Here is a 51,567-nt window from a genome sequence, read left to right as displayed (position 1 = left end):
ACATCGACAACAGCCAGAACGCCGCCAGCCTCGCCTCGAACAGCGTCGCGTTCGAGCCCGCGTTCTGCCGCCCCGCCAGTCGCCTCGTCTGGTAGGGGGCAAGGCCGCTCCGGCGCCCGTCGCGGCATTCGCCAGTCGGGTTGTGAGTCGTGAAGACCCAACCCAACGAATGGAGTGCCGGGCGCGGCGGAACCGCCGAAAACGGAAAAACACCTAAGCCGTACTAGGCAGAATTGGCTATTGGTGACCCAAGATAAACCTTTGCGGAGGAAACGTTGCATTCAGGACAATGGTGAGTGCGTGCGCGATCACGCCGCACGCGAACAGCGGAGAGGAAACGTCCATGTCCATCATGTGGAAGCGTTTCGAAGGTACCACGCGCACGCCGGGACACCCCCACCCCTGGACTGTGAAGGTGGAATTCGACGATGGAACCTTTTCGGCTACCAACCCGGGGGGCGGGCACGTCACCGGCCAGTGCGAAGCCATCAGCGCCGACGGAAAGCTGGTGGTGCATCTGTTCAACGCCACGGCCGGCGCCTTTCCCTCCGTGTACTGGCTGACGCTCGGGGCGGACAGCCGCGCAACAGGCGACTGCATCGCTGTCAACGCGGCTGTGGTGCAACAGGTCGAGGGCAGCCTGATCGACTGATCGGGCGAGGGCCGAGGTCTCTGGTGCTGAGGCGCATATGCCGGGCGTTCGGGGGGGGCTCGGCGGATGGCCAGACGCCGCCTTGCAACGGCGTCTTTCGGAACGACATCAAGGAACGGGAGCGGTGGGCGAACACCGCTCCCGTTGTCGCTCACCGGCGGCCGAAGCTGACGGTGAGCGTCCAGCGGCGAACGCGCAGGCGGACGCGCAGGCTTACCGCGATGTCGAGCGTCGTGGTCTCCACTTTTGGGGTTGCGGGATCGACCGCCGGACAAAGCACCGTCCGGCGGTACGATTCTGAATCTGGTGTCCAGTCTGAAGCTTTCTAGGCAGTCTGGTTTGATAGCCGGAAAGCCCGTAGGGGGGATGACCTCGGCCGTAGGAACTAGGTCCCACGGAAGTAACGGGGGGCAGTCTGAGAGGCGGCAGCCAGCGATATCGCCGCGGCGCCTCCCGTCCCCTCTGCTTAGAACGGCCACCAGGGCGGCGGCGCTCAGCGGCCGACGTCGCCGCCCAGCTGACGTTCCGCGACCAGCGGACGCCGATGACCAAGGAGCGCGTGGCCGAATTGACCGCGGCGTGGGTGGCGCGCGGGCTGGCGGTGCCGGCGCCGGGGCCGCGCGGTGGCCAGGGCTGGGCGCTGACCGAGGCCGGCGCCGACCTGATCGCCCGGACCTGGGCGTGGAAGTCGCCGGCACAGATCCGGGCCGAGACGGCGGCGGCCGACCGCGAGGCCCACAAAGTGGACTGGCGCGCGGTGATCCTGCGGCGCGATGGCGTCGAGACAGTGACCGTGCGCGCGCTCACCATCGAGGAGGCGGCCGGGCTGGCGCGCCGTCAGCTGTGCTGGACCGGCGAGCGGGTGGTGGCGCTGTGGGAGGCGGCGGCGGGAGCGTTCGCGCTTGCGGCCGGATGTGATAAGGGGAGCGCATGAGCAAGACGATTGAGACGCGGTATGGCCCGGTCGACCAGGAAACCCTGGACCGGCTGCAAGCGCGAACGCTCCCGCCGCCGCCGACCTGCTCCGCGCCGTCGATGCGGTGGACCGCAGCGACGACATTTCGGAAGCGCGCCGGCTGCGGGTGCGGGCGCAGCTGCTCCGGCTGCACGCCATGGCCATGGCCGTGGTCAACGGCTACGGCGCGGGAACCGTCACGCCGCGCGAGCCGATCTGGGAGCTGGCGGAGGAGATCGCCGAGGACCTCGACGGCGGAGCGGCCGATTTCTCGGCCGAGGTGGCGCTGGTCGAGCGGCTGGCGGGGCTGCGCCCGTGGGACAAAGCCCCCATCTGATTTTCCAGAAAATCCGATATGTCCGAACGCCGCTCATGGTCACCGCCGTCAGAGCGCTGCGGCATGAGTGCGCGCAGTTGCCACGCGAGGCGTGCTAGGCTGTGGTTTACGACGGAGTGCCGCAGTGCCGGCAACCCACTTGCTCAAGCGTGAGGCCCTATGTTCCACTCGCCCGTCTACTTCATCGACCACACCTATACCGAAGCCATTCTCTGCTCGCATGTTCGCCATGTATCTGCGGAGACGCTGCCAGATGGGCGCGCAGCGGTAACGCTCCGGTTTGCTGATGACGGGACACGAACTTACAGAATTTCCAATGCCACTATCCGGCGGAAGCTCGTCGCCGCGCTGCAGGCCGCCTTGCCGCTTTGCCTGGACAATACCTCCTCGATCTGGCCCGAAGCGGAGAGCAGCTATAGTGGTGGCGCCCCCTCTGCGGTCCTGGAGGGGAAAGCGGCGTCGGGCCAGCACATCCTTGCCATCCATGCCGTCCTGTACAAAAACGCACTGGTGATGCGCACGTCCATCGGAATCCCGAATGAGGATCTGCCACCAAACAGCGCGACGCGGGTGCTGATGGATTGGTGGGTCTTCGACCGCGACGCCATTCCGGGCGCCGCAGAAGCTCTGCGCTCCGGATTTCCGGAGGACGTGTGGCCGGTTGAGGAGGTCGAGCAGGTGCCCGCGGAGGAAATGCACGGCAGTTGGCTTGCCAGCGTATCCCTTCGCAATCTCGACCGTCCGCTGTTCCTCGAATACGACCTCATGGGAACAGGGGCGCCACCTCATGAATGGGGCGGATCGTGGCGAACCTCCCCTCCGCTCAGCAGGGGGCAGGCCGAGGGTTACCATGGTCGGGTACTCAAGGTCACCGGCGAGAAGCGCGGCGAAACCATCGTGGTGGAGGCAATCGAGGTTCTGCCGGGCAGCCTCTTCTGAAGCTCGCCACTTGATCAGGCACTGACGTAGCGTAATAGACGGAGCCGTCGTATCAACGCGACGGTTTCCCGCCGGCCAATCTCCACCGCGCCATACTGAATTGCGAGTGAACGACGGGTGAGGCACACGTCATAGTGCGGCGTGGAGGCATCACCCTGGAACCACTCCCGCCGCATACCGATTCTGTCGGCCATCGCGTGCAGCTCCTCCAGTGTGTCAGCCAGCATGTGGCACATGACCATCCCCCGGTAGCGGTTGCGCTGCTTGTCGACGTAGACCGCCATGTTGCCTCCTCAGTCCGGTCGCCGCGACGCCAGGAAAGCCCCCAGAGCTTCTACCCCCGCCGCGCTGACAGCGTAGACGGCGCCCTTTGCCCCATTGGGAAAGGTGATCTCCTCCCCCACGGACTCCACCCACCCCTCTCTGACCAGAACGTCATTCGTTGCGTTCAACGTCGCGTAATGTGGAAACGACTTGCCTCCGCCCCACAGATAGGCGATCCGCTTGGCTTGGGCCGCACTGGGAACCTTCGCTCTCCGGCTCATCGCAACGCACGCTCAAGGATCGCCCGCGCCGGGGCATATTTCTCGGCGACCATCCGGGGGCCGGCGGGGAGGGCAGCAACCCGGGCGGGATCACTGTTGTCCAGGTTGTCGGCCAGCTTGACCCGGATCGCCGTGACATTCCCGCTGGCGGCGATCCGGCCGATCCATTCCAGATAGCTGCCCGCCGGGCCCAGGTTCCGGCTGACCAGTTGGATCGCGACGATGGCCTCCTCCTCGATCCCCGCGGCGCGGAGGTCTTCGGCGGACACCCCGGCGTCCTCGATCGCGTCGTGCAGTAAGGCGGCCTGGACCTGGGCCTTCGTCGCGTCGGGGAACCGCTCCACCAGCCGCTGCGCGACCCGCTCCAGATGCCGCCAATAGGGCTCACCCGCCTTATCGGTCTGGCCGTCGTGCAGCCGTTGGGCCAGGGCGAGCGTTTCCCGATACCAGAACGTGCCCAACATGAATTTCGCCACTCACATTCCCCTTCGACATTCCAGTTACTACCGCACCCGGCTTGGCGCGGGGATGTTTCCCCGCCGCCCGGCCCCGTTCCGTTCAGTCTTCTGTCTCGATCCGCCAGTAGTCCGCCAAAGCGCTGAGCCCAGCGCGGAGATCCTGAAGCCGATACCTATCCCCGTCCAGCCCGGCCGCTTCCATCACCGCGGCGCCGGCCGGCGTGACGCACACGCCCCCACCGACAGGCTGCAGCGTCTCCCCTGTGGTGGTGAGGCGCAGCGGCTGGCCGTCCTTCCGCTCGACGGCGAGCTTCGCCCCCACCATCGCCTTGCGCATCGTGTTCCGCGCGTCAGCCTCCTCCTCCCGTCCGCCGCCGCCCCCGCGGCGCTGACCGTAGCTGCTCGTCATCTGCGCCGGCATGGCAGCCTGGGCGAACAGGGCACGAAACCGCATCCCCGCCTGGAACTGACGGTCGACGATCTGGCAGCGGAGGAACAGCCGTTCCAGCCCGTTCTCCGCCTTCACCCGAGCGCCCTCGGCGAGGATCATCCCGCCGGAAGAGATCGACCGCGCCTCGACGACAATCCCCTCCGACCGAAGCGCCCGCTCCGGCGTTCCCATGTCGGTGGAGATCGGCATCATCGCGCGACGGCTTGCGCGTTCGGACCGAGGCTTGCTCGCAGGAACCGCACTCATGGATTACCCCCACGTTGACTTAGGTTGTGCTTTTGGATAATTTCCAACGTGGATGTTGTTTACGAATTCACCGCCGCTCCGGGGACCAGCCGGGCGGCGGTTTTCGTTTACGCTCAGGCCGCCGCCGACATCACCCGGAGCTTTTCCTTCACCTCCAGGACCATCTCTTCGAGCTGCTCGACCTCACTGCGCAAAGCGGTGATTGCCGGGTCCTCCTTGAGCGGGCCCAGCAGCTGCTCGCGCACCTTGGCGACCAATGCCCAGGGGAGATTCAGCGCTTCCCCGACCTTGCGATCCGACCACCGGTCGAGATAGCGACCGCGCTCAAAGACCTCGTCCAGCTTCTTAAAGATCGTCGCCGTCTCGGCCAGCGACGGCTCCCGGACCTGCGCAGTCTCCGCCTTGCTGCCGGCGGGATTCGTGCCCATCGTGTTCTCCTGCGTCATCGCCGGCCGCGCAGCGCATGCCGGGGGTTTCGTGGTGGGGGAGGTTGCCGAACGGTTGGCCGAGGCGGTGCACAACGGGCAGAGAGGACGGGCGCGCAGCCCTGACCAGCCCTTCGCCTCCGCCTGGGCGTGGACCGGCGTCCATCCCGCTGTCAGGGACCCCGGCATGAACAGATCGGTCGCGCCGCACTGGGCGCACTCGACACGGAAGGGAGATTGCCGCTTGGCCATCAGAGCGCGACTTCCTGGCGCAGGTCGCCGAGGATCTCGGCAACGAGATCCGCCGGCGCATCGCAGCCGCGCTCTCCCGGCTTCGGCCCCCACCCGGTCACCCAGGGGCTGCCGGCGGCATAGCCCGTCAGCCGAGAGCGCCACCGAGCACGGTCATCGCTCTCGCGCCGCTCACCCGATGCAGCGGCGACCGGGCGCGCAGCGGCGGCGGCCAAGGCCCCGCGCACATCGTCCTCGAAGACTTTGAGGCTCCAGGGCAAACGCGCGGTGCCCCGTTCCTGCATCTTCCCGCAGTGGATCCGGAACACCTCGGCCGCCATGCTCGTGGTCAGGCCGTCTGCTGCCCACTGGCGCGCAGTCTTGGCGTCGGTGGCGTGCGGCTTCCTCCGACGCGCTCTCTCGCCCCACGTGGCGATAAGCGCAGCATCGAATGCCTCGATCAAATCCGATCCGTTGTTGTTGGTTTCGGCATCCGCCGGAACAACAACATTCTGGATTCTGGCCTCTGGCATATGGGCTTTATCCTGGGGGTTAACCCCCTCCTTATCCCCCTTCGGCCCCTCGGGGTTATCGGAAGCCTTAAGCTTGGGGTTGCCGCCGGTCTTGCCGTTCGCCTTGTCGCGCGCCGCCTTCGCGGTGTCGCGGACCATGCGCCGGGAGATGATGGTCCCATCTTCAAGGCGGCTGAAAACCCCTTTCAACTCCAGTTCATCCAGCCAGCGGCGAATGTCCCGCGGCGAATCCCCCAGAGCATCGGCCAGAGTCATGACGTCCGGCGCCACACCGTTGATGAGAAGGTGACCACGCACGGCCGACTCATGCATCAGGCCGAGCATGTCGAGCCACAGAGACCGCGCCGCCCGGCTGCATGTGCGGAGCGTGATCTCCTGGCGCCAATCGGCCGGATACCACTTCAACCACGGATGCCGCTTCTTCTCCTGCTGCTGCTCGGCCGTCATGATGCAGACCTCTTGGTGTCGAGTTTCGACCAGGCGCGGGCCACCAGCCGGACGGCCGCATCCCAACTGGTCTGGGGGTTGTGGGGGAAGCCGATCGGCGCGAGGACGTCGCACGGCTTCAGGCCGGCAAGCTTCATGGTGAGGCAGTGCTCTACGGCGATGTCGTGGGCTCTGGTCATGCGGGCTCTCCTCAGACCAGCAGCTTCTGGATCAGGCCGTCGGCGTAGACCGTGTCCAGCGGCACGTCACCGGTCGGCTCGTCGCCATCCCAGCCTTGCGGCCACGTCTCCGCGGCGATCAGCTCGCGGATCCGGCTCTCCTCTTCCGGGTTGATCAGGTCGACCAGTGGGCGGCCGAGCCGGGTTGCCGCCTCGTTGCATTCGTTCTGGATGCCCAGCACTCGCTCCAGACCCATCCGCCGTGCGTCCAGCGTGAGGGGGCCCATGCGCTGCTTGTTCTTGCCGGTGGCGACCGCTCCGTCCGCGTCCAGCCCCGTCTTGCGCAGCCGCCACTTCGGGAGGCGCAGTTCACGGTACAGCGGCTTCAGGCCCATCAACGGCGTGAGGTAAGCCCAGAGCAGAGACCGAATTACCGTCTCAAGCGCGACGTCCCGGCTGGCCAGGGCGCAGCCGGTGCAGCCGGTGCGGGCGTTGATCTCCGCCGCCTCATCTCCGCCGTAGGCCACGGCGATGTCGGTGGTCGGCCAGCCCAGCGCCGGGGCCTCGAACATCAGCCAGTCCCAGACTTGGCACACCCGCCAGTGCAGGATCGGCGCGAGCGTCGCGATCCGCCCCCGGATGCCGGGCGCTTCGGGCAGCACTTCCTGGTACCAGCCCTGACCGCATTCGGCGCCGTCCTTGCCGCAGGAGAGCGCGATCCGGGCGTCACGCTGGGCGCTCTCGCCGACACGGACTCCGGTTAGCATCAGGATTGTGCCGGGCGTGCTGAACAGCATGTTCGCCAACACCTCCTGCATCGGCTCCACCTTGATCTGGCGGGTGCACCAACGGAACGAGTTCGAGGGCGGCGGCACGCCCCTCCCGAGCATGTAAACCAGCAGGCGCAGGTCCATGGGCGCTACGGCGATCCGGACATCGATGCCGCGGGCGCGGAGATGCGCCATGATCTGCTGCGCGGCGTGAGCCAGCGGGATCAGTTCCATCCGCGTGTCGGCGTAGACGACCGTCAGCGACTTCGGGGCCGGCACACGCCCGGTCTCGATCAGGTGCATGATAACAGTCAGCGTCGCCGAGCTGTCCTTGCCCCCGCTGTAGGCGATCGCCCAATGCTCGTGCTGGGGGCCGTAGGCGCACAGGCTCTGCGCCGTGAGGTCGATGGCATCGGACAGCGTGGTCCGCATGTCGTCCCAGAGGGTGGATTGTGCGCGGTTCATGCCGCCTCCTTCGCGCTGCTGCGCTTCTTGTCGAGATACCGTTCCACCAGCTTCCGGACGTTCGACATGTCCGTGTCGACCTGCTGCACCCCCAGGTGCGGGTCAACGACGCCCTGCGCCTCGCTGGCCTTGATTCCGAGCACTTCCATGATGGGCGGGTCGCTCCCGTCGTCGGTCACCAGGAAGAAGGCGGTGACGGGATTCTTCTGGCCGTCGCGGTCCAGGCGCCAAACACACTGCTGGTGAATGCCGGGGGACCAGTCGAGCTCACCGAAGACGCCGGTGGAGCAGCGATGCTGGAGCCCATCGACACCGGCGCCGGAGCGCAACGACATGATGAGGAGATCCGTCTCGCCCGCCAGGAAGGCGTCCAGGCTCTTGCACTTGGCCGATGCGGTTTCCGATCCCGTGTACATGGCCGGATGGAACTCGGCGAGCTCCCGGAGCCAGATCTCGTAGACCTGCCGGTGCCAGCCCCAGAGCACCACCGGCTCGTCGGCTTCCAACAGCATGCGCACGAACTGCGCCACCGCCTTGGCCTTCGCAATGCCCGTCTGCTGCCTGACCATCATGTCGAGGTCACGGGCGGCTTGGCCGCGCTCGGTGAACGCGCCCGTTGTCGCGCGGATCGCCAGCTTGTGCGCCAACTCCTCGATGCTGCGCAGCTCCCCGGCGTCGTTCTCCACGTGCTCGACGATGCGCGACACCTTCGGCAGTTCCAGCCCGACGTCGGCCTTCAGCCGGCGGAGCATGGCGTGCTGTTCCCGTAGGTAAGTTCCAAGCGCCTTGGGATCCCGGATCTTGCCCAGATCGTTGCACCACTCGCGGCGGAAATCGTCCCAGTCACCGAGGACCGTGTCGTCGATGAACTGCATCACGTTCCACATCTCGGTGCCGTAATTGTAGATCGGCGTCGCGGTGAGGCCGCATCGGTAGATCACGTTTGCCGACAGCACCTTCGCCGCTTGGCCCTTGGCCGTGCCGGCGCCCGTGCGCAACGACTGTGGCTCGTCGTAGATGGCCGAGCGGAACAGGCCGGTGGCGAAGATCTCCGCCCATCCCGCGATCTGGGAGATCCGGAACACGTAGACATCGGCCGGCGGCAGCTCGTAGGGCACCGACACCCGCTCACCCTTCACCACCTTGGTGATGAACGGCGTCCCGACCTTGATCACGCACACCCGGAGATTCGTGTGCGTCTCCAGCTTCTCCTTCCACTGCTTCTGCATGTGCGGGTCGCACACCACCGCGGCCGGGAGCGCATCGGGCGTTGCGCACAGGAACTGGCCCGCCGAGTACGTTTTTCCCAAGCCCCCCTCGTCACCCAGTAGCAGCTTGCCGCGCCGCTGGAGGAGCGCCACCGCCTGCGCCTGATACAGACGCTGGATCTCCCCCTCCCGGAGCCCGAGCACGGCTGGCGGCTGATAGGTGGGGAGGAGGATCCGCTCCATCTCCGCCTGCTTCCGCTCGAACTCCGTCCGGCCGCCGGTGAGCGCGGCATAATCCTCATCCGTGATGGCCAGCGGATAGCGGGTCGTGAACCAGTCCAGATCCGCGTCGAGAATGTCGGTGTGCGGCAGACGGTAGGGCGGAATCTCCCCCTTGGGGATCCGGGGGAAAAGCTGCTTCAGCCGGATCGAGACGTGCGGCTCGATCTTGTCGAGTTCCCAGGTTCGGCCGTTCTCGACCAGACGCAGGCCCCCATAAGTGCGAGCGCCGGCCATCACAGCCACCCCCGCCCGAGGGACGCATACCACGCAGGCTTGCCTTCGATCTCCTCCGGCAGGCCCATCGCCATATTGGTGATCAGCACCACCTCCCTCACTGTCTCATGACGGGCGTACCGGGCGAGCTGCTGGTACACGGCCATCTTCTGATGACCGCGAATCTTCATCTCCACGGCGACCCCACCGTCGACAAGGAAGTCGACGATGTCGCGGGCCGAAAGCCGATGCTCCCGCTCGAACGGAATCTCCGCCTTGATCAGAATGGATTCGAGCTCGGCTTGGGCCACCTTCTCGTTGGAGAGGTCGAACCTGTGGCCGGCAATCAGGCGCACGATGTCGGCGCCCACAACCCCAGTGGCGAGGGCGGTCATTGAGCGACTCCTTTCGCATTCACGCCCTTGGCATTCGGGGCCACGACATAGACGTGGCCGCCGCCGGAAACGGTGGCGTTCAGGCCGTCAATGACATCACAGCGCAACACGATGTCGGTCGGCTTGCGAAAGTGGATGGCGCCGCCGATCAAGCCGCCGGCCATGAAGATGGCCGATGCGATCTGCATCGACGGGGACATGCTCACCCAGACCACTATCCCGGCAATGAAGATGATGACGTGGATGGCAATCCATGCCCCCTCTGCCAGCAGGCGGAATGCACGCTTCATAGGGCGCTCGCTATGCCGGTGCGCTTGCTCGCGGCCATGGGTGCACCGATCAGTCTCGGCCGCCACCGCATCGGCGATGATGGACGCAACATCGGCAGACCAATTACAACGAGCACAATCAGGAGCCGTCCTATCGCACGACGTAAATTCGACAGAGCATGTGCATGGGCCAAACAGTTCGGCCGCCCGCTGCTCAGGAGTGAGGAAACTGCTTCGGGCCGTCACAGCGCGACCTCCAATTGGCAGGGATTCAGGAGAAGCGGATCCAGCGCCGTCGCATCGTCAGGGGCTTGATCCCCCCACTGCGACCAGCCGGCGCGCGGGAATCGCGCGAACATTTCCAGGTAAGGACCGGGGCTGCACGCCTCGATCAGGTCGTATTGCTCGTCCGGCTTCCGGCTGTGCTCGCGCTTGCGCGTCGCGAACAGGTTGACCTGGCGGCGGCCGGCATCGAGCGTGCGGGCCTTCTTGCCGCGCACGCCGAACAGGAGCAGCTCCGTCACGTTGCGGAAGTAGAAGCCCACCCCGCGCCCGTCGGAGCCGCCGTCCTGGCGTACCTTGTGCCAGACGAGGTTGGTCTTGTACTCGAACCCCCAAGCGGTAAGGACGCGCAGGCCCTCCGGCAACAGGGCGTTCGGGACCCAGAGGTAAAGGTGCGCGGTCGACGCGGTGATGTCCGCCACCGGCAGCGCACAGATCTCCTCCAGCGCCATCGTGCTGTAGCGGGACAGGCGCTTGTGCTCCGGCGCGACCTTCCCGGTGCTATTCATGAACCGCCACGGGGGGTCCGCCATGATGGTGGCATAACGACGACCTTCGGCGAACTCGGTCAATTCTGCGGCGGGGCTGGGTTGGCGCTTCATGCCGCCTCCGTCTGTGCGAACAGACCAGCGTCGCGACGAATCCGTCGCTCCGCCATGGCGGCGTACTCCGGGTTCAGTTCGATGAGCATAGCGTTGCGACCGAGCCGATCGGCAACGAGACCGGTGGTGCCGGCGCCTCCGAAGGGATCCAGGACTGCGCAGGGCATGGGTTCAGCCTCCGCACAGGAGCATGAGGGGCGCCAGCCAACCGTTGGGCGGTCCGTCGGCGTCCACGCCTCCTCTACGCCCCGCCCCCCCATCGTCAGCCGCTCAGGTCGGACGAAGCCATTCCCAGCGCCTCGGCCTTCGACAGGCACAGGCTCGCCACGAACACGCCCCCATGGCGAGCCGCAGGATGCGCAGCAGCCACGGGCCGAGGAGCCTGCCTTGATGCAGATTTCGGCAAGATCGGGCGGGAAGGTGGCGAAGTGCGCCTCCGCAAACGGCCGGGTTGCGATGGTCCAAACATTGCGAGCGTTCCGGGTTGGCGCGACATCCGTCGCCATCCGGTCAGACCGGTGCGTTCCGCAATTTGCATCTGGCGTCAGCGGCACCCCGCGTTTCGACCCCGAACGCTTGAAGTTGTATCGCGACTTGCCTTTGCCGGCATCCTCCGCCCCCTCAGCATTCTCTCGGATTGCATCTGCATCGTAGAAATAGCGATCGCTCTTGGTCAGGAGGAAGACGTGCTCGTGCGCGCTCGTCGGCCGATCGTTGATGCTCTCCGGCATCGGATTCGGCTTGTGCCAGATGATGTCAGAACGCAGATACCAGCCATCAGACTGGAGAGCGAAGGCCACGCGCCACGGGACCCCGATAAGATCCTTCGGCTTCAGGCCTGTCCGCCGCTTCTCGCGCCCGATCCGGGTCTCCCCACCATGGAGCCACTTGCTGTGCTTGCCCCCGGTGGCTCCGCCGAACTTTCCATCATTGGCGTAGCTGTCGCCAAGGTTCAGCCACAGGGTGCCGTCGTCCCGTAGGACGCGCCGCACCTCGCGGAACACCGCGACCATGGCGTCGACAAACTCCTCCGGTGTCGGCTCCAGACCGATTTGACCGTCTGCGCCATAGTCGCGCAGACCGAAATACGGAGGACTGGTGACGCAGCACTGCACGGAGGCGTCCGGCAGATCGGTCAGCCGCTCACGGCAGTCACCAATGAGAATTTTGACCGTCATGCCGCCACCTCGAACCGATCAGTTTGGTTTCCGAAGACGTCCCAGCCATCCGGCCGGGTCCGGGCGAAGAGCTCGCAATAGGGACCAGGCAGCAGTCGCTCGATGCGGGTTCGGACTTCGTCGGGCTTCTGGGAATGCGCGCGCCGCGGCGCGCGGATCAGCCGGCGAACATCTCGGGCCAGCCGCTTCGGCTTGCCGCGCGTTGCCAGAAGGCACTGTTCGGGATTGGCGCGTGTCCAGTAGCCCAGCCCGGTGAAAGGCGTGCCGTCGGCGTTCAACTTCTCCCAGTAGAAGCCCACGGTCTTGTAGCGGAACCCCCAGGCGCTCAGCACCTCGAAGGCTTCTGGCAGCATCGGGTCAATGGCCCACATCAGGAGCGCACAATCCTTCGCGGCGAGATCGGCCACCGGCAGGGCTTTGATCGCTTCCAGCGACATGCAATCGTACGCCGCAGAGCGGTCGCGACCCTTGTCGGAGAAGGTGCCGAAGTACCAGGGCGGATCAGCGTAGATCACGCCGTAGTGGTTGGGCCGAAGGTCGCCGAAATGCCAGTTCACCAAGGTCATGCCGCGCTCCCGGTCAGCAGCAGGCCCATTTGCGCATCCGGTCCGCGCTTCAGCGCCGCGCGCTCGGCTGCCTCCCTGGCGGACTTGCGCTTGTGGCAGCGGCTGCAAAGGGTCTGGAGGTTGTCGAGCGACCAGAATCGCTGGAGTTCCTCCCACGGCAGGGTGCGGTCGACGGACCAGAGCGGGACGATGTGGTCCGCCTCCCACGTCATCCACGGCGGCAGCTTCTCGACCACGCCGGCCGGTGCCGGGGCGCGTCGGAACCAGGTGCTGTTGGCGACGCAGTGGAACTCCGGATCGATCCAGCGCTTCATGACGCGAACCACCTCCCAGCCGTAGAATGGCGGGTTCGGATCGTTCTGCATGGCGTGAAACATGGCGCGCTCCGCGTTCGCGCCGCAGCCGGCGCACAGGCCGAGATCGCGCTTTTCGACGAAGAGCCGCTGCGCCTTGCTGCTGACGGCGGTGGCGTAGGCGGTGAGGCAGGCCTCGTGCCAGTAGCCGCCGACGGCGTATTCGTGGCCACCGAACTGGTCGGTGCCGCCATCGTCCGAGCCGCACCAGCGACAGGCCTTGCCGGCGGCATGCCAGTGCGGGAGCGGCGGACGCCGGTGATCGTCACGGATTTCCATTGCGACGCTCATCGAACGGCCTCCGCAATGCGATCGCCGACGACGGTCCTGCGGAACAGCGGGCCATCAGCGGCAAGCCGGCGCTCGATCCAGGCGCGACAGAACAGCGTGTCCAGGGCGACGCGGGCGCAGTCGCACGCTTCGGCCGTCGCGCCGTCGGGCATGCCGGCGGTAGCGATGATCACCGGAAGGCTGGCGCCCACCGGCGCCGTACTGGCCGGCGTCGCCTGCAGCAGGTCGGTTTCGTTCGGGAAAATCGGTGGGGCGCCGGTGTTCATGCTGCCACCGCCTCGGCGGCGTCGCTGGTCGCACCGATGAAGAACCCCAGTCCTTCCAGCCGCTGCTGGATGACTGGCACGATGCAATCGCCCATGTCGGCGCAGAGCAGGATGTCTTCGGCGTTCCGCTCCACCGCCAGCATGTGCAGCACCTCCTGGCAGAGGAGCTGGTAGACGCGCGGGAGGGCCGGGCCCTGATGCGGAAGAGCGATGTGGCCGTCCACCACCGGCTCCATCCAGAACATGACGCCCAGCAGCACCGGCAGCGGATCCTTGGCGATTCCGTTCCGCGTGATCGCGTAGCGCGCCACACCCGAGGCGATCTCCGCCAGGCGCTCGCGGATCGGCCGCGCCTCGGTCATGAACGGTCCGTCGACGGCCGAGACCAGATCTGGCATCAGCGTCTTGTAGAACGCTCGTTGGCGCGGGTTCAGCGACACCGTATCGAGCAACGTCCGAACCAGCATGTTCAGCATGCAGGCCGGAAGCGATGCCTCGATGCGGGCGACCAGGGTTCCGGAGCGACGAATGAAGGCTGGCACCTGTGGGCAACCCTGTGAGTTCTGCGAATTGCTGGCGCGCTTGGTCATGCCTTCCTCCGGACCTTCGTGAGGTTGCCGAGCCCCTTCGCCACCTCGGCGGCGGGCCAGATCCCGAGCTGACCCGGCAGCGCCACGCCGACGGCTTGCAGCTCTTCGACGATCACCGGCGCCGCAGCGTCGGTGCCGGCGGAGCGGATGATGCGGACCGCTCGTCCGCGCAGCAGCGAAACCGCTCCGCTCGGGCAAGGCGCTTCGACGTGCTGGATGATGGCGGGCTTCATGCGGTCACCGCCGTTTCCGTCGCGCAATTCTCCGTTGCGTCTTGGAATGGATTGTCCAGGTCCATGGCGACGAAGCGAATGCCCAGCAGCTTCGCCCAGGCGAACAGCTTGTCGCTCGGCGGAAAGTTGGTGAGCTTCTCCCACGCCGACAGGCACTGGCGGGTGACGCCGAGCTTCTGCGCAAGATGCTCCTGCGTCAGGCCGCGCTTGATGCGCGCCACGACCAGAGCGTTGATGATGGTGAGGAGATCGCCGCCGGCCGACATGGTCACTCCACCATGCCCAGGGCTTCCTTGTACAGCTCAAGGATGGCTTCCTGCTCCTGGCGGTCGGCCTTGTCCATCTTCCGCAGGCGGATGATCTGGCGGATGATCTTGGTGTCGAAACCGGTGCCCTTGGCCTCGGCGTAGACCTCCTTGACGTCCTCCTGCAGACCCTTCTTCTCCTCCTCCAGGCGCTCGATGCGCTCGACGAAGGATTTCAGGCGATCCGCCGCAATGCCTTCAACGCTGTTGTCGTGGATGCCGCCCATCGCGTTGCTCCTCAGACCCGAGCCGGCATCAGGACTTGGAGCAGCGAGACGCGCTCCCGCCCCTGGGTCACACGCCCATCCTCGGCAGCCTCAAGAACAAAAGGTTCGCGCGCATCGTTGAATTTGACGGCCACCGCGTCGCACTCGAACGCATCCATGCATTCGACGACATAGCGGGCATTGAATCCGGTCTCGACCGCGTCCTGACTGGCGACGGTTACCCTCGTCGTGAGATCCCCGTGCTCTTCAGACGAGCCGGACAGCCGGAGGCAGGTCTTGTCGAGCACGAACAAGAGCTTCAGCCAAGGCTTGCCGTCGGGCCTGTCCCGGACTTCGCCCAGGACGCTCAGCAGGGTATGCGCCGCCCGGCGAAGGAACGAGCGATAGACCACGCACTGCCGGGTGAAGGTCTGCGGAATGACCTTGATATAGTCCGGGAAGGTGCCATCGATCAGGCCGCAGTCGACACGGACTTGCATGTCACCATGAGACCAGGAGAAGGCCATTCTCGGCCGCCCACCGATCCTCCGACCGTTCGCGGGCTGGTCCGAACTCAGTCGCACCACAACCGCGACGGTGTCGGGCAACACGGCCAGCAGCCGCAGCAGATGCTTCACCGCCTTGCGATGAAGGATGACACCGGCGTCGAGGTCTGGATGCGTCCCGTCCACCGGAGTGGCGAGGCTTGCGATCGCCATTCGATGGCCGTCCGTCGCCGCGGCGACCAGTTTGCCGTCCCTGCGATGGATGTGTACGCCGTTGAGATAGTAGCGGGTTTCCTCCGTCGAGATGGCGTGCTGCACTGTTTCCAGCAGCTGGACGAGATCGCCAGCCGGCATCTCGAAGGGGCGATCGCAGACGGAATGGATAACGGCGGGGAAGTCAGCGATCGGCAACACCGGGATCCGGCCCGACAGGTCTCCGCACTGAAGCACAACCCCGTTGGTCGTCAGCGACATCGTGATCGGCGACGGCCCCACTGAGGCGAGCAGCTTGGTCAGCGTGCGTCCCGAGATCGCGGCTGCAAACGGCACGGCACCCTCGGCCGAACGGACGTCGCACGTCACGTCCAGGCTCGAATCCTCATTGGTCGCACGAACCGTAACGCCCCCCTCGGCCTCCACGACGAAAGCGATGTGCGCGAGGAGCGGATTGGCCGAACGCAGGTCCATTGCCGGGGCGACGGCCTCGACCGCCTTGCGCAGCGCTTGCGCATCGAGGGTCACGGACGGCATCAGGTTGGAGACGGTGCCATGGTCGGCGCGGGGCCGCTCCTTCACGGTGGCGTTCATCAGGCGAATCCTTGCGCAGTGCCGCGCAGCGGGATTCCCCAGGTGCGCAGGGCGGTTTCAACTTCGGTGAGGGTGAAGGCGACGGCCACCGGTGCACCCGCTCGGCGCACGTCGGCATGGCACAGCGCCTGGTCGGCGGAGACCTTCCCGCCGGTGACCTTGAGTTCGAGCATGAAAGCCCGACCGAGGTGGATGAGGAGCAGGTCAGCCGCCCCCTTCTTCATCCCCTTGGCCTTCAGCTTGGCGCCCTCGGCCTTGCTCCGCTTCCCTTCGTTCGGGATGTGGCAGAACCACGTGTCCAAGGGCGGAAGCGCATAGGTGAGGAAGCGCTCCACCACGATGTTGAAAGCGTCCTCCGATTCCTTCCGCAGCAGCGCGCTCCGCCGGCCCTGCTTCAGAGCCTTCTCCCCCTCCATCACGCCGGCATGGATCCGGATGGCCCGGTCCTGGTAGGCCGGAGCGAGGTCGGCAAGGCTGACGGTTCCGCCGCGCTTGGTCATCGCACCCTGCCCTTCCCATGGACGCGCCCACCGGCGGTGCCGGTCGACGACAGGGCCTGACCAAACTGCGAGGCGTAGGCGGAGGGTGGGCACTGCTGCACCTTGCCGGTGAAGCTGCGGATCTGCTCCAGCATGTCGGCAGGGACCGTGCGGTCATCATAGTCGTGACGCACACGCTCGAACCGAAACAGGTTCCCGTTGCTCCGGCTCCAGGGGGAACCGTGAGAGGGATTGCGGCGAGGGGCGGCGCTCATTGCTTGTTCACCTGGAACTGCGGCCCGCCCCACTCGGACGCGATCGCGTCGCCGCCCAGCTCGCTCGGCAGGTCGACAGCCAGCATGTGGGCGTGGCCACCAGCACCGCGGGCGGCGCCGTGAAACTTTGGCTGGCGGGTCGCTTCGGCAGACACCGCGCTGCCCGTCGCCGGCTTGGAATTCGTGATGCCGTCCATCACTCGCCTCCCTTGACGCGGGCACGCAAGGACCACGGCTTCCGGCTCTTCTTGACGATGGCCCGGATGCGGGCAGCGACATCGCGCATCTTCACGGCGCGGCTCACGATCCGACCGCACCGGTCCTCGATGCGGAGAGCCGTCTCCTCGGTCATCACCCCGCGCTCGATCGCATCGGCCAGGGCCTGCCCGATCTCGGCGGCCTTCAGCGTCACGTCCATGCTGTCCGGGAGATGGATGTCGAGCCCCTGGTGATCGTCCCCGTCGGCCGGGGCCTTCGGGGTCAGCTCGAAGCCGTGCAGGTCAGCCAGCACCCGAAGCATCACCGGGTCGCCGATGGCCCGCTCCAGCGCGTGCATGACGTCGACACGGACTTGGTCCGGCTTGTTCGGGTTGGTGTAGTTGGAGATCGACGCGATGCTGATGCCGACTTCGGCCGCCGCAGCCTCGACGCCGCCGGCCTGCTTCACCAGCATGCGGAACGCGTGCTTGATCTTGAGAACCGGGTCGGTCAGATCAGCATCGGAAGGTTCGCATTTGGTTCTCATATAACCAACCCCGTGCATTATAAGTTTCGCACTCGCCATTTTGGCGAAATGATGAGCCCATCGAATCGCCGCCTCGCGTCCCCACCGCGGTGCGGCCGGTGAGCGGCGGAGGAATTGACCACCCTTCCCGCTCACCTTTCCCACCACCCAACCGGAGCCCCAAATTGGCGGTAGGCGTTACCCATCCTGTCCTTGGTGCCCCGACCTTCTGCGCCCTCCCCTATCCCGCCACCGGCCCGGTATGCTGGCCACGTGGTAAGCTGGGGTTGCTGTGCGCCTGGGTTGGAAGCCTGACGCATGATGCGGGCGGCGAACGGACCGTTCTGGCGCACGAAGCCGAGGGAGATCTGCGAGCCGAGTTAGGAAGCCAGGACGCTCACCTCCTCGGCTCCGCCGCGATGCCGCTCGCCGAAGCCATTTTCGCCGGGCAGCCGGTCACAGGCGTTGGGAATGGGCGCAAGTAGAAGCCAGTGGCGCCAGGTCGGCGACCAAGCCGGGAGGCTGAAAGCTTCCCTGACCTTTGGTTGGGTGAGGCACCCATCCCATTGAACACCGACACGGGCAACGAAGCCGGCAACGGCGCAGACGAATTGGTTCATGCTGCCCATGAAAGCCTCGACCTTTCGGCCGTCCTCTGTTTGGTGGGTTGGATCGGGGAAGCGAGGATCGGCATCTATGAGTCCTCGCCTTCGGGCGAGACGTCGCCTGCCGGCGCCTCGAAGTCGCGCGGCACCACACCTTCCATCGCCCTCAGCGTTTTCCGGGTCGCGTTCCCACGGTTCTTCAGCACATCCCGGGCGGTGCTCGGAGGGATCTCCGCTTCGCGCGCATACTCCTCGGCGCTCCAGCCTTTAGCCTTCGCGTAGGAACAGATTTTATGGACGCATTCGTCGATATGAAGCATGGCTCTATAATGCCGCGATATATCGCGGTTAGTCAATCGCATTCGAGCCAGAAGAGCGCGATAGAGCGCGGTCGCGATTTTTCGCGGTCGCGCCATAATACGGCCATGGTAGACGATAGAATCTCAGACCGCCCCGACCTTGGGGAAGTGGTTGACCGCGTTATGTCGGTCCATGGAGACCGCCTCCATTCGCCTAACAACTGGGCGAAGATGGCGGGTAAGAATGAGTCCACTCTTCGGAGTGCAATGCGGGGCAATCCGACGGTCTCCACGCTGCACGCCATTGCTAAGGCGGCAGGAATGACTGTTGTTGAACTGCTTGAATATGGCGAACCTGACTGGGAGCAGAGAGTACGTGCGCGTCAAGCAGCCAACGCAATATTAGAGAAAATGACTTCCAGGGATGAAGCTATCGAAACTGGAAAGGCGCTGCAGGCGAATAGGAAGCGCCGCAGGAAGCCGCGCGACGCCGCAGACGAATCCAGCGGATAATGATCCGCTCCCCCCTTACGCCTTTATCCAGAATGAATTCTGCGAGTTCGCTAACAATCCACTCGCGCTCTTCTTCCGTTAGCATAACATGCGACTCCACTCTCAAGCTATCAATACCCTAAAGATTAGGATCTATTTGCAAATCCGTTGTGGGAATTGATAGGAGCGCTTCCTTGGCGCAGCCTACGTGCTCCGAATACATGCGAAATAGCGCTCCTTTCGCCAGGGGTCGAAATTTCCTCGCAAGGCTTCGACAGCGAGGATTGCTCTTCAGTGGCAACATTCGAACGCAAAAAGATACTCGGCATATGGACGCCCCTGAGTCTATCCTTGCCCTTACCGTCCGGCGGTGCGGGTGGAGTTGAGTTCAGCCTCCGGCATATTGCCGTTGGTTTCTCTGGTGACGGCTCTGGTAAAGCCATCGCAGCGAAAAGGCGCCCACCGCCTTAGTAGCCTCCGCCTGTCGGCGGACTGATGCTATGCGTCGAACTTGATGTACAGTGGGTCCTCGCGATCAGGCCGCTGATTCGGTTCGCGGAAACACTCAGCCCCGGCCATCTCATTTTCCAGCGCATATGCGTCGACCGGCATCAGGTGTCCGTACGGAACCAACTTACGCGTCAGATCGTAGGCCTCCTGGAACGGCCCGGTGCGATAGACTCCGGGGTCATGATCCATGATGTGGCCCAGCACCGCCATGCAATCCCTGGCATACTTGCTGGGGCGGAGCATGTGGGCGTGCCAAGCAAGATCGCACAGATGAGTCGGGACGAGAGGTGCATCCGGGTAAGCAGCGCATGTGGCGAAGAACTCACGATATTGGGCCACCGAGCGTTCGGCACGCGCCCTGTCCGTACCCTTCTCGATCAAGTCGGATACCAGAACGCTCATATCGATGGCCTCGACTGCATTCAGAGCATCATCAATGTTCATAGACTAACCCCTGTTCAATAACCGCGCTGCCGGGCGGCACCGGAAATCGATGACAGCAACGCGGAGAACCGCGTAAGGCGGGCTTGCGTCCTGCCTCCGATATTCTGTCCAAGTCTTGCGAAAACACCTTTGAGCTGAGTGCGGGCTGTGTCGCGCGATTTCCCAAGAGCCTCAGCCGCCTCATCCGGCGACAATCCTGCCCCGACATGGGCGGCGACCTCCGCCTGCGCTTGGGTCAAGCCGAAGTCGCGATAGAGGATGCTGGCCAGCGTCCCCACATCCAGCAAGATGGGAGCGATGATAAGGACGGCCGATCCGAGCAAGGCCCCTACACCGCGGGACACCGAAAGGACGTGCGGCTCTCCCCTTTGGCGAGGGAGGCACATGGCAACTTGTCTGGCGCTTGGCCGACCAAACGCCGCTGCGGCGATGACCGCCTGAAGCCTGTCAGCGCTACCGGCATCCACGGCGCAGACGTGCCCGTCATCATCAATCCTCAACCCATCAGAGGCATCAACCAGGGCGGCAAAGGCAGCATTTTGATATCTGACGCCCCCCTCTGGACCGAGTACCGCAACCGCAAGGTCGATACTGTCCAGCACGGCCGCGCGCTGGGACAGTTCTTCTCGACGACGAAGGGCCTCCAAAAGGCCGAAGGCAGGCAGGTCGGCGTCGAAGAAGCTCGACAGGCCAACGTGCTTGGGCTCCGCCCTGATCTGGATGGACCATCCGCTGTGGTGCATCCAATGCAAGCACATCAACGGCACGGGGAACTCACGGACAAACTCCATGCGCTCCACTCGGCGACGCCGCTTGGTACGTTCCAGCTTTTCCGTGGGGGGTTCCGGCAGTTTGAAGCCGGCCCTCTCCTCCATTGCCAACGACGCCAGAAGGATGTCGTCGAAGGTCAGTCCTCGCCCGAAGTCGCAGAACTCATACATCCGACGGAAATGGTCGCTGGCGAACTCAAGCCGATCATCAGGGCTGAAGACCACGGCGCCCGACCCGAGACGGACGGCGAGCGCAGCCATTTCCGACAAGGAAGGCGGAGCATCTGCGGGAATATCAAGCGCCGCCATAATCGGCATGCCCTCGCTGAATTAAGTTGCTGCAAGCCTAGCAACCTAATCATCCGAGCGCATCACCCAAACGGGTCACAATAGGAGATTTTCACCATCATTCGGTGCGCGCATACTATGTTATTCACCTGGACATGCTCCACGTCCCATTTTTGGGATCTTGATGGTCTGGCGACGTCTTGTTGCGGTCTGGCGTCACCAAAAAAGTTATGACGTTGGCTTTGCGCGCTGCGATTAGCTGAGAACCCGTCCGGGAGAAGAGCCCGTCGCCTGCCGCGACTCGGGCCGACTCGACCGCGTGACGTAGACCGCCGCCGCGATGATGATCGCCGCTCCCACCGCCGCGTGCACGGTCGGCACCTCGCCGAACAGCAGGTAGCCGGAGACCAGCGCCACGGGCACGTCAACCAGGGTGACGGGCATCAGCACCGCCGGGGAGGCATGCTTGTAGCCGCGGACGGTTGCCCACTGCGCGCAGGCGGACAGCAGCGCCATGCCAATCAACCACGGTAGGTCGCCGGCCGGCGGCTCAACGGCGACGGTGCTGGCCGGGATCGCGACGATGGCGCTGATCAGGATCGCCGACACGGCGACCACCACCGTAGCCGGGTTGGTCCGGGCCAGCCGGCGCATGCAGATTTGGCTACCCGCCCCCGCGAAGGCCGCGATGATCAGCGAGCCCACCGCCCAGCTCCAATGCGGCGTCCCGATGGTGACCAGGCGCGGCCACAGGGCGATGAGCGCGCCGACGATGCCGATGCCTGCGGCGATCCAGACCCGGCGGTCGGCGGATTCGCCCAGGATCACCCGCTGCATCGGAATGACCAACAAGACCCTGACATACATGAAGCCGGTCACCAGGGCGATGGGCAAGGAGCTGTAGGCGTGGACCAGAGCCATCAGGCTGACGGCGCCGACCGCCGCGCGGGTCAGGTGCCACTGCGGGTCGCGGAGCTGGCGGAGGTGCAGGAATGCGCGCCAGGCGACGAACGCCATCAGCAGGCCGCCGGCCGACCGGAACAAGGCCATCTCCAGCGCCGGCAGTTTCGCGGACAGGTGCTTGATCAGGATGTTCGCGCACATGAACGAAAGCGCCGATACCAGCGTCCAGAGCGCGCCTTTTGTCGCACCACCCACCATCCACCTCGTTTTCTGCATCGTCCCGTATGCGGCGTGTGAAGTTCTTCACTGCGACGCCGCCTCTCGCGGATCGAAACTCCGACAAATGCAACTGTTTCGCAAGGTAGGTCGTGATGGCTCTGGTGATGAAGAACGTGATGGTGAACGGCCGGCGGACCTCGATGCGCCTGGAGACCATCATCTGGAGCGCGCTGGACAAGATCGCGGTCAAGGAAGGAGTGACGGTCAGCGCCCTGATCTCCGGCCTCGACGCGTTCCCGGCTCCGAACCTGGCCAGCGAAGTCCGGATCTTCGTCGCGCATTACTTCCTGGAGGCGGCCACCGATGACGGCCATGACGCCGCTGGGCACGGCTGCGGCAACCCTGTTGCAGCGTTCTGGCGCGCGACCAAGCCGGCGCCGGTCGCCAGCTTGCCGGTTGAAATTGCAGCGGCAGCGTGACCCTGGCTGTTGTCGCTGGAGCAGCTCCCCGCCCGATCATGTTGGGGCGTCGTGGCGTCTGACGGAGCGGTGGAGGATTTCGAACACCTCACTCCCCTCTACCGTCAGGCACCAGCGAAGCATCCCTAACGCCGGCACAATGAGAGACTGGTCGGCCAATTCTTCAAACCACCCCGGCAGATTCCCACCAACAAGGTTGGGTCCGGCGGCGCTCTCCTCCCCATTCCAAAAACTCTGAAGAAGCCATGTCGATTGCTCGGGCGACATGAATTGTTTGACTCTAATTTCCTCCAACACTTTCGCAATGGACGATCGAACGGCAGGGCCCTCTACCGTAGGGGCCTCTGTGTTCCAGTTTTTATTCACCCAAACACGCAGGTTGTGCTGCGTAAACGATACATTCCAAACCTGCTCGCCTGCCTCAACTCTGGCGGAAAATGCGGCACGACCGTTGGATAATGCAATAGGGAGAAGATCAGATTCTCGAATCGAAGTTAATTTTTCCTTCTTTTTCTTCTTGTAATGATTGGGGATTACAACTCCATCTAGAAAATGTTCGATGAATAAATCAAGGCCAATATCTTCGAATGTCGCCGCCATATTACTTCACCCTTACATTATTATTGGCCTGAACTGACGAATCGATGAAACGTAAGAACTGGGCTTCATCGATGTTGTCCGGCTTGCCATACCTGGCCCGTCGCGCGGCGGCTGTCTCGATTTTCGTATTTCCCGGCGCGTGGCCGATCACAAGGAAATCGGTGTCTTTTTTGACGGCCTTGTGCCATATGCCACCGAGGCGCTCGACCAGATCTGCTGCCTCATCGCGCGTCATGTTGGTCAACTCGCCGGTTATGGCGAAGGCGAGTCCCTGGACACCGTGCCCCGCCTTGGTGGTTGCCGCGCTCTGCACGAGAGGCGGGGGCTCCACGAAGTTAGTCGGCGGCAAATGAGCAATTTCGCGCGCCACCTCCTTCCCCAACACCATCCTTTGGAAAAGCTGGCTCGTTATCTCCGCGTCGATGAAGGCGCCGTGGAATTCTGCGCGAGCGGAGATATCGATGTCAAAATGCGCCGCTGCGGCATCTAAGCTCGCCCGCCCCATGCCCAATCCCTGGAATGCTTCCTGCGTGCAGATGCTTGCGCCTTGATGCCACCGGGAGCCGCATAGGGCGAACTCGTGAGAGAGGAATGACAGATCGAACTGGACGTTGTGTCCAACGATGACTGCATCCGCCAAGAAGTCATGGATTATGTCGCGGCTCGATGAGAACGGCGACTGATGGCGAAGCAGGTGGTCGGATAACCGGTGGACGCTCCGGGCGCGAGGATCTGAGTTTCGGCCAGGGTTGAAGATCAGACTTAAGCTGCGCCCTGATGGCTCTACCCCAAGGATCTCGATGGCAGCGAAGCTAACCATCCGGTCGCCCCGGGCCGTTGATAAGCCCGTCGTCTCGCAGTCGATCACCACATAGCGCTTTAGCGAGTCGGTCTCCGTCTCCGCCTGTGGCGGCTCAACCGTGACTGCTGAACGTCGTTGCCTCGCCCTCAAAAGGCGGCTGATCCAACCGGTATCACCCATGCCATCCATCTCAAAAAGTGGCCTAATCCGATAACCGCGGCGGAGGGCTATGGGGCTGTGGGTTCCAGATGATGCTCAGCCTCCGCAACTACTGCAGACTGTTGAGGAATGCCGATTCTCAGCAACTCCGCAAAATCAGATTGCGACATGGTTAGTTCTTGTGAACTTATTACCCGACGATCATTGACAACCATCAACGATACCGTGACCTCCTGGTCATTCAGTGACTTAACCTGAACCGAATACCGGGTCTGCGGCCCCCAAGGGGCGGGCGAGTGCATCAGGTCGCCAACCTCAAAGCCGTATCTTGGCGGAATACCTTGGGTCCAGATGCCGTTGCTCGACTTCGAATCGGCAGAGTACAAGATGTCCAGCGCGCTACGGAACGACGAATGAACCCCGAACGCCCAACCCACTGCGTAGCCGTGTCGATCGAACGCCACACCCAATGAGGTGCTGCGGATCGGGTCGTGTTCCGGCCTTGGCCAGTACCGTGGCAATTCGCCCCCAGCTTCGGCCAGCAGGTCGCAGAGATAGGCCGGGATATCGTTGACACACTCGCCGGTATCGAGATCGACTAGGCCTAGGATGCGGTTCGAGAGGAAATCCTTCAGCGTCCGCCCACCATCCACCGACCTGCAGCGCAGCGACACTCGGTAGACCCGCTCCGTCGTTTCGTATTCCTCGACTTGCACCAGAACGACCTGGCGGGCCGATCTGACGCGGTCGAATCCGACGTAATCGAGTTCCAGTCGTTTTGCTAAGTCGCTGACGAGCCTGCGCCGCTCAGCCATCCCACCATACCTCACTTCAGAGCGAGCGATCAGCAGATCGCACAACCTGATTATGGCAAGATCGACAAACCGTCGCATCCGCGATAAATCGCGGATTTTCCATTTGACTTCACCGCGATATATCGCGAACATGACTCCATCAAAAGCGCTACTCCAACCGAGGCAAGCCGAAGATGGAAACCGTCTCCTTCCGAAACCTCCCCAAGCTTGGCTCCGTGTCGTTCTTCCTGTTGGGAAGCGACATGATGGTTTCGGTCGGGGGCTCCACTGGGCTGTTCCGCGACGTTCTGCCGAAAATGTATCCGACCGAGGCCTGCGCTCTCGGCGTCTGCCAAGCGGCCCACGGCCTCGCCGAGCAGGTTCTCCGCCGCCGGAGCCATCTGCGCTCGAACGATCCGCGCGGTAACAAGCCGCAGGCCTCCGGCGCACCATGCACCGCCGCGGTTCCGGAGGACGCGCTCCACATCGAGATGCTCGGGCTGAAGGTCGTCGGCTGGCGCGCCGACGGCCGCGCCTACATCAACATCGACGGCGTCAGCTACGCGGGGGCGGATTTCGATCCCGCCGCGTTCAGCGGTGACGAGTTCGTGGTGTGGTCGCTGCGCACGGCGCAGTCCCTGCTCTTCAGCTTCAGCGTCTACCAGAGCTTCAATGCGCCGGCGCAACGGAGCATGGCGTGGATCACCCGGGGTGACCTCGAAGCCCAGCGGTCGGCGCCGCTGTTCGGCGAGGCCGCGTGATGGGCGGCCCGCTGATCTCGAACGACGACCTGATGCTTCTGCTCTGGGCTTCGGTCTGGCTCCCCGCGGCAATCCACGATGACAGCTGGCATTTCGACAACGGGATCGTGATCCCGGCTGTCGAGCGGATGCCGGACCTGCAGCACGAGGACTGGCCGGCGCTGCGCGAGAAGCTGATGGCGCTGCGCGATGCCGAACTGGCCGCCTATCGGAGAGCCGCATGAGGACCATCGGCGACACCGAGGTGACCGTGCTGTCGGTTCTGAACGACGGCGGCCTTCGCAATCTGCGCAAGGCTGCGGCGTTCTCCGCGAGCATGGCGGCGGTCGCGGAAGCGCTCGGGGAGCCGAGCGAGAGCTACAGCAAGTTCGCCGACGAACTCCACGGCCGGTATCTCGACCTGGCCTGCGCCTGATCATCAACATCGGAGCGAGGACGAAGACATGAGCACCGCTTCCCAGGCCCGAGCCGCACGACGGAAATCGCGCAAGGATCCGCGCTACGTGGCGAACAGGAAAACGGCTCGGAAGCGGGCAGCACGTCAGCGCCAAGCCTCGTCCAATCCCGACGTTTCCCTCGACGGAGTCTGACCCATCGGTTTCGCGCCTCGGCGCGTGCACCTGCCCACACGGGCGTTTCCTCCCAAACCTCTGCCGCCGGGCGGCTCACCCCCAGCCCGGCGGCATCTTCCCCCAAGCCCGTTACCCCAGCCTGCCGGTGGGGTCGGGCTTAAGCCAGTGCAGGCTCCTGACAACCGCCAGCGGGGACGCGTCAGGGCCACTTCGGCGCAAGCCGGCCCGCTCCGGGTAACCGGATGTCGGGAGATGATGGAGGTCACGGCCGCGCGGGGAGCCGCTGAAGATCGCGCGGAGGAGGCCCACAAGCCGGTGAGAGACCGGACAGCCGGGATGCAAGGCCCGGCACCTGGGGCCTTAGCTCAGTTGGGAGAGCGCCCGCTTTGCAAGCAGGAGGTCGTCGGTTCGATCCCGACAGGCTCCACCAGATCGGGGTGTAGCGCAGCCTGGATAGCGCAGCGGCTTTGGGTGCCGCAGGTCGTGGGTTCGAATCCCACCGCCCCGAAAGATACCGCGCGGTGGCGGCCAGCTCCGCCCCGCATCACCGCCGACACACAGGCCCTTCGGCAAGGCTCGCAGACCGAGCGCATCGGCAGCCGGATGGAAGTTCCGGCCTCCAACCCCGCTCCCGGCTGTGATGGCTGGGGCGGGGTTGGGGCAATGAGGGGCCCCGGCTCCGCTTCCCCTGCGCGTGTGCCCCCCGCACCGAGCTGGAGCCCCTCAGCCCGGATTGCCATCCACCGGAACCTGGACGGCGCATCAACCAATGAAAGGGCTCTTGCGGCGTTCGTGTGTCGGATCCGGCCGGTGCTTTTCGCGGGGCGCCGGCCACCTTCCCAGCCCCTTACCGGCAACGGTGGGGCTTGAGGCGTCAGAGGGGTTCGCCCTTGGGACCGATGCCGACACGGTGGGATGCGCGGCGGATGGGGTGTGGATGATGCGTTCGCTGTTGACCTTCGCCTGTATCTCGCTGGTTGGGCCTGACCTGTTGGGATTGGGTTCTGACCTGCTCCGACCGATTGCCCCGCTGCCGTGGGAGCCCGCTGGATGGCCCCTCCCCTCCTCCGATACCCTGATCCATTTGGTGCCGCGAGCGCCGCCCGATCGCCCCGGCTCCGCATGCGGGGCCGAACGCTGCAGCCCGCCGGCATGCCGGCCCGGCTGCGGTCAATAGGCCCCGCCTCTTCTCAGATGATGGCGGCATTCCTGAGCCGGGCCACGTCGGACATCGTGAGCCCCCAGCCGGCGGGGAAAACCGGTCACCTAAACGCTGAAAGTGCCCGATCGCCTACCTGATCGGCTCCTCTTCCCCCACCCCCTTACCCGGCCGCCGGGTGGGGGTTGAGGCAGTGGAAGACTTTCTCATCAACACCGGGATGCAGCAGATGCTTGGGAACACCGTCACCGACAAGGTCACCGGCTTCAAGGGCGTCGTCACCGGCGTCGTTCAGTATCTCACCGGCTGCAACCAGGCGCTCGTCGTTCCGCCGATGAGCGCCGACGGCAAGCTGCCGGATAGCCAGTGGTTCGACGTTCAGCGCCTCGACATCTCGGCGGACATCCCCGCCATCGTCCTGGACAACGCCGCGACGCCCGGCTGCGACCGCGCCCCGCCGCGGCGCTGATCCCGAGCCGGCACGACCCATCACGATCCAGAAAGGGAAAGAGCATGAGCGAGAGCATCAAGAAGGACGACCGGGTCGAGTTCAAGCCCGGCCCGAACGCGATCGGCAAGGTCAAGGGCACCGTCACCGGATTCACCGAGAAGCGTCCCTGCAAGGGCGGCGCCTCCCTCCTGATCGTCGCATGCGACGACGGCAAGGAGCGCAAGGTCCGGCCCGGCTCGGCCACCAGGCTCGCCGCCTGACGCCCCTCCCCTCCCCTTCCAGCCCTGCGGACGGTCACCATCCCGTCGCAGGGCTTAAGGGCGTGAAGGGGATGCGCTGCGGCGTGTCAGCTGCGCCGGGAAAACTGCGGTTCCGCAGGACCAAGGCAAAGCCCGTGGCCGACGTCGGTGTGAAGTTAGAAGCCGGCGCATCCCCTTTCCGGCCATCGCTGCCCACCGGCCAATGAGGAAACGGCAGCTTCTGTGCGGCGGAGCGGCCGGCGGCATGCAGGCCCCGGCCCGCTTCACAAACACCGGAGGGCTCCATGTTCGAACGCGTCGTTCACACGCCTCTGTTGGGCGGTATCGCGGTGCTGATCGCGGCCTTCATCCTGGCCACCCTGACCGCCCTCCCCTTCTGAAGGCGCAACACCATGATGACCGCGAACCATGACGGATCGGCCCTCCCCATGCACCGAACCAACCGCATCGGCGCCGACGGCGCGAATGTCTGCGACATCCGTCCGGTGACGTTGGGCTTCGATCGTCCAATGGAGATGCTGCAGACCTCGGCGCCGTGCCAGGCACATACCGCCCTTTCGGTCGGCGCCGTCACCCAAGTCCCCGGGCTGGCGCGCCGGTGCATGGCCTTCATCGGCGACTTCCTGACGATGCTGGTCGCCCTCTTCGTCCTCGATTGGCTGATCTTCCTGCTCGGCTGAGGGGCCGCCCATGCAACGCTCCACCATCCTCACCAAGGCCTTCACCGAGGCCGGCGACTTCGTCGCGGTGCGCGCTGCCGAGAGGTGGCTTGCGGAGAACGGATTCAGTGTTGGCCGCATGCAGGCGCACGCACCGCGCGGGATCCTGATGGGCGACAACTGGGACATCCAGAAATGGCGCAACTTGACCCGCAAGGAGCGCGCCGAACTCGACGGCATCCTGATCGGCGACCGGAACGGCCCAGCGGAGATCCTGATGTTCGACGGCGGGATCGGCGCCCAGTTCCAAGCCGAGGTTGATGGCGCGCAACACATAATTGCGGCGCATCGCCATGGCTGAGGTCATCAAGCTCGGACAGCGCCCGCGCAAGCCGACGCCTCTGGCTGTGCTGGAGGAAACGCTCGCCATCCTGAAGCGCAGGGGCTGGAAGGAAGTGGGCTTCGCGGACATCGCTGCGGGCCGCACATCGTTCTGGCTGGCCGAAGCCGAGCAGTGGCCGATCAGCTTGAACAACGCCCTCGTGCTGGCCTGCCGGAACGTCTACGGACATCCGCAGGTCCCGAGCAAATTCCAGTTCCGGACGGAAATCGACGCGGCCCTCGACGAGACGGTCGGCCAGAAGCACTACCGCTGGGCAGTCGCCGCCGGCAGGACGCAGGAGGAGCTGCTCGACGTCATCGAGCGGACGATCGAGCGCTTGAAGGCTCAGAGCCCGACCCGCAGGCCGGTGCAGCGGCGCCGGACCGGGGCCGGGTGGGAAATCACCAAGGCAAACGTCATCAAGCGCCTCTACGCGTCGCCGGCATCCGACGCGATCAGCTTCGAGGGAACGCCGATCGGCACCCTCAGCAACAGCCAGGATTACGAGTTCATCAACGGGTCGCAGGTTCTCGTGCGGCTCTACACGGCAACGCTCCCGAACTTCTATGGGCAGCAGGTGGTGCGCGAGGGATGCACGCACGCTCAACTCGTCGACCGCTTGGCCATCGCCATCACCGGGATCCTGCGCGCCGCTGCCGGCGACGATCAGCCGGTGGGTGGCGCGGCCGACAGCCAGGCGGCCTCATCATGAGCATCAAGAAGGCCAAGCGGCCTCCCCTCATCGATAAGCGGGATCCTGCCTTCTTGGTTCAACCCGTCGATCGGCTGGAGCCGAAGCCGGAGACGCAGTTCCGCAGCAGGAAGCACCTGGAGTTCGTTGCGCGCCAGCCCTGCCGGGCGTGCGGCCGGACCATGTTCGTGGCTGCGGCTCACCTGTGGAAAGGCACCGATGGGTTCAAGCCCGAGAAGCCCTCGGACATCTACTGCAACCCGCTTTGCGACACCTCCAAGTCGATGGGGAAATCACCGTCCGGCCCGATCTACGGCTGCCATGACAAGCAGCACAGTCAGGGCGAGATCACCTTCTGGACCCAGCTGGTCGGCATCGGCGTCGTCGCTGCCAAGCTGGAGGCTCTGAACCTTGCCCTCCGGTCTGACTGTCCGCGTGCTCGCGCAGCGGCGGAGGAAGCTCTGAACGAGATGCGATCCCCATCCCCTTCTGAGGCTTAGCGCCTCCCCCCAACTGTGGCGCACCGGCGCCGCCCATCATCAAGAGGTTCACCATGGACGACATGCCCTCGCTGTTCGAGACCGACATGCTGCCGGTCTCCACGGCGATCAAACCGAATCGCGCCCGCACAAGGAGCCGTCGACGCTCCGGCGACCAAGAACGACGTCCTGACGGCCAATGGCCGCTGGACGACGCCATCAACGTCGTCCTCTTCGCGGGGCTCGGCGGCGCCTGCCAGGGGCTGGAGGATGCCGGCTTCCCCGTCCATGTCGCGGTCAACCACGACGGAATCGCCATCGCCGCCCACAAGGCGCTGAACCCGCACACCCGGCATCTGCACGCCGACATATATGAGGTTTGCCCGTTAAGGGCGACTAAGAACCGCCATGTTAACATCCTGTGGTTGAGTCCTGATTGTCGCGACCACTCCGTCGCGAAGGGCGGCGCTCCGCGATCGAAGCGTGTTCGCTCAATGCCATGGCAGGGATGCCGTTGGGTCGGCAAGCTTCGCAAGCGTGGGCTGGGGCCGGCGGTGGTCTACCTGGAAAACGTTCGGGAAATCCGGGGCTGGGCGAGGTTGATCGCCAAGCGCGACAAGGCAACGGGTCGGGTCCTGAAACTGGACGGCACCGTAGCGGCCAAGGGCGAGCGCGTCCCGGTGCAGGAGCAGCAGCTCGTTCGAGATCCGAAGGCCATCGACAGAAAGACCGGGATCGGCCGGACTTATCGCGCCTGGGTGAGGCACATGGAAGGCCTTGGCGTCCGGTACGAGGATCGAGACATCCGCTGTGCCGATGTCGGCATTCCGACCAGCCGCATCCGGCTCTGGGGTGTCGGCGTCTTCGATGACAAGCCCATCGTCTGGCCGCAGTTGACCCATGCCCCCAGGAACTCGGAACTGGTGCGCTCTGGCTCCCGCCTGCCCTACCGCGCCGCCGCAGAGATCATCGACTGGTCGCTCCCGCTGCCCTCGATCTTCAGCCGCAAGAAGGATCTGGCGGCGGCAACCCAGAAGCGGATCGCCGTCGGGCTGAAGCGCTTCGTGCTGGAGGCCGAGAAACCGTTCCTGGTTCACCTGACCCACGGCTGCCGTGACCATGACGTGGATGAGCCGATCCCGACCATCACCAGCGCACATCGTGGAGAGTTCGCCGTGGTCGGCCCGGCAGTTGTTCCGACCACCCACACCAGCAGCGACACGCGGATCCACGATGGCGCGACCCCGCTTCCGACCCTGACCGCCGGCGTGAAGGGCGGCGAACTCGCGGTTATGGGCGCTTCCATCATCGGCGCCGGCGGCCGAGCGGCCCAGGTCCCTCCGATGGATGTCGCTGATCCGCTGAACACCAGCACGACGAAGGAGGATCGCTGCGTGGTCGCCGCCACCCTGGTCGGGGTTGCGCATGGAGACGACGCCCGGAGCGGTAGCCGGACCTACGACATCAAGGACGCCCTGCGCACGGCGACGGGGAGCAACGACCAAGCCGTCATCGCGGCACACTTGACCCGCTACCACGGCGAACGCCGCCCAGGTGAGGCTCGCGGCACCGATCCGTCGGACTCGCTGGCCACCCTTACCACCGAGAACCGGTTCGGCATGGTCGGGGCCGTTCTGGCACCGCACGTCACGAAATTCCGAAACAACAGCATCGGCCACGAATTGACGGAGCCGCTGCACACCGTCACCTGCTCCCACTCGGCCTACCACCCCGGAGCTGCGCCCCCGCTGGGGATCGTCTCGGCAACTCTCGCTCCCGCTGTCATGGCGAACAATGCCAACAACATCGGGGCCGCAGTCGAAGCCCCGATGCCAACCGCTACCACCGGCAACCGGAATTTCGTCGTTGCCGCCCACGTGGTCGAGCATCGTGGGGAGAGCATTGGCCAGCAGGTCCAGCAGCCTCTCGGCGCCCAGACGCAGATTCCTCATCACGGGGTCGTCGCTGCCCACCTGACCAAGTTCCAGGAGAACAGCGTCGGGCAGGCGCCGGAGGAGCCGATCGACACGGTAATGGCCGGCGCCCTGCGCTTCGGCGTCGTCGGTGCGTTCCTGGAGGAGCATCGCACCCGGAGCGTCGGTCAACCGGCGGACGCGCCTCTGGCAACCCAGACCGGGAAGGAGCACAGCGCGGTCATCGGCGCGGCCATGGTCCAGACCGGCTATGGCGAGCGCGAGGGGCAGGCGCCGCGCGCTCTTGATGTCGGCGAACCCGTCGGCACCCAGGTCGCGGGCGGCGCGAAGCACGGCGTCGTCGGGGCTTGGCTGGTCCAGCACAACACCGGGGTGATCGGCCACACGGCGGATGACCCGCTGTCCACCATGACAACCGCAGGCACCCAGCAGCAGGTCGCCGCCGCCTACGTCACCGAGTTCCGCGGCACCTCGCGCGACGGCCAACCGGTCACCGAGCCGGCACCGACCATGTGCACGGGCGGTGAACGAGGCGGCGGTCACTCCGGCGTCACCGCCGCCTATCTGTCCGAGTACTACAGCGTCGGCGGCCAGCATCAGACCTGCGACGCTCCCCTGAACACCCTCACCACCAATGACCGATTCGCGGTCACCGGCGCTTCCCTCTGGCCGGACCTCTCGCCGGAGAAGCTGGAGCGAGCCCGGCAGGTGGCGAACTTCCTCCGCGCCCACGGCTGCTGGGATGACCGGGAGTTCGTCACCGTCGGCCAATGGCTCGTGATCGACATCGGCATGCGGATGCTGACGCCGACCGAAGCTGCCGCCGCGCACGAGCTGCGCATGCCGGACCAGATCACCGTCCCGAAGCGCGACCGCAAGGGGCTGGTCGTCACCGGAGAGGACGGGAACGTCGTCCATGTCACCCGGCCGCTGACCAAGACCGAGGCGATGCGCCTCGTCGGCAACTCGGTCCCAAAGCGCATGGCGACGCTTCTCGCCCAGGCCAACGCCCATCACGCCCTCTATGCGCCGTCTCGGGCGCAGGTCGCGGCTTAGGAGATGACAATGGGTAAAAGCACCTCCTACAAGATTCTCCGCCACCAGATCAGCGGGCTGAAGTGCGATGCCCCTGGCTGTGGCTATACCGACGCGTCTGTCTCCGTGGTCGAGTACCCGAAATGGGTCAACGCGCCCTGCCCGTCTTGCGGCGCTCCGCTGCTGACGGAAGCGGATTATCGCGCGGTCCTGCGCCACATGGCGGCGGCCATCAAGATTAACGAATGGGCCAATCGCTGGCTTCCCGAGTGGCTTCTCCGCCGCTGGGATATCAGCCAGCCAGACCGGAAGGCGGGCGCCGTCGTCTACGGCGAGATGAACGGCACCGGCACCACCAAGTTCAGAAGGACGCCTCCGGATGCCCGATAGGCCCTCTCTCGGCGCTCGCCACGAGCAACGCATGCTGGCGGCCTGCGCCTCGATGCAGCCTCCCATGCCCTCCCCTCGGATCCGGGCGCGCGTTCACGCCGATGGCCGACGCTCGTTCCCGTCTGCGATTCAGTACCGGTTGGAAGACGGACGCGTGGTCGACCTGCCGCCGACCGAAGAGGGAGCGGTCTATTTCCGCGTCGTCCACGACGTCGATGTGGTCGACCGCCTGACCAACATGGGCGCGCTCGATTCCGGTCACCGCCGCCCTTTCTCAGCCTCAACCGTGATCGACCAGCGCCCGACGCCGGGCGCCTGAGGAGAAGCCGCATGCACTACGAACAAGCCAAGCGGTATTTGGCCGACCTGAAACAGGATCGGTACGGCCGCCACCGGCTCGCCCCGGCGGACACGAAATCCTGGTTGGTCTCTTACGAAGGGAACCGGGGCGGGAACTACTGGTACACGGTGACCTGGAACCATCCCGGGATCCTGACTGTCGGCGGCGACATCGGCGAGATCACGCTCACCCACTACAACGCCATGAACACATGGGAGAACGCGGCGGCATGGGTGAACGGTTCCAGCTACGATTACCTGCTGGGGAAGTCAAACCATCGTCGGGAATACGATCCGGACGACACCTTCACCTTCATCATGGAGGATCTGGTTCGGGAGGCCAAAGAGTCGCTGCTTGAGTTCCGTAAGGATCTGAAGCGTTGGTCGATCGACATGCAGGACGAGAACGCGCCGCGGTCTCCGGAGGCATGGGATCCCGATGAGTTCGGCCCTTACTGGATCGACCAGCCGGAACCGCTTCGCTGCACCTTCACCACCAGCTTCCCTTATGAGACGCTCGACCAAGCCGAAGAAGCCCACCTCCACTATCCTGGCCGCGACCGGGTGAAAGCAGAGGCGCCCGAGGGGTGGCAGGAATGGTTGCGCCTCTACGATGCGGTTGGGGACTCATGGCAGAAGCCGGACGAGATCTTCACCCCCACCGGCCGTCGGGCGCTTAAGCGGAATCTCCGCGACCATTTGGGCGGCGCCGACTCAGCGGCGAACCTATGCCAGAAGCTCGGTCACGACGACTATTACGGTTCCTACAGCTGGTCCCACCAGTCGATCAACATGATCGCCGCCCTCCACCGGTGGGCCGCGTTAGTGGTCGAGACCGATGAATGGCGCATCGCCCGCGATCGGGCCGCCGCCCTGGCCGAGCACCGGAAACATGCCGCGATGTTCGATCGGCGGATGCCCAAGCACGGCTACAGCGACCTTTACGCCTATGCCCCCGGAGTCATCCCTTTCAACCGCGACCAGCCCACGGCCTGCATGGGCCCGGAGCCGGCTGCCGTCGCGGCCTGACGCCTCCTTCTCCCGCCGATCGGCAACCCCATTCCGGGTGCTCACCCAGGAGCTCCACCATGAAGTTCAACCCTGCCCTTCCGGCCCGCACGCGGTCCGGCCTCCCCGTGCGCATCATCAGCACCGACCGACGCGACAGCGCCTTCCCGATTACCGCCCTGTACGATGACGGCACCGGCGAGGGCGTCCTCTGTCTGAGGGCTGACGGGTGCTGCTCCGAACTGCCGGACGGCGTGGAGGAATGGCCCGCCGCCGGCAACCCGAATGACGTCATCAACATCGTGGATGGCGACCCGGTTATGGTCGAGGCGGCTCGCCTCTACACCGAGGCCATGGCCGAGGTGACAAGCCCCGTCATGCTCTTCGACGCACTCGCGCCCCACCAGAAGGCCCCGTATATGCACAAGGCGGCCAAGGCGCTGAAGCAGTGCCCGGACATCCAGACCATCGCATCGGTTCGCCTGCCGGCGTCGCTGAAGGAGGCGACGGATCATCTCCTTTCGCGCTTCGGGCATCCGGTGGACAGCAAGGATGCTGCGGCATTTCACAAACTTCTGCGCGGCTACCGTCAGCTGAGCTACGCCCTCACCGATTCGAACGAGCTCCTCCGTACCGTCTGCCAAGCTCCGACCATGTCCGAGGGTTATGCGGCCCTGGAGGATTGGTGCGCGTCCTGCGGACATCCGCAGCCCATCGCCCTGCCAGGCGTGATCGGTGATGTTGTCGCCGAGCGGCGCCGGCAGATCGAGGTGGAGGGCAACACCCTCGAACAGGACGACGGCTACACGATGGGCGAGCTCGCCCGCGCCGCCATATCCTACATCAAGGGCTTCCCGGAAGCGTGGCCCTGGGCGATCAAGTGGTGGAAGCCTAAGGACGCCCGCCGCAACCTGATCCGCGCTCTGGCCTTGCTGGTCGCCGAGGTGGAGCGTCAAGACCGCGCGAAGGTGCGCAGTGCTCGGGCCGAGGGCTGATCCATGAAGGGCATCATCCTCACCGAAGACGAGCTACGCGCTGCCCTCGTCAACACCTTGCAGACCGTCACGCTTCCCGATGCGAAGGCCTGGGACAAGATCAAGGTCGGAACCATCCTGTTCGTGAAGGAGGCTTGGGCCGGCGTCCACCCGCTTGCGATCCAACAGGGGCGCTACAGCCAGATCGGCGGTGGCGGCATCCCTGGCCCGCCGCCGGTCGACTATCGCGTCGTCTATCGGATCGACGGCCCGACCCTGAAGGTCTGGAGCAATCAGGGAGGCGGTTGGCCGTATTGGTCGCTGACGCCGCCACCCCACTGCTACTGCGGCGGTGATTGCCGGCGCCAGAGCGCGTGCAGCGACCATCACCTTGACGATGGTAAGCGCCTGTTCTGGTATCCGGCGCGGGAATGCCCTGAGCGGGTGGCGCGCCTGTTCCTCCGGATCGAGGCCCTGGACGGTCGCATCGCAACGGTCTCTGTGATCCACCGGCGGAATCTGAGCCCTGGTTTCGCTGACCAACTCGCCGCCGGTACCGCCGGCTACCAGCAGCTCATCGAGCGGGTCCCGGCCAGCCAGATCGAGCCGCGGGATGTGGCCTGGGTGGTTCTCAACGCCGCGAAGGATCATGAGCGGGCAGGGGTCTACATCGCCAGCCGCGCCAGCATTCCGGAGCGGGCCGCCGAGTGGAGGCGATTGAGAGATGTCGATGGACACCACATCGTCACCTCCTGGATCGACGAAGCTGGACCCGGCCAGACCGCCAACTTCGCCGAGCTCTGGCTCCGCATCGAGAGGGAGATTGCCGGCGCTGAGCGGTTGGTGCTCTACGCCGAAGCTGGCGACTTCCCGTTGAAGGGCGCGATTGCCGAGGCGGCGCTCGCAATCGCGAACCGGATTCCCGTCATCATCGTGGCGCCTGGCGTCAAGGTGGAGGTGCCGGCCTACGGTCCGTTCGGATCCTGGGCGGCCCACCCGCTGGTGAGCTTCGCGGACTCCATGGCTGCGGCGCTCTCCACCCCACCTGCAGCGGTGCGGGTGCCGTCATGAAGACTCTGTCTCGCCGACTTGAACGGGAAGCTCCCCAGCGCCGAACGTTGGCAGCTGACCTCCTGGCCGAAGGCAAGTTCAACGACGCCCTGTGCGCCCTCTCGCACGTCTACGAGCAAGACGGCGACGTGATGCAGTGCCGTTGCTGCAGCCAAGGCATTCACGTCTACTACGCCGGCCAGCCGCTGCGGCATGGCCTCGCGGAAGCGACAGGCAACGACTGCCCTTACCAGGGCGACAAGAATCCCTGGGACATCCTGCTTGAGGCCGCCATAGGGCGGCGTGCCCAGCACTCCCTACCCTTGGCCGCCTGACTCCGTCAGCGAACCTGTGCGCTTGCCCCATGCGCCATGCGCCATGGCCGAACTTGGAGCCATCCATTGACCACCAAATTCGTCAACGTCCCACCGATCGCCGCCGACATCCTCGGCCGCGCCACCGTGCAGGGCAACGTCATCATCCTGCCGCCCGGCAAGCTCGATCGGCCCGTCTACACCGCCGTCAACAAGGCGCTGGAAGCCATGGGCGGCGCCTGGAACCGGAAGGTCGGCGGGCATGTCTTCCCGACCGATCCGAGCAAAGCTCTGGCCGCCGCCCTGACTGTTGGCGTCGAGAGGGTTCCGGACCGCAAGCAGACACTGCAGTTCTTCGAGACGCCGGAACCGCTGGCCGAGCGCATGGCCGAACTGGTCGGCATCAAGCACGGCGACCTCGTGCTGGAGCCGAGCGCCGGCCACGGCCGGCTGGTGAAGCCGTTGCTCGACCGCGGTGCCCGTGTCGTCACCGTGGAGATCGATCCGGAGAATTCTGAAGTTCTGCGCGGCCTCGACGTCATCGGTGTCCACCTCTCCGACTTCCTGCTCTGGGGCAAGCGGCAGCATCGCATGGGCAGCCGGTTCGACGCCGTTGCGATGAACCCGCCGTTCAGCGGCAACCAGGACATCCGCCACATCCGGGCGGCCTGGGAACTGCTGCGCGACGGCGGCCGTCTGGTCGCCATCGTTAGCGAGCATCCCTTCTTAGGCGGCGAGCGCGACTGCATCGATTTCCGGCTCTGGCTCAACACCATCGGTGCCGACGCCGAGGCGCTGCCGCCGAGCACGTTCGCGTCGTCCGGCACCACCGTCCGCACCCGCCTCATCACCGCCACCAAGGCCGCAGCCGCCGCAGCTGCTTGAACACCGCCAGCCGCACGAGAGGATGCCATCATCATGATCACCAAAGAAACCGCCACCGACATTGCTCTGGCCTATCGTGAAGTCGAGACCGCCGAGGCGCTGCTGAAGGAAATCACCGACGCGATGGACCGACGTGAAGCGCCCGATCTGCGGGATGCGTTCGGCCGCAGACACGATGGCTTACAACTCGGCGTCCCGAGCGGACAAAACGGCCATCGCCTCTTCAACGTTCCGTGGTCGCTCGCCAAGCCGATCATTGAGACGCACATTGCCACGCAGAAGGCTCAGATCCAGCTTCTGACCAACCAGGCCCTTGTCGAAGCCGGAACGCTCTCAGCCTTACCCCTCCCTCCTGCGGCAGCTTGAGGGGAGGGCACAAGCGTGGGAAGCAACCTCACCAACCGCATCCGCCAGCCCTACGATGTCCGCATCCACCCCAACGGTTTCACCATCTGGTCTGGGCCGACCGACAACGACGCGATTGTTGGCGCGATCTACGACAAGGAGCCGGGCAGCTACGACGCCGAGGGCATAGCGAAGGTCTGGGCATGGTCCTTCCCGATCATGTTCCCGGCTCTCGCACAGATCCGAGACGCTTCCGCCCTCGCCGCTTATGCATCGGCCCATGCTTGGCCGGAGGAAGCCGTCGACCTGCTGCGACGGATCTACCGCCTCGCCAAGGACGCTCTACCGCTTCCCACCATCGGTGACACCAAGGGCGCTTCACCGGCGCCGCTTGAAGTGGCGGCGACTCCCGATCCTGCCGCCGCCCCGCAGGAGGTGGTGGAGGCGCCGATCCTATGGTGCGTTCACCATCGCGGTCCGGACGACCTGCACCCGGTCGAAAGCTACGACGCCGCCGTGAAGATGGCCGACGCCATGAACGAGGCCGCCGAGCGCTTCAACTTTGGCAAGAAGCCCAACAGCATAGACTACGTGTGGTCCGTTTCTTACCCGGCACCCTGGCCGGGCACGGCGAAACGCCACGCGGAATGGCTGGAGAAGGGACGCCAGCACACCGGGGAGGGCCGGTGATGGCTGACCTGATGGCAGACAAACGCGAGTATGCGCAGCGGTGGCGCGACGATGCATTCCATGCCGCCGCCGATATCGCAGAGCGGTACGGGGCGTCGCATGCGGCCACGGATATCAGGGCGATGGCTGGCGGTCAGCCCCAGGCGGTGGCGGAGGTCGCTCTCTATCAGACCCGCTTCCGCTACGATGAGAACAGTTCCGTCCCCGGCTGGTCGGAATGGGAAACCGTCCCGCTGTCGAGATACCAGGACGCGCTGCATTACATCGAGCGCGGCTTCCGCTACGAGGCTCGGGCCTTGGGCGTGGTGTCCGCCGCCCCGCCTGCGCCGGTGTCCGACCCGCTCGCCCTAATCCGTCAGGCCATTGCCGATTACCACTACGCGCTGGACACCCGGTTGGATGGCCGCAATGCGGAGAGACGGGCCTTCGACGCCATTCAAGCGGCCTTGGGAATGGAATGGGTGCATGGCGCAGAGAAAGCGCGTCGCGATGCGAAGGGGGGAGGGAGATCGTGAGCCGCAGCATTTCCATGAGGCTGCGGCCGGGGAGCCTGACGCTCCGCGAGGCTACGGCCGTCGCCCGCAAACGCATCAAGGACGGACTGTACCTGATTAAGCGCCACGGAGGCTGGTTCCGGCCGAAAGCGCAGGGCTACACGCGCGATCTGGCCGAGGCCGGGATTTTCAACGCCACCACCGCCCGCGGGTACATCGATGTAGAGGGCCTGTCGGTCTGGCCAGTCAGCGCCATCGCCGAGCAGGTCGCCACCGACATCGCCGACACGGAGCGCAAGCTGGTCGCACTGCGCAGCCTTCAGGCCCGGGTCGCCACCTCTCAAGCTGAGGATGCCTAACACCATGCATAAGAACACCGAGCCCATGGGCATCCTGAAGGATCGGGTGAAGGCCCTGACCGCACCTGACCGTGAGGTCGATGCGCTGATCCAGATCGAACTCAACCCGGAATTCGGCGCCCGGTACGACCGCCTTACCGGGCCCCAGGCCGAGTTCGTGCTGTTCTCCGACGTCTGGCGCCGCAACCGGGCCGACCACATCAACCATGCGAACAACGTCGCCGATTGGTGGAAGGTGCCCCTCTATACCGCCAGCGTTGACGCCGCCATGACGCTCATGCCGGTCGGGGTCAACCTCCTGGAAGTGACCCTCGCCTTCAACACGCTGGAGTCGCCATGGTATCCGGCGGTCTCCATCCGCTGGTATCCACCGAGCAAGGCCGGGGATGATTGGCATGCCCAAGTCTCCAGCGCAGCGACCATCCCGCTGACGATCTGCTTGGCGGCGCTCGAACTCAGCATCGCCGCCAGCCAGGAGATCCAACAATGACCGCCGCCACCCTATCACAGGCCCACACCTCGGACAGCGTCGCCGCGAAGCTGCGGGAAGCCGCTCGCGCCCAATCAGCAGCCTTCCCAGAGGATCGGCCCGAGTGGAAAGCTGCTGATCTGATCGAAAAGCAGGCCGCCGACCTGGCGTGGCTCCGCAACAGCTACCGTGAAACGACCTGCGCTCATTTCAATGAGGTGCAGCGGGGCGAGGCGCAGGCAGCGGAGGTCGCACGCCTGTCAGGCGAGGTGGAGCGGCAGGCACGAGCGATCGGCAATTACCGCCATTTCCTGACCGAAGCTGTCGCTCGGCCGAAGGGGGTCGTCCCGGATGGGGTTTGCCTGCTGAATGGCACCGCCACCCTCGATGACGATCAAGCCCCAACCCATGCCGAAGCCGCCCTTGCCGCCGCGAAGCAGAAGCGCCGCGAGCGTAGCCAGCGGTATTGGGCCAGGTTCTGCCGGATGCGCGAGCGCGCCGAGACGGCCGAGGATTGGGGGCGGGCGATGCGGGAGGCGCTGGAGCCGCTTCGCCCTTGGTGTGACCAATTCTTGAGCGGCGTGGCCCGCGACTTGGCGCGCCACGAGATCATGCGTGAGGTGGAGCGCCTGCTGAAGCCGGTCTTCGCCGCCCTCACCCATCCTGCGCCGCCGGCTGTCACGGGCCCGACCGACAAACTGCTGGCACGGGAACTAGCCTGCTCGTTGGACGAAATCGTCACCACCCTCGCCGCGCTGCCTACGATGCAGACCCGCAGGTTCCTGCATCTCGGTATCAGGGCCGACGACATTCTCGCCAAAGCCCGCGCCGCCGGCCTTCTGGATACCGTGGAAACCAACAAGCTGGGGAGGGCGCCCGTAACTGGCCAGCCCCAGCCCTCCCTGCCGACGAGCCCGGAGCTGCGAGCTCGCGATTTGATCGACGCCCTTTCGAAAAGCGTCGGCTTTCCAGAAGGTCATATCCTCGTTAAGGGCGACTCCTTCGACGAATGGCATGCGAACCCCCAGGCCGTTTCCATCATCGCCGCCGCAATCAGCGCCGCCGAAGCAAACGCCAGGGCGGACGGGCGGATGGCGCGCACCGAGGATGCCGACAACATCCGCCACGATGCCGTGCTGATCAAGGCCGAGTTGGGGCGGGTCCAATCCGCCCATGGCGCCTACGTCCTGCTTAGAGATCCAAGCGGCATGATGGCGCTGCTGTCGTCAATCATGCGCCAAGCCGACGCCTTGAAGGCGCGCCCCGCCACGGAGGGTGAGTGATGGCAACTATTCTCCGCCAGGTGTTCCACACCGCCCACAAGCAGCACGACTGCTACCGCTGCGGCCATCCGATCCGAATCGGTGACCGCTATCTCGCGGTGACCTTCGCCAACGGCTTCCGCGACGGCTGGACCGGCGTCCGCTACACGAAGGCCTGTCGCCATTGCCAGCCGGATTACCTGTGCCAGTGCGGCGAGTGCGATTTCGTCGTCGAGGCCCAGCCGGCCGAGCCGATCGCACCATGGCTGGAACTGCTGACCGTTTCGAGGGAAGCGTGTCGTGCATGACCCCTCACCCATGCGCGCCGACCTGGAACGCATCCTGTCGCTGGCTGTCACCGAACGCCGGTTGAGAGATCATCCGAACTGGAAGACGGCGCCAGAGGCGGCGTGGGAGGAGCACGGCGAGGCGGTCGAAGCGCTCTACGCTGAACTCTACCGCCAGATCGACGTTCGGACCGCCAACGGCGAACCGCTGAAGGTCCCGCCCAAGCCGCCTGCCCCCCGCAAGGAACTCGAAAAGCGCGTGATGGCAGCCCTGAAGGCCGAACTGCCCGGCATGGTGAGGAGCATTATTGATGCCGCCTGATTTTCAGACCCGATCGAAGACCATCCACATGGCCAAGCTGGTCGCCCCGGATGGTCGAGTTTCGGCGGCGTGCTTCACCTCCCCGCGTGCCATCGACTTGAGCCGCGCTACGTGGACTCTCCGATCCGAAGCCGTGACCTGCTCGAAGTGCCGGCGCGCGCTCTCAACTCCCATCAGCCCCAAGGAGACACGGGATGCAAAATGACCTTTCCGTCATCTTCTCGGACCAGATGGCCCGCTCCCTGTGGGCTGGCCTGAAGACGCAGACGCGGCGCCTCGCTCGCAGCCCCCTCGCCAAGGCCAAACCCGGTGACCGCCTATGGGTTCGTGAGGCTTGGTGTCCGGCCAACTCCGCTCGCGGCCCTTGTGTCTGCTACAGGGCGAACTTTCATCGCTGGTATCCGGAGTATGACGGTCCGAACTATGGGGCAGGGCCGTCTTTCGACTACTCCAAGTACCCGGCCGGGGAGGGCGCATGGTCGATCTGGGCGGGGGACCTGGAGTCGGGCAGCGAGAAAGGCTGGCGCCCCTCGATCCACATGTTCCGCTGGGTCAGCAGGATGACGCTGATCGTTGAGGAGGTTCGGTATCAGCACCTCCACGACATCAGCGAGGAGGACGCCATCGCCGAGGGTGCGGGCCAGTACACCAGCCAGACCAAAATCCAGCGCCCCTTCAATCCGGACTGGAAGGGGTCATACCGCGCCGGCTTCATGGCGCTGTGGGACACCCTCCATGGCGCGGAGTCTTGGAACGCCAACCCGGCTGTCGTCGCCCTCACGTTTCGGGTGACCAAGGCCAACATCGATGGAGGATGCCGTGCCGGTTGAGAAGATGGACATCGAGCGGTTGGTCGAGGCCGGCGGTGATGGGGGAGGGTGGCTCGGCTTCTGGGCGAAAGGGCATCACGATGTCGGCGCCTTCCTCGACGCCGCGGCCTCTGACGACTCCTTATGGGATCCCTACGGCCGGCGACCGGTGGTGTCCCCCTGGATGATCGTCCATGGATGGTGGAGGGTCGTCCCGATCCGCAGCGAGCCTGGGATGTTCGAGTATCGCGACGCCGCTCCCAAGTCTCGCGGCGCATTCCCGGTCACCCACCTCAACATGTCAGAGGTCTATGTCATCCGCTGGGAAGCCGAGCGCCGATGGACTGACGCGGACATGTGGTCGGCCGCGGCCGACTACAGCCTGGAGCATTCCGAGACCGTCTACCGGGCTATCAGCCTTACGGCCCGCCGCAAGGTCGGAAGCCTGATCGGTCTGAACCGCGAGGACGCGCTCGCTCGGAACCGCGTCCAGATGCACGGGACCAACGACCACCTGAAGCTGGAGCCGATCCATGGTGGCTGACTCGTTCGGCCAAGCAGCTCCACGCCACCCCATCACCTTCCAGGAACGCGTTGCTCACGCGCTCTGCGCCTTCGACATCGCTGGTGGGGAAGGGCGCATGACCGACGAAGAGCTTGCCGAGCTGGATGAGCTGCTCGCCCTCGCACGGCAGGTCCACGGTGTAGAGAAGGCGTGGAGGAAATTTCGACACATCCAGGCCTTCGCCCGGCTGGATCGCGACTTGCGGCATCGAGAGGGTGGGGCCGTCATGCACGCTCACTTGATCGCGGCCGACTGGCCCAACTACCAGGGGGCAGCTGACGCGGTGCTTTCCGTCATGCTGGAGCGGCCGGAAGTTGTGAGGGAGATCCTGTCCGAGACCACGGCGGGGGAGGGGAGGGATAAGGAATGACTCTCGACCTCTTCGACGCAGCCCCGTCGTCGACGCCGGCCATGCTTCATGCGCCAGGCGGCAAGGTGAAGACGGCCCTCCCTCCCGGTCTCCACGGAGACGCTGCCTTCAGCCCTTGCGGCCGTTATCGCCACATTCTCCGCCGATGGGTCGGTGATGAATTTCCCGCCCACCACTGGCTGCTGATCGGAATGAACCCGAGCACTGCAGATGCAGCCTTCAACGATCCCACCATCAGGCGGGAATGGGGGTTCACCGTTCGCGAGGGCTACCTTGGTTTCGTGAAGGCCAACGTCGGCGACTTCCGCGCCACCGATCCCGCATCCCTCAGCGGAGCAGGAGTTGAGCCTCGGTCTGGAGCAAACCTGCCGGCGATCCTGAGTGCAGCGACAGCGGCGCACAGGGTGGTGGCGTGCTGGGGGAATCTGCCGCGCCCCTTAGCCGTCTTCGGTGAGGAGACCGTCCAGATTCTGAAGGAGTCCGGCGTCGAGATGTGGTGCTTTGGGACAAACGCTGATGGCAGCCCCAAGCACCCCCTGTACCTCAAGGGCACCACACCCTTGGTTCGATTCCGAGATTAGGACAAAGCCGCCAGCTCGGCTTCCAGCTGCGCCTGCCGCTCCTTCCAACGCTTTACCTCATCTTTCGCCTGCTTGATCTCCCGCAGCAGTTCTGTGCGGCGATCGGTTGATGGGGCAGGGGAAGGGGCTCGCAGGCGCTTCTTGAACTCCGCGATTTCCTTGCGTTGCACATCAGGCCGGATCAAACCCTGTTCAGCGGCAGCTGAACGCTCTTCGTCCGTGAGCGTAAGCACCTCATAGGCCGTCGCATAGGAACCGGGCATGGTGTCCAGCGACAGGACGTTGGCATCCAGAGCCGCAGCCACCTTCATCATGCGGTTGCCAGTGCTGTAGCGGAACGGGAGATCGCGCTCCACCATCTCCATGAACTCGCCATGCTCCAAGGTGGTCTTGGCGTGATTCAGGTAGCGGCCGATGGCGATGAAGTTTTCCTCAGCCTGAGCCCAGAGCCGGCCGATAGCATCCGCAAAACTCGCACGTGTGCGAAGTTTGCCGGGCGCAAGAGGTCGCGAAAGACGCGGGGCCGGGGCATCCGACGGGCTCAGAATCTCCGTCGCCTGTTCTGCAGTCACGATCCGTGGGGTAAGCTTCTTAGCCATGGAGCAGAGCCTCCACGGCGGCACCCAGCTCGGCATAGTCGCCGCGGACCGCGGTATCATCCAGTGGCAGCCCAGCAAAGCTGTAATTCTGATAGGCCGCGCGGAACGGCACTTCGGCGTTCAGCAGGGGAACGTTCAACGCCTCCAGTTGGGACTTGGCGAAGCCGAAGGACTGGGCCCGCTTGTTCACCTGCATCAGCACCACCGCGGCCGGGATCGTAGCCTTAGGATTCCGGCGCTGGGCCAGCCGGCGTTCTGCAATGACGTTCTGGTAGGTTCTGGCCGCTTCGAGGGTGTCCTTGGCGTCGGGACGGCTTGGAATCAACACCGCATTTGCCACAGCGATCGCATGCACGAGGCCGCGAGCGAGCGCGCCAGCGACATCGATCACCACGAAATCGGACCGAGCTTCAGCTTCCGCCGCTCGCTCCACGATGTCGTCTTCATCGATCGCTGTGCAGGCGATAGACGCCCCAGAATTTTTGATCCACTGCGTCAGGTTGCGATTAGGGTCGACGTCCAACAACTCGACCGACCGGTTGGAGCGACGCCAGTGGTCGGCGAGGCAAAGAGAGAGCGTGGTCTTTCCCGGACCGCCCTTGGTGCTGGCGCAGGTGATGATGGGCATGAGCTTCCCCCGTTTTGCCGGAGGGTGCGACAGGGGAGGGGAGGGTGTCAACGTCGACCTTCTGGGGACTTGGGTGACGCCTTAGGGCAAGCGCCATCTCACGTAGGAAGGGCGCTGAGCCCCGTTTAGGGTCTGCAGTCGGCCGTTGTGAGACTGGGGACTTGGGTGACGCCTACCGAAGCCGGCTAACAGGCGGGCGGCTCGGATGCAGCACCACTCCAGTGTCTTCGATCGACACCACCGCACCATCATAGGCGGCCAGGGCCTTTTGAAGATTCGGAATGAACTTGTGCTTGAACTGACGGACGAGTTTGTAATTTGTGCCAAACTGGGCGTGCAGCGCAGCCCAAGTTACCGGGGTTGGTCGATCCACGACGCGGAGTCGATAGGCCAGCCAGATATAGACGTCGAGAGCGACCGCATCGTCGGCCAGAGCACGCACAGCTTCATCCAGTAGCGGCACAGCGTGTTTCTTCAGGTGCCCATAAAAATCGGCGTCTAGAACGACTTCATCGTCCCAGAGCTGAGCCTGGGCATCACCTGCGCCGGCACGATAGAAGTAGCCGCTCTTGATGATGTTCTTTGCTTCGAAGCCGTCTCCATGCGCGTTTGACCAGAAAAATCGCATTGAGCAGGCGGCAAGCCGATAGATCTGATCCATCAGCAGCGTTCCAGTCTTACCACCATACTCACGTCCAAGCTTCCCGGTGACGAATTCCCGGAGGGAGCCACCAAGCTCGATGTGCGGGCTGCTGTTTTTGACGGCTTCCGATTGCAAGTAAATCAAGACCAACCGCGCATAGCTGCCGTATGGAACACCAAAGCGGCGGATCCGATTGTTGATTTTCAGAGTGCCAGGGTCGATAGAAAGCGTAACGTCATGCCCTTCCTTCACCCAGTTGTCGCTGGTAGCCAGCTGCCGGTAGGGGAGGGCGGTGAGGGCAAAGCCCGAATAGCTAAAGCCTGTCTTGTTCTCTTCTGATGCGAGAACCTGTGACGCAATGTCGATAGCAGGGCGCAGTTCTTGCGGAGCAATTCGTCGGGCCTCTTCGACGCCGTGAACCTGGATCAAGCGTCGAGCTTCACTCATACCAACCTCCATATCTGCTGGGATCATGGCTGCCCTACCGCAGACCGTCAAGGCGGGGACTTAGGTGACGGGGCTATTTGAAAGCTTGTAGACTCTATCTGTAGTATGCGTCACCAGAGTCCCGTGGATTAAGCGAGTCGCGTCACCCAAGTCCCCATGTCCGTCACTCTGGTCCCGTGGACATAGCCTGCCGCTGTGGATGAAGGCCGTAGGCGTCACCCAAGTCCCCGGCCCGAATCGGATCCTGAGAGACGAGCGCTCCAGTTTCAGCTGTCAACCGCTCTTTGTTCTTGAAAAGTTCCGGAACCCGGACATCCTTCCTACGTTTACGAAGTCGCGCCTAATGGTGGGAGGAGGGGGCCGTGCCAGCATTGACCAACGTCGGGTTCGAGCTCCACCTGGAGCCCGTCGAGATGAGCGTATGCGAGATTTGGATGGTTGAGGCGAATGTGCCGGCCGGTTTTCCGTCGCCGGCTGCCGACTATGTCGAGGGTCGGCTCGACCTTTCTGAGATCCTGGTACCGCACCCCAGCGCGACATTCACCTTGCGAATCAGCGGACACTCGATGTCGCGCGCCGGCATCCATGATGGCGACTTGGCGCTCGTCGACCGCAGCCTCACGGCCAGACACGACGACGTGGTTGTTGCGGTGCTTGACGGTGAGCTGACCTGCAAGCGCCTCTTGCTTCGGAGCGGCCGGACCTATCTGGCGCCAGACTCCGACGATCGTGCATACCAAGCCGTGGACGTCACGGGGCGGCCCGGATTCGAGATCTGGGGAGTGATCTACAGCACCATTCGGTTCCACCGGAGGTGATGGCTATGGCGCCGCGAGCGATTGCCCTTGTCGATTGCAACAACTTTTACGTTAGCTGTGAGCGGGTCTTCCGGCCCGATCTTGAAGGCGTTCCTGTGGGCGTGCTGTCGAACAACGATGGATGCTTCGTCGCGCGGAGTTCCGAACTCAAGGCCCTCGGCGTGAAGATGGGGCAGCCGCTGTTCGAGGTGAAGGATTTGGTCCGCCGGCACAGGGTTCGCGTGTTCAGCAGCAACTACGTGCTGTACGGCGACATGAGCCAGAGGGTGACCGAGTGCCTTCGCGGGTTCACCCCCGCCCTGGAGAACTATTCGATCGACGAGAGCTTTCTCGACCTCTCGGGCTTTCACGGCCGTGACCTCTCGGCCTATGCATCCGAGATTCGCTCAACGGTGAAGATGTGGACCGGAATCCCGACGTGCATCGGCATCGCCTCCTCGAAGACGCTCGCCAAGCTAGCGAACCACGCGGCCAAGAAGTCGCTGATGGGGGAGGGCGGGGTATGCGACCTGACGCACGAGGGAGACCGCGAGCAAGTGCTCCACATGGTGCCGGTGGAGGAGGTTTGGGGCATCGGCCGGCGCAGCGCGGAGAAGCTCAACATGCTCGGCGTGAAGACTGCGGCCGACCTGCGCAGCATGGACCCGCGCCAGGCGCGCAAGCTGCTGACGGTGGTGGGTGAGCGGTTGGTGTATGAGCTCCGCGGTGTGGCGTGCCTGCCGCTCGACTTGGCGCCGCAGCCGGTGAAGGGCACCGCCGTGACCCGCTCCTTCGGCGAGCCGGTGAAGACTTGGGAGCCGATGCGAGAGGCTGTGGCCAGCTACGCGTCCCGCGCGGCCGAGAAGCTGAGAGGGCAGGGCGCCCATGGGTTGGCAGCCGAGTCCTTGCAGGTCTTCATGCATACCTCGCCTTTCCGCTCGGGCCCGAGCTACGCCAACGCGGCCACGGTCGAGCTCCAGCCGCCGACCAACGACAGCTTCGCCCTGATCGCAGCGGCCACCGCGGCGGCGAAACGGATCTGGCGCGAGGGATTCCAGTTCAGCAAGGCCGGCGTCGTCCTATCCGGCTTGGTGCCGGTCGAGCGCGTTCAGCCGGATCTGCTGCAGGCTGCCGATCGGCAACGCGGGTCGCGGCTCATGGCGGCTATGGATGCCGTCAACGCCAGGATGGGACGAGACACGCTTCGGTCTGCGGCGACGATGGGGCGGGCATGGCGGATGCGTCAGGAATCCCGGTCACCCTCTTATACGACCAGATTGACGGATGTGCCCGTTGTCCGGGCTTAGCAGCGGATGGCTACAGCAGCACGTGACGCCGGTCATGGTCGCGTTGTTGCGGCGCTGCCGCTGCTCGGGAGCCCCTATGCCGCGGAGCGCGATGCATTGGTTGTTCGCGAACCGGAAGACGAGGGAATCGAAGAGTTCGATGAGCGCCTGCCATGCTCAGGGCTTACCCCGTCCAGGCTCCGCCTATAGCGTGCATGCGCCGTTTCGAATACATGATCTGGCCGATTTGGCGGCTTGCGAGACGTGCAGGAGATGTCCTATCGTGTCGGAGAGGAAGGGCCGGGGTCCAGCCGACCCTTCCCCGCTCCGGTTAGTGCAAGAGGACCAGGATAGCCTGGATCGACTGCACCAGTTCAACCAGGAGCTTGGTTAGAATGATCCATTGGATCATCTTGGCCTCCTTCACAGGTCAGTGGTTAGGGCGGCGGCGGATCCGCCGCCCGACTCCACGCGGCAATCCTAGCCAGCGAGCGCGGGGCCTGCAAGGGAAGGAAAGTTCTAATCCACCAGATATAGCGTTTGACACTGGAAGAGCCCCGCAAATCTAGCGATTTGCCCTGTCAACAACGCCAGCATGGCCTCTGTTGCACGCTCTCCAGGAGATTTTTGCTCCCCGCCTAAGATAGACCAATATGAAGCGGAAATTTCGATATTTATGGCTCCCGGCCCCAAAGCGATCAATATTTTGTGGTGCCTAATCTTCCTCCTCCACCATTAGACAGCGCTCGCGGCCCTTGCGCACTTAACCTCCCCGATGGTCGAGTCGCCGACAGGCGACTCGGAGCGGACCGGGGCAATCCATTGCCGGTTGGTAGCGATTGGAAGGCGTTGGAGCCAAGCCGTCTAGCCAAGCACAACATGTTGACATTGCCTGCGCCTGGACGCGACCAAGGTCGGCAAGGTAGCCGACGTGATATTCTGGTCATTATATTAATATTTTCCATAATATATCTTATGACACGAATTTTCTCCGCATCTGGAGAAGCGTTCATCACCTATACAGGAGGCCCGGACCTTTACGGGGTCCGGGGGTATCCGATGACGGGGTGCACTTGGGTGAACCGCACCGCTTGAGCCATGGTGGCGGCGGAATCGCCAAGGTCCCGCATCTCGACTATGGAGGGCCATGGCCTTGGCCAGGGAAAATGGTGTGAGCCAAGGCGGCTCCCTCCCCTGCCTTACCCGCCGCGCAGCAGTTTGTCCTTCGCCGCACTGCCGGCACTCGACCCGACCCAATATGACACCACCGCCGTCGCCATCGTCGTCAACGCCCCCAGCATGATTGCGGCGTTCGGGTCGATCGAGGTGCCGGCAGGCGTGCTCAGCACCTTGTAGAGCACCGCTCCGAACACGGACATCACCACCACGGACACCACCGGGGCGCCCCATGCGATGTGGCTGCCGGCCTTGGCCAGCTCGACCGTCTGCCCCCGCGCGCCGGCTCGGTCGTCGTTGTCGAGCGTCAGGAGCGCGATGAGTTGGTCGCCCACCGCCTTCCGGAACTCGGCCAGCTTGGTGGGGTCCTCGGCGATCATCGAGGCCAGCGGGGCGATGTCCTCCGGCCGGGTGATGGGCACCCCGGCAACGGTGCCGGCGGCGGTCACCAGCGCCTTGGCAACCGCGGCGCCCTTGGCTGAAGTCGCGGGGTCGTCTCCGCCGATGAGCTTGGCGATCTCCTCCCCGGCCAGTTGGGCGAGGGGAGCGGCGGCGGCGAGAAGCAGAGGGAGCATAATGGATTCCTTTCGGGCTTGAGAAAGCCCGCGGCCGGGACGGCGCGGGCGGATAGCTGTGGCAGTGGTTGCGGTCAGCCGGCGTCGAAGTCCGGCAGGTCGACCGTCTGGCCGGCGAGCGGGTGGGTGCTGTCGCCGAGGAACTGGATGCGCCCGTCCGTCACGAAGCTGTGGCAGAGCGGCACGCCGGGCGTCTCGCCGCCGGGGTTGAACAGGATCGACGGGGTGAACGTCGGCTTGTCGGGGTTGCCGTTGTAGGTCCAGCCAGAGCCGGAGCCAACGCGGACAGCGTGCGCAGCGTCACAGCCGGGGCACCAGAACATGAGGCGATTGCCTTCGACGCTGCGGAGGATCTTGGAGAGCGCGGCCATCACGCAATCCCCATCGCCTTGGCCGTCACCGGCCCGACCACACCGTCAGCGACCAGCCCGCGCGCCGCCTGGAACGCTTCCACCGCGTTGCGCGTCATCCGGCCGAAATCACCGTCGGTCGCCACCTTGAAGCCCAGCGCGAC

At 64.7% G+C, this 51,567-nt stretch carries 75 protein-coding genes and 2 tRNA genes (1 of these 77 only partly in view); 41 read left to right on the top strand and 36 right to left on the bottom strand.

Translation table 11 applies throughout. The annotated features are described in order from the left end of the window. The 5 genes from J2847_RS29085 to J2847_RS29065 form a co-directional block, all read left to right on the top strand. Positions 1 to 95: the 3' portion of a hypothetical protein gene (locus J2847_RS29085; protein WP_209782230.1), read on the top strand. It extends 58 nt beyond the left edge of the window; the window shows 95 of its 153 coding nt (coding positions 59-153); the start codon falls outside the window, past its left edge; its stop codon occupies positions 93 to 95. 248 nt (positions 96 to 343) lie between these two features. Further along, entirely contained in the window at positions 344 to 652 is a 309-nt protein-coding gene (locus J2847_RS29080; RefSeq protein ID WP_209782229.1) for a hypothetical protein, read from the top strand. Positions 653 to 1,211: 559 nt separating this feature from the next. Beyond that, positions 1,212 to 1,586, top strand: coding sequence for a hypothetical protein (locus J2847_RS29075; RefSeq protein ID WP_209782228.1), 375 nt, complete (start codon positions 1,212 to 1,214; stop codon positions 1,584 to 1,586). Between the two features lie 106 nt (positions 1,587 to 1,692). Continuing rightward, positions 1,693 to 1,944, top strand: coding sequence for a hypothetical protein (locus tag J2847_RS29070; RefSeq protein ID WP_209782227.1), 252 nt, complete (start codon positions 1,693 to 1,695; stop codon positions 1,942 to 1,944). A gap of 159 nt (positions 1,945 to 2,103) precedes the next feature. After that, entirely contained in the window at positions 2,104 to 2,883 is a 780-nt protein-coding gene (locus J2847_RS29065; protein WP_209782226.1) for a hypothetical protein, read from the top strand. Positions 2,884 to 2,897: 14 nt separating this feature from the next. On the opposite strand, the gene J2847_RS29060 is transcribed toward J2847_RS29065, so the two are convergent. From J2847_RS29060 to J2847_RS28945, 24 genes are all read right to left on the bottom strand, one after another. Next, complete coding sequence (locus J2847_RS29060) at positions 2,898 to 3,167, bottom strand: DUF4031 domain-containing protein (RefSeq protein ID WP_209782225.1); 270 nt, start codon at positions 3,165 to 3,167, stop codon at positions 2,898 to 2,900. 257 nt (positions 3,168 to 3,424) lie between these two features. Further along, positions 3,425 to 3,904: an HD domain-containing protein gene (locus J2847_RS29055; RefSeq protein WP_325169506.1), complete on the bottom strand. Its 480-nt coding sequence runs from the start codon at positions 3,902 to 3,904 to the stop codon at positions 3,425 to 3,427. An 82-nt stretch (positions 3,905 to 3,986) separates the two neighbouring features. Further along, positions 3,987 to 4,529, bottom strand: a complete 543-nt coding sequence (locus J2847_RS29050; RefSeq protein WP_209782224.1) for a hypothetical protein — start codon at positions 4,527 to 4,529, stop codon at positions 3,987 to 3,989. 167 nt (positions 4,530 to 4,696) lie between these two features. Further along, entirely contained in the window at positions 4,697 to 5,260 is a 564-nt protein-coding gene (locus tag J2847_RS29045) for a hypothetical protein (protein WP_209782223.1), read from the bottom strand. Further along, a complete protein-coding gene (locus tag J2847_RS29040; protein WP_209782222.1) occupies positions 5,260 to 6,219 on the bottom strand; it encodes a helix-turn-helix domain-containing protein in 960 nt (319 codons plus the stop codon). The genes J2847_RS29045 and J2847_RS29040 overlap by 1 nt, the downstream gene beginning before the upstream one ends. After that, positions 6,216 to 6,398 (bottom strand): hypothetical protein, encoded by a 183-nt coding sequence (locus J2847_RS29035; protein WP_209782221.1) that lies wholly within the window; start codon positions 6,396 to 6,398, stop codon positions 6,216 to 6,218. Before J2847_RS29035 ends, J2847_RS29040 begins: the two co-directional genes overlap by 4 nt. An 11-nt stretch (positions 6,399 to 6,409) precedes the next feature. Further along, entirely contained in the window at positions 6,410 to 7,612 is a 1,203-nt protein-coding gene (locus J2847_RS29030; protein ID WP_209782220.1) for a phosphoadenosine phosphosulfate reductase domain-containing protein, read from the bottom strand. Then, the gene (locus tag J2847_RS29025; protein ID WP_209782219.1) at positions 7,609 to 9,336 is read right to left on the bottom strand and encodes an SNF2-related protein; all 1,728 of its coding nucleotides are present in this window, start codon (positions 9,334 to 9,336) and stop codon (positions 7,609 to 7,611) included. The genes J2847_RS29030 and J2847_RS29025 overlap by 4 nt, the downstream gene beginning before the upstream one ends. Next, positions 9,336 to 9,710 (bottom strand): hypothetical protein, encoded by a 375-nt coding sequence (locus tag J2847_RS29020; RefSeq protein ID WP_209782218.1) that lies wholly within the window; start codon positions 9,708 to 9,710, stop codon positions 9,336 to 9,338. Before J2847_RS29020 ends, J2847_RS29025 begins: the two co-directional genes overlap by 1 nt. Continuing rightward, positions 9,707 to 10,000, bottom strand: a complete 294-nt coding sequence (locus J2847_RS29015) for a hypothetical protein (RefSeq protein WP_209782217.1) — start codon at positions 9,998 to 10,000, stop codon at positions 9,707 to 9,709. The genes J2847_RS29020 and J2847_RS29015 overlap by 4 nt, the downstream gene beginning before the upstream one ends. Before the next feature lie 221 nt (positions 10,001 to 10,221). Then, positions 10,222 to 10,863, bottom strand: coding sequence for an MT-A70 family methyltransferase (locus J2847_RS29010; protein ID WP_209782216.1), 642 nt, complete (start codon positions 10,861 to 10,863; stop codon positions 10,222 to 10,224). Next, positions 10,860 to 12,041, bottom strand: a complete 1,182-nt coding sequence (locus tag J2847_RS29005) for a DNA-methyltransferase (protein ID WP_209782215.1) — start codon at positions 12,039 to 12,041, stop codon at positions 10,860 to 10,862. The genes J2847_RS29010 and J2847_RS29005 overlap by 4 nt, the downstream gene beginning before the upstream one ends. After that, positions 12,038 to 12,607, bottom strand: a complete 570-nt coding sequence (locus J2847_RS29000) for an MT-A70 family methyltransferase (protein WP_209782214.1) — start codon at positions 12,605 to 12,607, stop codon at positions 12,038 to 12,040. The genes J2847_RS29005 and J2847_RS29000 overlap by 4 nt, the downstream gene beginning before the upstream one ends. Then, positions 12,604 to 13,251, bottom strand: a complete 648-nt coding sequence (locus J2847_RS28995; protein ID WP_209782213.1) for an HNH endonuclease — start codon at positions 13,249 to 13,251, stop codon at positions 12,604 to 12,606. Before J2847_RS28995 ends, J2847_RS29000 begins: the two co-directional genes overlap by 4 nt. Then, a complete protein-coding gene (locus J2847_RS28990; protein WP_209782212.1) occupies positions 13,248 to 13,517 on the bottom strand; it encodes a hypothetical protein in 270 nt (89 codons plus the stop codon). The genes J2847_RS28995 and J2847_RS28990 overlap by 4 nt, the downstream gene beginning before the upstream one ends. After that, the gene (locus J2847_RS28985) at positions 13,514 to 14,107 is read right to left on the bottom strand and encodes a hypothetical protein (RefSeq protein ID WP_209782211.1); all 594 of its coding nucleotides are present in this window, start codon (positions 14,105 to 14,107) and stop codon (positions 13,514 to 13,516) included. Before J2847_RS28985 ends, J2847_RS28990 begins: the two co-directional genes overlap by 4 nt. After that, on the bottom strand, positions 14,104 to 14,340 hold the full coding sequence (locus J2847_RS28980; RefSeq protein ID WP_209782210.1) for a hypothetical protein: 237 nt from the start codon (positions 14,338 to 14,340) through the stop codon (positions 14,104 to 14,106). Before J2847_RS28980 ends, J2847_RS28985 begins: the two co-directional genes overlap by 4 nt. After that, positions 14,337 to 14,606: a helix-turn-helix transcriptional regulator gene (locus J2847_RS28975; RefSeq protein ID WP_209782209.1), complete on the bottom strand. Its 270-nt coding sequence runs from the start codon at positions 14,604 to 14,606 to the stop codon at positions 14,337 to 14,339. The genes J2847_RS28980 and J2847_RS28975 overlap by 4 nt, the downstream gene beginning before the upstream one ends. A 2-nt stretch (positions 14,607 to 14,608) precedes the next feature. Further along, a complete protein-coding gene (locus J2847_RS28970) occupies positions 14,609 to 14,872 on the bottom strand; it encodes a DUF2312 domain-containing protein (RefSeq protein ID WP_209782208.1) in 264 nt (87 codons plus the stop codon). Between the two features lie 11 nt (positions 14,873 to 14,883). After that, complete coding sequence (dnaN, locus tag J2847_RS28965) at positions 14,884 to 16,164, bottom strand: DNA polymerase III subunit beta (RefSeq protein ID WP_209782207.1); 1,281 nt, start codon at positions 16,162 to 16,164, stop codon at positions 14,884 to 14,886. Continuing rightward, positions 16,164 to 16,664, bottom strand: a complete 501-nt coding sequence (locus J2847_RS28960) for a VRR-NUC domain-containing protein (RefSeq protein WP_209782206.1) — start codon at positions 16,662 to 16,664, stop codon at positions 16,164 to 16,166. The genes dnaN and J2847_RS28960 overlap by 1 nt, the downstream gene beginning before the upstream one ends. After that, complete coding sequence (locus J2847_RS28955) at positions 16,661 to 16,837, bottom strand: hypothetical protein (RefSeq protein WP_209782205.1); 177 nt, start codon at positions 16,835 to 16,837, stop codon at positions 16,661 to 16,663. The genes J2847_RS28960 and J2847_RS28955 overlap by 4 nt, the downstream gene beginning before the upstream one ends. 77 nt (positions 16,838 to 16,914) lie before the next feature. Then, positions 16,915 to 17,115, bottom strand: coding sequence for a hypothetical protein (locus J2847_RS28950; protein ID WP_209782204.1), 201 nt, complete (start codon positions 17,113 to 17,115; stop codon positions 16,915 to 16,917). Next, the gene (locus J2847_RS28945) at positions 17,115 to 17,663 is read right to left on the bottom strand and encodes a phage regulatory CII family protein (RefSeq protein WP_209782203.1); all 549 of its coding nucleotides are present in this window, start codon (positions 17,661 to 17,663) and stop codon (positions 17,115 to 17,117) included. Before J2847_RS28945 ends, J2847_RS28950 begins: the two co-directional genes overlap by 1 nt. Positions 17,664 to 18,208: 545 nt before the next feature. On the opposite strand from J2847_RS28945, the gene J2847_RS28940 reads away from it, so the two are divergent. Together J2847_RS28940 and J2847_RS28935 are read left to right on the top strand one after the other, a co-directional pair. Further along, a complete protein-coding gene (locus J2847_RS28940; protein WP_209782202.1) occupies positions 18,209 to 18,529 on the top strand; it encodes a hypothetical protein in 321 nt (106 codons plus the stop codon). A gap of 11 nt (positions 18,530 to 18,540) precedes the next feature. After that, positions 18,541 to 19,059 (top strand): hypothetical protein, encoded by a 519-nt coding sequence (locus tag J2847_RS28935; RefSeq protein ID WP_209782201.1) that lies wholly within the window; start codon positions 18,541 to 18,543, stop codon positions 19,057 to 19,059. A 477-nt stretch (positions 19,060 to 19,536) separates the two neighbouring features. Here J2847_RS28935 and J2847_RS28930 read toward each other — a convergent pair whose 3' ends face one another. The 3 genes from J2847_RS28930 to J2847_RS28920 form a co-directional block, all read right to left on the bottom strand. Further along, positions 19,537 to 19,992 (bottom strand): glycine-rich domain-containing protein, encoded by a 456-nt coding sequence (locus J2847_RS28930; RefSeq protein WP_209782200.1) that lies wholly within the window; start codon positions 19,990 to 19,992, stop codon positions 19,537 to 19,539. Positions 19,993 to 20,006: 14 nt separating this feature from the next. Beyond that, entirely contained in the window at positions 20,007 to 21,080 is a 1,074-nt protein-coding gene (locus tag J2847_RS28925; RefSeq protein ID WP_209782199.1) for a helix-turn-helix transcriptional regulator, read from the bottom strand. A gap of 225 nt (positions 21,081 to 21,305) precedes the next feature. Further along, positions 21,306 to 22,211: a DMT family transporter gene (locus tag J2847_RS28920; RefSeq protein WP_209782198.1), complete on the bottom strand. Its 906-nt coding sequence runs from the start codon at positions 22,209 to 22,211 to the stop codon at positions 21,306 to 21,308. Between the two features lie 113 nt (positions 22,212 to 22,324). Here J2847_RS28920 and J2847_RS28915 point away from each other — a divergent pair, with 113 nt between their 5' ends. Beyond that, on the top strand, positions 22,325 to 22,651 hold the full coding sequence (locus tag J2847_RS28915; RefSeq protein WP_209782197.1) for a ribbon-helix-helix domain-containing protein: 327 nt from the start codon (positions 22,325 to 22,327) through the stop codon (positions 22,649 to 22,651). Between the two features lie 36 nt (positions 22,652 to 22,687). On the opposite strand, the gene J2847_RS28910 is transcribed toward J2847_RS28915, so the two are convergent. From J2847_RS28910 to J2847_RS28900, 3 genes are read right to left on the bottom strand one after another with little or no spacing between them, the layout of a single operon-like run. Then, a complete protein-coding gene (locus J2847_RS28910) occupies positions 22,688 to 23,251 on the bottom strand; it encodes a hypothetical protein (protein WP_209782196.1) in 564 nt (187 codons plus the stop codon). 1 nt (position 23,252) lies between these two features. After that, positions 23,253 to 24,233: an exonuclease domain-containing protein gene (locus tag J2847_RS28905; protein WP_209782195.1), complete on the bottom strand. Its 981-nt coding sequence runs from the start codon at positions 24,231 to 24,233 to the stop codon at positions 23,253 to 23,255. A 47-nt stretch (positions 24,234 to 24,280) separates the two neighbouring features. Then, complete coding sequence (locus J2847_RS28900) at positions 24,281 to 25,159, bottom strand: hypothetical protein (RefSeq protein WP_209782194.1); 879 nt, start codon at positions 25,157 to 25,159, stop codon at positions 24,281 to 24,283. Between the two features lie 41 nt (positions 25,160 to 25,200). Between J2847_RS28900 and J2847_RS28895 the strand changes: the two genes are divergently transcribed. From J2847_RS28895 to J2847_RS28745, 31 genes are all read left to right on the top strand, one after another. Continuing rightward, positions 25,201 to 25,767, top strand: a complete 567-nt coding sequence (locus J2847_RS28895) for a hypothetical protein (protein WP_209782193.1) — start codon at positions 25,201 to 25,203, stop codon at positions 25,765 to 25,767. Then, the gene (locus J2847_RS28890) at positions 25,767 to 25,991 is read left to right on the top strand and encodes a hypothetical protein (protein ID WP_209782192.1); all 225 of its coding nucleotides are present in this window, start codon (positions 25,767 to 25,769) and stop codon (positions 25,989 to 25,991) included. Before J2847_RS28895 ends, J2847_RS28890 begins: the two co-directional genes overlap by 1 nt. Next, positions 25,988 to 26,182: a hypothetical protein gene (locus J2847_RS28885; protein WP_209782191.1), complete on the top strand. Its 195-nt coding sequence runs from the start codon at positions 25,988 to 25,990 to the stop codon at positions 26,180 to 26,182. Before J2847_RS28890 ends, J2847_RS28885 begins: the two co-directional genes overlap by 4 nt. Positions 26,183 to 26,693: 511 nt before the next feature. Beyond that, positions 26,694 to 26,769, top strand: a tRNA-Ala gene (locus J2847_RS28880). Between the two features lie 3 nt (positions 26,770 to 26,772). Beyond that, positions 26,773 to 26,847: transfer RNA gene (locus J2847_RS28875), tRNA-Pro, on the top strand. Positions 26,848 to 27,727: 880 nt separating this feature from the next. Beyond that, entirely contained in the window at positions 27,728 to 27,967 is a 240-nt protein-coding gene (locus tag J2847_RS28870) for a hypothetical protein (protein ID WP_209782190.1), read from the top strand. Positions 27,968 to 28,011: 44 nt separating this feature from the next. Continuing rightward, positions 28,012 to 28,209, top strand: coding sequence for a hypothetical protein (locus tag J2847_RS28865; protein WP_209782189.1), 198 nt, complete (start codon positions 28,012 to 28,014; stop codon positions 28,207 to 28,209). A gap of 392 nt (positions 28,210 to 28,601) precedes the next feature. After that, positions 28,602 to 28,889 (top strand): hypothetical protein, encoded by a 288-nt coding sequence (locus J2847_RS28860; protein WP_209782188.1) that lies wholly within the window; start codon positions 28,602 to 28,604, stop codon positions 28,887 to 28,889. 10 nt (positions 28,890 to 28,899) lie between these two features. Then, a complete protein-coding gene (locus tag J2847_RS28855; protein WP_209782187.1) occupies positions 28,900 to 29,229 on the top strand; it encodes a hypothetical protein in 330 nt (109 codons plus the stop codon). Further along, positions 29,222 to 29,962, top strand: coding sequence for a DUF6197 family protein (locus J2847_RS28850; RefSeq protein ID WP_209782186.1), 741 nt, complete (start codon positions 29,222 to 29,224; stop codon positions 29,960 to 29,962). Before J2847_RS28855 ends, J2847_RS28850 begins: the two co-directional genes overlap by 8 nt. Continuing rightward, the gene (locus J2847_RS28845; protein ID WP_209782185.1) at positions 29,959 to 30,441 is read left to right on the top strand and encodes a hypothetical protein; all 483 of its coding nucleotides are present in this window, start codon (positions 29,959 to 29,961) and stop codon (positions 30,439 to 30,441) included. Before J2847_RS28850 ends, J2847_RS28845 begins: the two co-directional genes overlap by 4 nt. A gap of 53 nt (positions 30,442 to 30,494) precedes the next feature. After that, positions 30,495 to 33,410, top strand: a complete 2,916-nt coding sequence (locus tag J2847_RS28840; RefSeq protein ID WP_209782184.1) for a DNA cytosine methyltransferase — start codon at positions 30,495 to 30,497, stop codon at positions 33,408 to 33,410. Between the two features lie 9 nt (positions 33,411 to 33,419). After that, the gene (locus J2847_RS28835) at positions 33,420 to 33,779 is read left to right on the top strand and encodes a hypothetical protein (RefSeq protein WP_209782183.1); all 360 of its coding nucleotides are present in this window, start codon (positions 33,420 to 33,422) and stop codon (positions 33,777 to 33,779) included. Positions 33,780 to 33,810: 31 nt separating this feature from the next. Continuing rightward, positions 33,811 to 34,098, top strand: a complete 288-nt coding sequence (locus J2847_RS28830; protein ID WP_209782182.1) for a hypothetical protein — start codon at positions 33,811 to 33,813, stop codon at positions 34,096 to 34,098. Between the two features lie 11 nt (positions 34,099 to 34,109). Then, a complete protein-coding gene (locus tag J2847_RS28825; RefSeq protein ID WP_209782181.1) occupies positions 34,110 to 35,147 on the top strand; it encodes a hypothetical protein in 1,038 nt (345 codons plus the stop codon). A 59-nt stretch (positions 35,148 to 35,206) separates the two neighbouring features. Then, on the top strand, positions 35,207 to 36,121 hold the full coding sequence (locus J2847_RS28820; protein WP_209782180.1) for a hypothetical protein: 915 nt from the start codon (positions 35,207 to 35,209) through the stop codon (positions 36,119 to 36,121). A 3-nt stretch (positions 36,122 to 36,124) separates the two neighbouring features. Further along, complete coding sequence (locus tag J2847_RS28815; RefSeq protein WP_209782178.1) at positions 36,125 to 37,171, top strand: hypothetical protein; 1,047 nt, start codon at positions 36,125 to 36,127, stop codon at positions 37,169 to 37,171. After that, positions 37,168 to 37,485, top strand: coding sequence for a hypothetical protein (locus tag J2847_RS28810; RefSeq protein ID WP_209782177.1), 318 nt, complete (start codon positions 37,168 to 37,170; stop codon positions 37,483 to 37,485). The genes J2847_RS28815 and J2847_RS28810 overlap by 4 nt, the downstream gene beginning before the upstream one ends. 66 nt (positions 37,486 to 37,551) lie before the next feature. After that, positions 37,552 to 38,349 (top strand): hypothetical protein, encoded by a 798-nt coding sequence (locus J2847_RS28805; protein ID WP_209782175.1) that lies wholly within the window; start codon positions 37,552 to 37,554, stop codon positions 38,347 to 38,349. Between the two features lie 33 nt (positions 38,350 to 38,382). Beyond that, the gene (locus tag J2847_RS28800) at positions 38,383 to 38,715 is read left to right on the top strand and encodes a hypothetical protein (RefSeq protein WP_209782174.1); all 333 of its coding nucleotides are present in this window, start codon (positions 38,383 to 38,385) and stop codon (positions 38,713 to 38,715) included. A gap of 15 nt (positions 38,716 to 38,730) precedes the next feature. After that, positions 38,731 to 39,384: a hypothetical protein gene (locus J2847_RS28795; protein WP_209782173.1), complete on the top strand. Its 654-nt coding sequence runs from the start codon at positions 38,731 to 38,733 to the stop codon at positions 39,382 to 39,384. Next, on the top strand, positions 39,384 to 39,899 hold the full coding sequence (locus J2847_RS28790) for a hypothetical protein (protein ID WP_209782171.1): 516 nt from the start codon (positions 39,384 to 39,386) through the stop codon (positions 39,897 to 39,899). Before J2847_RS28795 ends, J2847_RS28790 begins: the two co-directional genes overlap by 1 nt. Next, positions 39,896 to 40,237 carry a hypothetical protein gene (locus tag J2847_RS28785; RefSeq protein WP_209782170.1) on the top strand — a complete coding sequence of 114 codons (342 nt, stop codon included), beginning with the start codon at positions 39,896 to 39,898 and terminating at the stop codon, positions 40,235 to 40,237. The genes J2847_RS28790 and J2847_RS28785 overlap by 4 nt, the downstream gene beginning before the upstream one ends. Before the next feature lie 4 nt (positions 40,238 to 40,241). Next, positions 40,242 to 40,727 (top strand): hypothetical protein, encoded by a 486-nt coding sequence (locus tag J2847_RS28780; RefSeq protein WP_209782168.1) that lies wholly within the window; start codon positions 40,242 to 40,244, stop codon positions 40,725 to 40,727. After that, positions 40,724 to 41,989 (top strand): hypothetical protein, encoded by a 1,266-nt coding sequence (locus J2847_RS28775; protein WP_209782167.1) that lies wholly within the window; start codon positions 40,724 to 40,726, stop codon positions 41,987 to 41,989. Before J2847_RS28780 ends, J2847_RS28775 begins: the two co-directional genes overlap by 4 nt. Continuing rightward, positions 41,989 to 42,276 carry a hypothetical protein gene (locus J2847_RS28770; RefSeq protein ID WP_209782166.1) on the top strand — a complete coding sequence of 96 codons (288 nt, stop codon included), beginning with the start codon at positions 41,989 to 41,991 and terminating at the stop codon, positions 42,274 to 42,276. The genes J2847_RS28775 and J2847_RS28770 overlap by 1 nt, the downstream gene beginning before the upstream one ends. 10 nt (positions 42,277 to 42,286) lie before the next feature. Continuing rightward, positions 42,287 to 42,577: a hypothetical protein gene (locus J2847_RS28765; RefSeq protein ID WP_209782165.1), complete on the top strand. Its 291-nt coding sequence runs from the start codon at positions 42,287 to 42,289 to the stop codon at positions 42,575 to 42,577. A 194-nt stretch (positions 42,578 to 42,771) separates the two neighbouring features. Beyond that, the gene (locus J2847_RS28760; protein ID WP_209782163.1) at positions 42,772 to 43,407 is read left to right on the top strand and encodes a hypothetical protein; all 636 of its coding nucleotides are present in this window, start codon (positions 42,772 to 42,774) and stop codon (positions 43,405 to 43,407) included. Further along, complete coding sequence (locus J2847_RS28755; RefSeq protein ID WP_209782162.1) at positions 43,397 to 43,930, top strand: hypothetical protein; 534 nt, start codon at positions 43,397 to 43,399, stop codon at positions 43,928 to 43,930. The genes J2847_RS28760 and J2847_RS28755 overlap by 11 nt, the downstream gene beginning before the upstream one ends. A gap of 97 nt (positions 43,931 to 44,027) precedes the next feature. Continuing rightward, positions 44,028 to 44,321, top strand: a complete 294-nt coding sequence (locus J2847_RS28750) for a hypothetical protein (protein WP_209782161.1) — start codon at positions 44,028 to 44,030, stop codon at positions 44,319 to 44,321. Next, positions 44,318 to 44,902, top strand: a complete 585-nt coding sequence (locus J2847_RS28745) for a DUF1643 domain-containing protein (protein WP_209782160.1) — start codon at positions 44,318 to 44,320, stop codon at positions 44,900 to 44,902. Before J2847_RS28750 ends, J2847_RS28745 begins: the two co-directional genes overlap by 4 nt. Here J2847_RS28745 and J2847_RS28740 read toward each other — a convergent pair. From J2847_RS28740 to J2847_RS28730, 3 genes are all read right to left on the bottom strand, one after another. After that, positions 44,899 to 45,501, bottom strand: coding sequence for a DUF3102 domain-containing protein (locus J2847_RS28740; RefSeq protein WP_209782159.1), 603 nt, complete (start codon positions 45,499 to 45,501; stop codon positions 44,899 to 44,901). The two genes, J2847_RS28745 and J2847_RS28740, sit on opposite strands and share 4 nt — an antisense overlap. After that, positions 45,494 to 46,129 carry a ParA family protein gene (locus J2847_RS28735; RefSeq protein ID WP_209782158.1) on the bottom strand — a complete coding sequence of 212 codons (636 nt, stop codon included), beginning with the start codon at positions 46,127 to 46,129 and terminating at the stop codon, positions 45,494 to 45,496. Before J2847_RS28735 ends, J2847_RS28740 begins: the two co-directional genes overlap by 8 nt. A 172-nt stretch (positions 46,130 to 46,301) precedes the next feature. Then, the gene (locus J2847_RS28730; protein WP_209782157.1) at positions 46,302 to 47,219 is read right to left on the bottom strand and encodes a replication protein RepA; all 918 of its coding nucleotides are present in this window, start codon (positions 47,217 to 47,219) and stop codon (positions 46,302 to 46,304) included. 362 nt (positions 47,220 to 47,581) lie between these two features. On the opposite strand from J2847_RS28730, the gene J2847_RS28725 reads away from it, so the two are divergent. Together J2847_RS28725 and J2847_RS28720 are read left to right on the top strand one after the other, a co-directional pair. Next, entirely contained in the window at positions 47,582 to 48,037 is a 456-nt protein-coding gene (locus tag J2847_RS28725; RefSeq protein ID WP_209782156.1) for a LexA family protein, read from the top strand. A 5-nt stretch (positions 48,038 to 48,042) separates the two neighbouring features. Further along, positions 48,043 to 49,323 (top strand): Y-family DNA polymerase, encoded by a 1,281-nt coding sequence (locus J2847_RS28720; protein WP_209782155.1) that lies wholly within the window; start codon positions 48,043 to 48,045, stop codon positions 49,321 to 49,323. Between the two features lie 1,178 nt (positions 49,324 to 50,501). On the opposite strand, the gene J2847_RS28715 is transcribed toward J2847_RS28720, so the two are convergent. The 3 genes from J2847_RS28715 to J2847_RS28705 all read right to left on the bottom strand — a co-directional run bounded on the left by J2847_RS28715 (position 50,502) and on the right by J2847_RS28705 (position 51,561). Beyond that, complete coding sequence (locus J2847_RS28715; protein WP_209782153.1) at positions 50,502 to 51,053, bottom strand: hypothetical protein; 552 nt, start codon at positions 51,051 to 51,053, stop codon at positions 50,502 to 50,504. Between the two features lie 74 nt (positions 51,054 to 51,127). Then, positions 51,128 to 51,424, bottom strand: a complete 297-nt coding sequence (locus tag J2847_RS28710; protein ID WP_233474861.1) for a DUF6527 family protein — start codon at positions 51,422 to 51,424, stop codon at positions 51,128 to 51,130. Further along, entirely contained in the window at positions 51,424 to 51,561 is a 138-nt protein-coding gene (locus tag J2847_RS28705; protein ID WP_209782268.1) for a peptidoglycan-binding domain-containing protein, read from the bottom strand. The genes J2847_RS28710 and J2847_RS28705 overlap by 1 nt, the downstream gene beginning before the upstream one ends. Between the last annotated feature and the right edge of the window lie 6 nt (positions 51,562 to 51,567).

It is taken from the genome of Azospirillum agricola, from assembly GCF_017876095.1.
GTDB classification, from domain to species: Bacteria; Pseudomonadota; Alphaproteobacteria; order Azospirillales; family Azospirillaceae; genus Azospirillum; species Azospirillum agricola.
Note: the sequence above shows the minus strand (reverse complement) of the source record. Positions and strands in the feature narration are given on the sequence as shown.

Excerpts from the sequence above, each read along its gene's own strand:
- J2847_RS29080 (WP_209782229.1), top strand. The coding sequence starts at position 344 with ATGTCCATCATGTGGAAGCGTTTCGAAGGTACCACGCGCACGCCGGGA.
- J2847_RS29065 (WP_209782226.1), top strand. The coding sequence starts at position 2,104 with ATGTTCCACTCGCCCGTCTACTTCATCGACCACACCTATACCGAAGCC.
- J2847_RS29060 (WP_209782225.1), bottom strand. The coding sequence starts at position 3,167 with ATGGCGGTCTACGTCGACAAGCAGCGCAACCGCTACCGGGGGATGGTC.
- J2847_RS29050 (WP_209782224.1), bottom strand. The coding sequence starts at position 4,529 with ATGATGCCGATCTCCACCGACATGGGAACGCCGGAGCGGGCGCTTCGG.
- J2847_RS29045 (WP_209782223.1), bottom strand. The coding sequence starts at position 5,260 with ATGGCCAAGCGGCAATCTCCCTTCCGTGTCGAGTGCGCCCAGTGCGGC.
- J2847_RS29040 (WP_209782222.1), bottom strand. The coding sequence starts at position 6,219 with ATGACGGCCGAGCAGCAGCAGGAGAAGAAGCGGCATCCGTGGTTGAAG.
- J2847_RS29035 (WP_209782221.1), bottom strand. The coding sequence starts at position 6,398 with ATGACCAGAGCCCACGACATCGCCGTAGAGCACTGCCTCACCATGAAG.
- J2847_RS29030 (WP_209782220.1), bottom strand. The coding sequence starts at position 7,612 with ATGAACCGCGCACAATCCACCCTCTGGGACGACATGCGGACCACGCTG.
- J2847_RS29025 (WP_209782219.1), bottom strand. The coding sequence starts at position 9,336 with ATGGCCGGCGCTCGCACTTATGGGGGCCTGCGTCTGGTCGAGAACGGC.
- J2847_RS29020 (WP_209782218.1), bottom strand. The coding sequence starts at position 9,710 with ATGACCGCCCTCGCCACTGGGGTTGTGGGCGCCGACATCGTGCGCCTG.
- J2847_RS29015 (WP_209782217.1), bottom strand. The coding sequence starts at position 10,000 with ATGAAGCGTGCATTCCGCCTGCTGGCAGAGGGGGCATGGATTGCCATC.
- J2847_RS29010 (WP_209782216.1), bottom strand. The coding sequence starts at position 10,863 with ATGAAGCGCCAACCCAGCCCCGCCGCAGAATTGACCGAGTTCGCCGAA.
- J2847_RS29005 (WP_209782215.1), bottom strand. The coding sequence starts at position 12,041 with ATGACGGTCAAAATTCTCATTGGTGACTGCCGTGAGCGGCTGACCGAT.
- J2847_RS29000 (WP_209782214.1), bottom strand. The coding sequence starts at position 12,607 with ATGACCTTGGTGAACTGGCATTTCGGCGACCTTCGGCCCAACCACTAC.
- J2847_RS28995 (WP_209782213.1), bottom strand. The coding sequence starts at position 13,251 with ATGAGCGTCGCAATGGAAATCCGTGACGATCACCGGCGTCCGCCGCTC.
- J2847_RS28990 (WP_209782212.1), bottom strand. The coding sequence starts at position 13,517 with ATGAACACCGGCGCCCCACCGATTTTCCCGAACGAAACCGACCTGCTG.
- J2847_RS28985 (WP_209782211.1), bottom strand. The coding sequence starts at position 14,107 with ATGACCAAGCGCGCCAGCAATTCGCAGAACTCACAGGGTTGCCCACAG.
- J2847_RS28980 (WP_209782210.1), bottom strand. The coding sequence starts at position 14,340 with ATGAAGCCCGCCATCATCCAGCACGTCGAAGCGCCTTGCCCGAGCGGA.
- J2847_RS28975 (WP_209782209.1), bottom strand. The coding sequence starts at position 14,606 with ATGTCGGCCGGCGGCGATCTCCTCACCATCATCAACGCTCTGGTCGTG.
- J2847_RS28970 (WP_209782208.1), bottom strand. The coding sequence starts at position 14,872 with ATGGGCGGCATCCACGACAACAGCGTTGAAGGCATTGCGGCGGATCGC.
- dnaN (WP_209782207.1), bottom strand. The coding sequence starts at position 16,164 with ATGAACGCCACCGTGAAGGAGCGGCCCCGCGCCGACCATGGCACCGTC.
- J2847_RS28960 (WP_209782206.1), bottom strand. The coding sequence starts at position 16,664 with ATGACCAAGCGCGGCGGAACCGTCAGCCTTGCCGACCTCGCTCCGGCC.
- J2847_RS28950 (WP_209782204.1), bottom strand. The coding sequence starts at position 17,115 with ATGGACGGCATCACGAATTCCAAGCCGGCGACGGGCAGCGCGGTGTCT.
- J2847_RS28945 (WP_209782203.1), bottom strand. The coding sequence starts at position 17,663 with ATGAGAACCAAATGCGAACCTTCCGATGCTGATCTGACCGACCCGGTT.
- J2847_RS28935 (WP_209782201.1), top strand. The coding sequence starts at position 18,541 with ATGGACGCATTCGTCGATATGAAGCATGGCTCTATAATGCCGCGATAT.
- J2847_RS28930 (WP_209782200.1), bottom strand. The coding sequence starts at position 19,992 with ATGAACATTGATGATGCTCTGAATGCAGTCGAGGCCATCGATATGAGC.
- J2847_RS28925 (WP_209782199.1), bottom strand. The coding sequence starts at position 21,080 with ATGCCGATTATGGCGGCGCTTGATATTCCCGCAGATGCTCCGCCTTCC.
- J2847_RS28920 (WP_209782198.1), bottom strand. The coding sequence starts at position 22,211 with ATGGTGGGTGGTGCGACAAAAGGCGCGCTCTGGACGCTGGTATCGGCG.
- J2847_RS28915 (WP_209782197.1), top strand. The coding sequence starts at position 22,325 with ATGGCTCTGGTGATGAAGAACGTGATGGTGAACGGCCGGCGGACCTCG.
- J2847_RS28910 (WP_209782196.1), bottom strand. The coding sequence starts at position 23,251 with ATGGCGGCGACATTCGAAGATATTGGCCTTGATTTATTCATCGAACAT.
- J2847_RS28905 (WP_209782195.1), bottom strand. The coding sequence starts at position 24,233 with ATGGGTGATACCGGTTGGATCAGCCGCCTTTTGAGGGCGAGGCAACGA.
- J2847_RS28900 (WP_209782194.1), bottom strand. The coding sequence starts at position 25,159 with ATGTTCGCGATATATCGCGGTGAAGTCAAATGGAAAATCCGCGATTTA.
- J2847_RS28895 (WP_209782193.1), top strand. The coding sequence starts at position 25,201 with ATGGAAACCGTCTCCTTCCGAAACCTCCCCAAGCTTGGCTCCGTGTCG.
- J2847_RS28890 (WP_209782192.1), top strand. The coding sequence starts at position 25,767 with ATGGGCGGCCCGCTGATCTCGAACGACGACCTGATGCTTCTGCTCTGG.
- J2847_RS28885 (WP_209782191.1), top strand. The coding sequence starts at position 25,988 with ATGAGGACCATCGGCGACACCGAGGTGACCGTGCTGTCGGTTCTGAAC.
- J2847_RS28870 (WP_209782190.1), top strand. The coding sequence starts at position 27,728 with ATGCTTGGGAACACCGTCACCGACAAGGTCACCGGCTTCAAGGGCGTC.
- J2847_RS28865 (WP_209782189.1), top strand. The coding sequence starts at position 28,012 with ATGAGCGAGAGCATCAAGAAGGACGACCGGGTCGAGTTCAAGCCCGGC.
- J2847_RS28860 (WP_209782188.1), top strand. The coding sequence starts at position 28,602 with ATGATGACCGCGAACCATGACGGATCGGCCCTCCCCATGCACCGAACC.
- J2847_RS28855 (WP_209782187.1), top strand. The coding sequence starts at position 28,900 with ATGCAACGCTCCACCATCCTCACCAAGGCCTTCACCGAGGCCGGCGAC.
- J2847_RS28850 (WP_209782186.1), top strand. The coding sequence starts at position 29,222 with ATGGCTGAGGTCATCAAGCTCGGACAGCGCCCGCGCAAGCCGACGCCT.
- J2847_RS28845 (WP_209782185.1), top strand. The coding sequence starts at position 29,959 with ATGAGCATCAAGAAGGCCAAGCGGCCTCCCCTCATCGATAAGCGGGAT.
- J2847_RS28840 (WP_209782184.1), top strand. The coding sequence starts at position 30,495 with ATGGACGACATGCCCTCGCTGTTCGAGACCGACATGCTGCCGGTCTCC.
- J2847_RS28835 (WP_209782183.1), top strand. The coding sequence starts at position 33,420 with ATGGGTAAAAGCACCTCCTACAAGATTCTCCGCCACCAGATCAGCGGG.
- J2847_RS28830 (WP_209782182.1), top strand. The coding sequence starts at position 33,811 with ATGCTGGCGGCCTGCGCCTCGATGCAGCCTCCCATGCCCTCCCCTCGG.
- J2847_RS28825 (WP_209782181.1), top strand. The coding sequence starts at position 34,110 with ATGCACTACGAACAAGCCAAGCGGTATTTGGCCGACCTGAAACAGGAT.
- J2847_RS28820 (WP_209782180.1), top strand. The coding sequence starts at position 35,207 with ATGAAGTTCAACCCTGCCCTTCCGGCCCGCACGCGGTCCGGCCTCCCC.
- J2847_RS28815 (WP_209782178.1), top strand. The coding sequence starts at position 36,125 with ATGAAGGGCATCATCCTCACCGAAGACGAGCTACGCGCTGCCCTCGTC.
- J2847_RS28810 (WP_209782177.1), top strand. The coding sequence starts at position 37,168 with ATGAAGACTCTGTCTCGCCGACTTGAACGGGAAGCTCCCCAGCGCCGA.
- J2847_RS28800 (WP_209782174.1), top strand. The coding sequence starts at position 38,383 with ATGATCACCAAAGAAACCGCCACCGACATTGCTCTGGCCTATCGTGAA.
- J2847_RS28790 (WP_209782171.1), top strand. The coding sequence starts at position 39,384 with ATGGCTGACCTGATGGCAGACAAACGCGAGTATGCGCAGCGGTGGCGC.
- J2847_RS28780 (WP_209782168.1), top strand. The coding sequence starts at position 40,242 with ATGCATAAGAACACCGAGCCCATGGGCATCCTGAAGGATCGGGTGAAG.
- J2847_RS28775 (WP_209782167.1), top strand. The coding sequence starts at position 40,724 with ATGACCGCCGCCACCCTATCACAGGCCCACACCTCGGACAGCGTCGCC.
- J2847_RS28770 (WP_209782166.1), top strand. The coding sequence starts at position 41,989 with ATGGCAACTATTCTCCGCCAGGTGTTCCACACCGCCCACAAGCAGCAC.
- J2847_RS28765 (WP_209782165.1), top strand. The coding sequence starts at position 42,287 with ATGCGCGCCGACCTGGAACGCATCCTGTCGCTGGCTGTCACCGAACGC.
- J2847_RS28760 (WP_209782163.1), top strand. The coding sequence starts at position 42,772 with ATGCAAAATGACCTTTCCGTCATCTTCTCGGACCAGATGGCCCGCTCC.
- J2847_RS28750 (WP_209782161.1), top strand. The coding sequence starts at position 44,028 with ATGACCGACGAAGAGCTTGCCGAGCTGGATGAGCTGCTCGCCCTCGCA.
- J2847_RS28745 (WP_209782160.1), top strand. The coding sequence starts at position 44,318 with ATGACTCTCGACCTCTTCGACGCAGCCCCGTCGTCGACGCCGGCCATG.
- J2847_RS28740 (WP_209782159.1), bottom strand. The coding sequence starts at position 45,501 with ATGGCTAAGAAGCTTACCCCACGGATCGTGACTGCAGAACAGGCGACG.
- J2847_RS28735 (WP_209782158.1), bottom strand. The coding sequence starts at position 46,129 with ATGCCCATCATCACCTGCGCCAGCACCAAGGGCGGTCCGGGAAAGACC.
- J2847_RS28730 (WP_209782157.1), bottom strand. The coding sequence starts at position 47,219 with ATGAGTGAAGCTCGACGCTTGATCCAGGTTCACGGCGTCGAAGAGGCC.
- J2847_RS28720 (WP_209782155.1), top strand. The coding sequence starts at position 48,043 with ATGGCGCCGCGAGCGATTGCCCTTGTCGATTGCAACAACTTTTACGTT.
- J2847_RS28715 (WP_209782153.1), bottom strand. The coding sequence starts at position 51,053 with ATGCTCCCTCTGCTTCTCGCCGCCGCCGCTCCCCTCGCCCAACTGGCC.
- J2847_RS28710 (WP_233474861.1), bottom strand. The coding sequence starts at position 51,424 with ATGGCCGCGCTCTCCAAGATCCTCCGCAGCGTCGAAGGCAATCGCCTC.